Source organism: Variovorax sp. 22077 (assembly GCF_052044195.1).
Classification (GTDB): domain Bacteria; phylum Pseudomonadota; class Gammaproteobacteria; order Burkholderiales; family Burkholderiaceae_C; genus Variovorax; species Variovorax atrisoli.
In genome coordinates this window covers 220878-276177 of record NZ_JBQEQC010000007.1, presented here as the reverse complement: position 1 = coordinate 276177, position 55300 = coordinate 220878, and the positions used below count along the sequence as shown (strand labels likewise).

Sequence of the window (55300 nt, the reverse complement as noted above, 5' to 3'; positions counted from 1 at the left end):
GAACGCCGCAGCGATGCCGTCCAGGCCGAAGCCGACGCACGCGGCGCGGAAGCTGCCGCAGCCGACGCCGAGCAAGGCGGCGAAGCCGCCATCAACGGCAACGGCGAGCAGGCACCGCGCCGCGACGGCGAAGAGCGCCGCGGCCGTTCGCGCGACCGCTACGGCCGCGACCGCCGCGAACGTGGTCCTCGCGAAGAAGCCGAATCCGGCGCCGCAGTGGCTGCCGAAGGCTTCTCTTCGCAAGAGCCCGAGCAGCAGCAACAGCAGCCGCTGGCGTCCGAACGCATCGAGGTGGTCGAAGAAGCCGTTGCCGTCGCCACCGAGGTCCGCGAGGCACCGCAGCAGCAGGTTCGCGCCGAGCGCCCTGCGCCTGTGGCCGCAGTTGCAGCGGCCGAGCAGATCGTGGTTGCCGAAAGCGCCGCTATCGCCAAGGCACCCGCAGCCGCCAATGGCCGCGCCCTGCCGAAGGTCCAGCCTTTCGAGCTGCCGCTGGCCGAACTCGCGCAGATCGCCGAGAGCTCGGGCCTGCAATGGGTCAACTCCGACGCAGAACGCATCGCCCAGGCACGCGCCGCCATCGAGGCCGAGCCGAAGCCGGTGCACGTGCCGCGCGAGCGTCCGCCGCTGGTCGTCCTCGACGAAGGTCCGCTGGTGCTGGTCGAAACCCGCCGCGACCTCGGTTCGATGTCGCTGCCTTTCGAGCAACAGCAGCAGCAACCGCAACAGCCGCAGTAAAGCCTGCTGCTGAACGCAAAGAAGAACGGCGCCAATGGCGCCGTTTTTTCATGCCTTCTGCGGCGCCTTCCCGGGCAGGGGCAGCTCGGGCATCTCCAGGATCAGCTGCCCGAAGCGGCAAGCGCATTCGGTCTTGCCGTTTTCGCCCCAGATCAGCGAGAAATCGACGCTCGGCAAGGGCGGCAGCCCATAGCGGCCGTCGACGATCTTCATGCCGGGCTCGACGTCCTCGTGCGTGAGCACTGTCACCGCCAGCCCTGCGAGCACCGCCGCACGAATGCCGTGCTGGCTCGCCGAGGTGAAGACCACGTGCCAGTCGAGCGCCATCGCATCGAGCGCCTCGCTCGCCACCTCCCGGTTCACGCAGGGCTTCGGAAAGAAGGCCAGCGGCAGCGACGCGCCCGGCTTCGGCTCGAAGGATTCGGCCGCCGCCCACACCAGCTGCGTGCGGCGCAGGCGCGTGCCCTCCTCGCAGCCTGGCGGCGACATCACCACCGCCAGATCGAGCTCGCCCGCGCGGATCATGGCGCGGAAGTCGAGGTGCATGCTCACGCTGACTTCCATGCGCGTGGCGGGAAAGGAGCGCGCGAACTGCGACAGCAGCGGCGGCAGCCGCTCGCCCATGAAGGTGTCGGGCGCGCCGAAGCGCACCACGCCCGAGATCGATGAAGGCTGGAAGCGCCGGGTCATCGCGTCCAGCGTCTCGAGGATCTGCTGGGCGTAGCGCAGGAAGTCCTCGCCGTCCTCGGTCACCGTGAGACGCCGCGTCGTGCGATGCAGGAGCGGCCTGCCCACCTGTTCTTCGAGCCGGCGGATCTGATGGCTCACGGCCGATTGCGTCAGGTGCAGCCGCTGGGCGGCGCGCGTGAAGCCGCCGGTTTCCTTGACGGCCAGGAAGGCGCGCAGCAGTGCAGGGTCGAAGTCCATGGCGGGGATAGATGACGAGTGTTAATGGGTCTCAGGAAATTAAATCATTTCTGTCATGAAGGAGCCTTACCCAGAATCGCCCGGACCTGTCGCCTTCAAGGACTTCCGAAAGCTTCCCATGCCCCTCTCCCCCACCGGCAAGAACCGCGTCGCACTGGCCGCGATCTGCCTCATCGCCCTGATGTTCGGCCTGGAGATCTCCAGCGTGCCGGTCATCCTCCCCACGCTCGAAAAGGCGCTGCACGGCGACTTCAGCGACATGCAGTGGATCATGAACGCCTACACCATCGCCTGCACCACGGTGCTGATGGCCGCCGGCACGCTGGCCGACCGCTACGGCCGCAGGCGCATCCTCGTGGTCAGCGTGGCGCTGTTCGGTGCGACCTCGCTGGCCTGCGGCCTCGCACAGAGCGCGCCTGTGCTGATCGCCGCGCGCTTCCTGCAGGGCCTCAGCGGCGGCGCGATGCTGATCTGCCAGCTCGCGGTGCTCTCGCACCAGTTCCAGCAGGGCAAGGAGCGCAGCCGGGCCTTCGCCACCTGGGGCGTGGTCTTCGGCATGGGCCTGGGCTTCGGGCCGATCATCGGCGGCGCGATCGTGGCGCTGTCGAGCTGGGAGTGGGTGTTCCTGGTCCACGTGCCGCTCGCGGCGGTGGCGCTGGCCCTGGTGCTCGGCAGCGTGGAGGAGTCGAGCGACCCCGACGCCAAACGGCTCGACCTGCCCGGCATCGTCACGCTGTCGCTCGCGGTGCTGGGGCTGACCTGCTTCATCACTCAGGGCCCGGGCCTGGGCTTCGCCAGCCCGCCGGCCATCGGCATCGCCGCCGCGTCGGCGGCGAGCTTCGCGCTCTTTCTCTGGGTGGAGAAGATCAACCCGCATCCGATGTTCGACTTCTCCGTCTTCAGGATCCGCGACTTCTCGGGCTCGATCATCGGCTCCATCGGCATGAACTTCAGCTTCTGGCCGTTCATGATCTACCTGCCGATCTTCTTCCAGGGCGCCCTGGGCTACGACGCCGTGGTGGCCGGCTCCGCCCTGCTGGCCTACACGCTGCCCACGCTGGTGCTGCCGCCGCTGGCCGAGCGGCTTTCACTGCGCTATCGCCCGGGCGTGGTGATTCCGGCGGGCCTCTTCGTCATCGGACTGGGCTTCATGGCCATGCGCTACGGCAGCGGCATGGCGCACGCGAGCTGGATGACGATGCTGCCCGGCTGCCTCATCGCGGGCATCGGGCTGGGCCTGACCAACACCCCCGTCACCAACACCACCACCGGCTCGGTGCCGGGTGCGCGGGCGGGCATGGCCTCGGGCATGGACATGAGCGCGCGGCTGATCACGCTGGCCATCAACATCGCGCTGATGGGTTTCGTGCTGCTGGAGGGCGTTCATGCGCATCTGCGCGGAGCACTGTCGGCCTCGCTCGATGCGCCTCGGCTGCGCGCGCTGGCGGAAAGAGTCGCGGCGGGCAGCTTCACCTCGCTCGGCGAAGCATTTCCAGCGCTCTCGCAGGCCGATCCGTCCGGCACGGCAGTGCACGCGGCACTGGTGCACGGCTTCGGGCTGGTGATGCTCTACGGCGGTGTCGGCGTGTGGCTGCTGGCCGGCGTCAGCTGGCTGGTCTTCGGCAGCGGCAGCAAGCCGTCGACGCGACCCGCACCGGAGTCCGGGAAGCCTGCCTGCCCCTGACGCGGGGCCGGAAAAAGGCAGGGCTCAGGAGTTCTCGACCTGCGCCGCGCGCTTCCAGGCGTCGGCCGCCTGCTCCGCGTCGTTGCGGTCTTCGGCGAGCTGGGCCAGGGCGAGCCAGGCGCGGCGATAGAGCTCCGTGTCCTGCAGGCCCATGCCGGCCTGCGTCAGCAGCTGCTGCGCCTTGCCCCAGAGCTGGCGCTTCATGCAGGCCATGCCCGCGAGGTACTGCAGATTGGCGTCGCGCGGATTGCTGCGCTGCGCGCTCTCGATGCGCGCGAGCCACTCGGCGTCCACCGAATCGAGCCCCGCTTCGAGCGCGCGCGCCAGCTTGACGCGCAGCCCGTCGCCCAGCCCGCGCGGGTTGGCCACCATGCGCTCCCACGCCGGAAGCAGCCAGCCGCGTGCCAGCGCCAGATCGCCTCGCAGCGCGACCATGCGCTGGGCGGCGTGGATCGCCACCTCGGGCATCTCGCGCTCGCTGGCGTCGAGTTCGGTCCATGCGCGCAGCAGCTGCGCCGGGTCATGCGCGCCCGACAGCAGCTCGGTGGCGAGGCCCCGCACGATGCTCTGCGCGGCCGCTTCCGAGAAGGCGCGGTGCTTGGCCAGCAGGCGCGCGGTTTCGAGCGCCTCGAGCGTGCGGCGATCCTGGCGCGCGGCCTTCAGGCGCAGTCGCAGTGCGAGCGTGCGGCGCTGCGCGCCCTGCGGCAGTTCTTCGAGCCGCGCGAGTGCGGCCGCCGCGTCGCGGTCTTCGAGGGCCCAGCGCGCCGCGCGCAGCTGCACGCCTTCGCGCGTCTCGGGGCTGGCGAGCACGGTGCGGTCGGAGCTTTCGTTGAGAGCCTGCTGCAGGTGGGCGTCGCGCGCGGCCTTGTCCTGCAGCGCCTGCGCGCTCTCGGCCGCGAGCAGGTGCGAGAGCACACGGACCTGTTGCGCCTGCGGCAGGCTGGCGCCGAGCGCGGCCAGCGTCTTCTCCTGCGTGAGCGCGGCCTGCGCGGCCTTGCGTGCGCGAGAGAAGCGGCCGGAAATGAGCTGCACCATCGCGTCGAGCAGGGCCGCGTGCAGCGTGCGCTCCTTCTGCTGCAGCCGCCACTGGCGCGCCTGCTTGGGCAGCGAGAACAGCGCCGCGAGCGCACGCAGCGCCGCATGCAGCAGCACGAAGACCACCAGCAGGATCACGAGCACGAGGTTCAGCGAAAGATCGACGCGCCATGGCGGCCAGAACACGGTGATCGTGCCCTGGTTGTTGCCTGCGAAGAGAGCGACTGCCGCCGCGACAGCGAAGAGGGCGAGGAGCCAGATTGCTGCGCGCATGTCAGCGACCGCCGCCGGGCCGCGCCAGGGCGGGTCGCGCCGCCCCCTCGGGGGCTGGCGAATTGCACGGAGCGAAGCGAGTGAAAAGCCGGGGGGTCATTTGTTTCAGCGCCCTGCCGCGGCAGTGGCCAGGGCCGCCAGCGTGTCGTCGATGCGGACCGGCTCGGTCGTCTTCACCAGCGACTGCAGCTGCTGCAGCAGCGTGGCGGCGGCCTGGGTGCGGCGCGATGCGGGGTCGAAATAGCGGTTGAGCGAAGCCGTCACCTGCGACAGCTCGCTGCGGGTGGCCTCCATCTGCCGCGACAGCAGCGACAGGCGCGCATTCAGCAGCTTCAGCTTCAGGTTCTCGCGCAGGAAGTACGACTGCTCGGGCGCCAGCAGGATCGCCTCGGGGGTCTGGATGCGGCCGACGCGCACCAGCGAGCGGGCCTCGCCCTGCACGCTGAGCAGCACGCGGCGCCACCACGGCGCATCGGCGGGAATGGGCTCGGGCTGCCACGCGTTGGTGCCGGTGCCGCGCACGGCCACCGCGTTGAGCGTGGGCAGGTCGTCGACGTTGCGCATCAACTCGTCGAGCTTCTGCAGCGCCTCGGCGCCGTCGCTGCTGGCGCTGCTGCGCAGGCGGTCGGCGTCGCGCTGCATGGCGCGCTGCAGGGGCGTCAGCCGCGGCTGCGCTGCGCGGGCGATGCGCGTGTCGCCGGCCTTCAGCGCGGCCAGCAGCGGCTCGACGCTGCCCGTAACCTGCGCCTGCTGCAGAGCGAGGCGCACGGCCGACTCGATGTCGACCACGAGATTCTCGTCGCGCGAACGAGAAAGGCTCTGGATGAGTTCCTCGAGCTGCGAGCGCTGCAGCGCGACTTCGGCCACGCGGGTCTCGACCAGCGCGACGCGCGCCGAGGCGTCGCGCACCGTGTCGCTGGCCTGGCGGGCCAGCGTGCGTGCCTCCATCGATTGCGCGATGGCGTCGGCACTCTGGCGCGCGAGCTGCTCCTTCATGCCGCCGACCTTCTGCCAGAGCGCGATGGACATCAGCAGCGCAGCGAGCGCCACCAGGGCCACGAGGCCGAAACCGATGCGGGAGAGAAGCAGAGCGCCCGCGGCCTGCGCGGCAGGTGTCTGATGCGGTGCCAGCGGGGCGGGCACCGGCGCCGTGGCAGCGGATGGGGAGGAAGGGAGATCGTCTGTGGGTGACGCGGCGCTCATGCCAAGGATTCTATCGACGCGACCAGCGCCTCCAGCAGCGGCGTGCATACACGCAACGTCCCGAAACCCGCGCCACGCGCGGCTTCGCCGATGCGTGCATGCGTGGCGACCGCGCTGGCGGCATGCCATTGCACACCGGGCATCGCGCGCTGCAGATTGCCGATCGCCTCGGAGCTGCTGAAGAGCCAGATCGCGCGGCCTTCGGCGCCGTCCATTGCGAGCCGGCGTTGTACGACGTCCAGCGAGGGCGGCAGCCTGCGATAGGCCACCACGGTGTCGCGATGGCCGGCGGCCGCATCGATCTCCCTGGCCAGCCAGTCGCGGCCGGCCGGACGGCCGGCCTCATCGCCGCCGCGCACGATCAGCACGCGAACGCCGCTCGATACCTGCGCGTGGACGCGTTCCCAGAGCGCCTCGGAATCGAAGCGCGTGGCCCCGGGCGGCGGCGCGTCGATGGATTCCGGCGGCACGCCCGCACGCCGCAGGGCGCGCGTGGTGCCGGGGCCGGTGGCCCAGAAACGGCGCCCTGCGAGCGATTCGGCGGGGGCCCTGTGCTGGAAGAAATGCTCGACCGCCGTGGCGCTCACGAACATGAGCGCGGCATAGTCCGAGAGCTGCCGCCATGCTGTGCGCAGCGGCTCGATGTCGGTCGCGGGTTCGATCACGATCAGCGGCAGGGCCACGGCGCCGAGCCCCGCACCGCGCAGATCGCTCACCCACTGCGCGGCTTCGCGCGCCGGCCGCGTGACGATGACGGGACGGCCGGTCATACGACGACCACCGGTGTCAGTGGGCTCCGCCGGCTCGCAGCAGTGCCGCTGCGTGCTCGCCGAGCGCCTCGGCCTGCGCGAAGTCGCCGGCCGCGGCCAGCGCATGCACCTTCACCAGCGCGGTATTGCCTTCGGGGTCGCCCCAGGCGGCGTCGATGCGCAACGAGCCGTCGGCCTGCCAGCGAGCGTGCGCTGCCAGCGGCATGGAGCAGCTGCCTCCCATTGCGCGGCTCACGGCGCGCTCGGCGGCGGTCGAGAGCCAGTCGCCCCTGTGGGCCAGCGAGCCCAGCAGCTCGATGAGGTCCTTGCGGTCGGCGCGCACCTCGATGCCGAGCGCACCCTGCCCCGCGGCGGGCAGCATGGTGTCGGCGTCGAAGGCCACGCGGATTCGGCCTTCCAGCCCCAGCCGCTTGAGCCCGGCTGCGGCCAGCACGATGGCGTCGTACTGACCTTCATCGAGCTTGCGCAGCCGGGTGTCGAGGTTGCCTCGCAGCGGTTCGATGCGCAGGTCGGGCCGCCGCGCGCGCAGCAGCGCCACGCGGCGCAGGCTGGAAGTGCCGACGACGGCGCCCTGCGGCAGCGCGTCGAGCGATTCGTAGCGAGAGGAGACGAGCGCGTCGCGCGGGTCTTCGCGCTCCAGCACGCAGGCCAGCACGAAGCCCTCGGGCAGGTCCATCGGCACGTCCTTCAGCGAATGGACGGCGATGTCGGCGCGCCCTTCTTCGAGGGCGAGTTCGAGTTCCTTCACGAAGAGACCCTTGCCGCCCACCTTGCTGAGCGTGCGGTCGAGGATCTGGTCGCCGGTGGTCGTGAGGCCCAGCAGGCTGACGGTGTGGCCTCTTTCTTGCAAAAGCGCCTGCACATGTTCGGCTTGCCAGAGTGCCAGGCGGCTTTCGCGCGTGGCGATGACGATATTGCTCAAGACCGGCCTCAAAAGTACGTGTTCAAAACCGCGGGAATGCTAGCATGTTGCGCCGCAACAACGAAGACGGCACTCCATTCAAGAAGTCCAGGACAAACATCGAATGAAAGCCAGCAAGACACCTGCTCCGCCCAAGCGCCGCCAGGCCGAAGACCAGCCTCTGATCGAAGACATCCGGCTGTTGGGCCGGATCCTCGGCGACGTGATCCGGGAGCAGGAGGGAGAAGAGACATATGCACTGGTCGAGAAGATCCGCACTCTCTCCGTGGCTTTCCGCCGCGATGCGGACCAGGCGGCCGACCGGGCGCTGAAGAACCTGCTCAAGGGGCTGAGCGCCGCCGAGACGGTGCGCGTGATCCGCGCCTTCACCTACTTCAGCCACCTGGCCAATCTTGCCGAGGACCGCCACCAGATCCGCCGCCGCACCGAGACCGAGCGCGCCGGCGAGAGCGTCGAGGGCGACCTGCAGACCGCGCTCGCTCGCATCCGCAAGGCCGGCGTGAAGCCCGACGAGATCGTCGCCTCGCTGGCCCGCAGCTATGTCTCGCCGGTGCTCACCGCACACCCCACCGAAGTGCAGCGCAAGAGCATCCTCGATGCCGAACGCGCGATCGCGCAGCTGCTGACGGTGCGCGACGAGATCCGGCTGCGCCAGAGCGCCTACGCCTCGGGCAAGGACACGCTCACGCCGCTGGAGTTCGCCGAGAACGAAACGCAGATCCGCATCCGCGTCACGCAGATCTGGCAGACGCGCATCCTGCGCTTCTCCAAGCTCACGGTGGCCGACGAGATCGAGAACGCGCTGAGCTACTACGAAGCCACCTTCCTGCGCGAGATCCCGCGCGTGTACGCCGACCTCGAGAAGGCGCTGGCACATGGCGGCCAGGTGCCTTCGGTGGCGCCCTTCCTGCGCATGGGCCAGTGGATCGGCGGCGACCGCGACGGCAACCCGAACGTCACGGCGGAAACGCTCGAATACGCCCTGAGCCGCCAGTGCGAGCTGGCGCTGCGCTACTACCTCACCGAGGTGCACTACCTCGGCAGCGAGCTGTCGCTGTCGGCCACGCTGGTCGACGTGTCGGTGGAGATGCAGGCACTCGCCGAACGCTCGCCCGACACCAGCGAGCACCGCAAGGACGAGCCCTATCGCCGCGCGCTCACCGGCGTGTACGCGCGCCTGGCGGCCACGCTGCGCGAGCTCACCGGCGGCGAGGCCGCGCGACACGCCGTCGCGCCGCAGAACCCGTACAAGAGCGCGGAAGAGTTCCTGGCCGACCTGCGCACGGTGGCCGAGTCGCTGGAGGAAAAGCACGGCAGCGTGCTGGCCGCGCCGCGCCTCTTGCCGCTGATCCGCGCGGTGGAAGTGTTCGGCTTCCACCTGGCCACGGTCGACCTGCGCCAGAGCTCCGACAAGCACGAGGCCGTGATCGCCGAGCTGCTGGCCACCGCGCGCATCGAGCCTTCGTATGCATCGCTGGCCGAAGAGGCCAAGCAGACGCTGCTGCTGAAGCTGCTCGACGACGCCCGCCCGCTGCGCGTGCCCGATGCCGACTACTCGCCGCTCGCGAAGAGCGAGCTGGCCATCTTCGCGGCCGCCCGTACCGCGCGCGCACGCTACGGCGCCGCCGCCATCCGCCACTACATCATCAGCCACACCGAGACGGTGAGCGACCTGCTCGAGGCCCTGCTGCTGCAGAAGGAAGCGGGCCTGCTGCGCGGCGCGATGGACGGCAAGGCCACCTGCGACCTGATCGTGGTGCCGCTGTTCGAGACCATCGAGGACCTGCGCAACGCCGCGCCCATCGTGCGCGCCTTCTACGCGCTGCCGAACATCCAGGCGCTCATCGAGCGCTCGGGCGCCGAGCAGGACGTGATGCTGGGCTACTCCGACAGCAACAAGGACGGCGGCATCTTCACCAGCAACTGGGAGCTGTACCGCGCCGGCATCGCGCTGGTGTCGCTCTTCGACGAGCTGAACAGGAAGAAGACCAACCCGATTCGCCTGCGCATGTTCCACGGCCGCGGCGGCACGGTGGGCCGCGGCGGCGGCCCGAGCTACCAGGCCATCCTCGCGCAGCCGCCGGGCACGGTGCGCGGACAGATCCGCCTGACCGAGCAGGGCGAAGTCATCGGCTCGAAGTACGCCAACCGCGAGATCGGCCGGCGCAACCTCGAGACGCTGGTGGCCGCCACGCTGGAGGCCACGCTGCTGCCGCAGGGCAAGTCGGCGCCGGCCAATTTCCTCTCGGCCGCGAGCGAACTCTCGGCGGCGAGCATGGCCGCCTACCGCAAGCTGGTCTACGAGACGCCGGGCTTCGGCGACTACTTCTTCGGCTCCACGCCGATCCGCGAGATCGCCGAGCTCAACATCGGCTCGCGCCCCGCCTCGCGCAACCCGAGCCACAAGATCGACGACCTGCGCGCAGTGCCGTGGAGCTTCAGCTGGGGCCAGTGCCGCCTCACGATTCCGGGCTGGTTCGGTTTCGGCTCGGGCGTGGAGCAGTTCCTGGCCGCCGCAGGCAACGCGGCCGGGCGCAAGGAGCGCCAGGCGCTGCTGCAGCGCATGTACGCGCAGTGGCCCTTCTTCCGCACCCTGCTGTCGAACATGGACATGGTGCTCGCCAAGAGCGACCTCGCGCTGGCCTCGCGCTATGCCGAGCTGGTGACCGACCGCAAGCTGCGCCAGAAGGTGTTCTCGATGATCGAGGCCGAGTGGCACCGCACCTCCGACGCGCTCACGCTCATCACCGGCGCCAAGCAGCGGCTCGAAGGCAATGCCGAGATGCAGCGCTCGGTGCGCCACCGCTTCCCGTACATCGACCCGCTGCACCACCTGCAGGTGGAGCTGATGCGCCGCTACCGCGCGGGCGATGGCGGCGAGCGGCTGCAGCGCGGCATCCACATCTCGATCAACGGGGTGGCGGCGGGCCTGCGCAATACCGGCTGACGCGCCTGTGCGCGCACCGAACGAAGACGGGCCTGCGCGCCCGTCTTCGTTTTTTTTGGCGGCGCATAGACTCACAGCCCCACCCACCCATCCATCGCGACCGAAAAGGAAAAGCCATGAAGGGCTCCTGCCTGTGCGGCACCGTCCGCTACGAGGCCGCGCGCCTCGCCGGCCCCATCGTCCACTGCCATTGCCAGACCTGCCGCAAGGCGCACAGCGCCGCGTTCACCACCACCGCGCGCGTCGACCGCCCCGACTTCCGCTGGACCGCAGGCGAAGAAGCGATCGGCTCCTTCGAGTCGACGCCCGGCAAGCTGCGCCACTTCTGCACCCGCTGCGGCACGCACCTCGTGGCCGAGTGGGTGGGCAAGCCCCAGGTCATCCTGCGTCTGGGCTCGCTCGACGAAGACCCGGGCCAGCGCCCCGCCTCGCACATCTGGACATCGCACGAGGTGCCGTGGCTCGACCACGCGAGCGAGATCCCGTCCTTCCCCGAAGCGCCGCCGGCCAAGGCATGAGCGCATGAGCACCAAGACAGGCTCTCGCCGCAGGCTCATCGTCGTCATCCTTCTTTGCGTGGCGGTGGCCGGCGCGGTGGTGCGGCACTACGCGGCACCGGGCTCCACCACGCGCGACATCGCGACGCTGCTGATGGTGCTGTGGGTGCCGATCATCGGCAACGTGATCGCATGGCTCATCGGCAAGTGGCCGCGCCGCAAGCCGCCGGCGGCACCGCCGGGCTTCGATGCGCTGGAGGCCTTCACGCCGGCCGCGCTCGCGGAGATCACTTTCCGCAAGCCCGCCCTGCCCTCGCAGGACACACCCATCGCACCGGGCGAATACCGCTGCGCGCTGGTGCTCGACAAGGAAGGCTTCTCGGCCCGCTGGATGGTGCCGGCGGGCGATGCGCTGCAGCGCGGCGCACCGGCCGCGCTCGAAGTCGAGTTCCTCTCGCCCGCCATCGCGCTGCCGCGCTTCCAGCCCGGTACGAACTTTCGCGTACTGATCGGCGATTCCTTCGTGGCCGACGGCCGCATATTGGAGCTGCGGCCGGTGCAAGACTAGGCCTTCCGGGCCACCTCGCGGATGGCCTTGGCCATCAAAACAGCCCATTGTTCATCGCCGGGAAACTGTCTGCTGCCGCGCGGCCCCTTTGTCGCGAAGGCGACGGCTCGCACACTCCATGCCTCTTCAACGGCATCGGTGCGCGCGCCGGCGCCGACGCTCCAAAGGACAACTCCCCATCATGATGAATTCACCCAGCAGCAACCCGTGCATCGACGAGCTCGGGGCGCCTGCGCAGCCCGTGCCGGCCTCGCGCTCCGCATGGCTCGCCGTCGGCTCCATCGCCGTCGGCACCTTCGCGATGGTCTCGACCGAGTTCATGCCCATCGGCCTTCTCACCGACATCGCGCGCGGCCTCAACGTGTCCGACGGCACGGCCGGCCTCATGGTCACCATGCCCGGCGTGCTGGCCGCGTTCGCGGGCCCGGCGCTCATCGTGGCTTCGGGCAAGCTCGATCGCCGCACCGTGCTGATCGCACTCACCACGCTGCTGATCGCGTCGAACCTGCTCGCGGCCTTCGCCCCCAACTTCGCCACCATGCTGGTGGCCCGCCTGCTGCTCGGCCTGTGCGTGGGCGGCTTCTGGACCTTCGCGCCCGCCGCCGCCACGCAGCTGGTCCCGCACGCCTCGCAGGCGCGCGCGATGTCGATCGTGCTGGCCGGCGTGTCGGCCGCCACGGTGCTCGGCGTGCCGGCGGGCTCCTTCCTCGGCACGCAGTTCGGCTGGCGCGCATCGTTCGCGGTGACGGGCGCGCTCGCCGCCGCGGTGCTGCTGGTGCAGCTGTGGCTGCTGCCCGCCATTCCGCCGGTGCGTGCCATCGGCGCACGCGACCTGCTCACGCCGCTCACGCGCCGCATGGCGCAGGTGGGTCTGCTCGCGGTGCTGTTCTTCATCGCCGGCCACTTCGCGGCCTACACCTACCTGAAGCCGCTGCTGCAGCAGGTGTTCGGCCTCGCGCCCAACTCGGTGTCGACGCTGCTGCTGGTCTATGGCGCAGTAGGCTTCATCGGCACCTTCCTCGGCGGCAGCCTGGTGGCGCGCAGCGTGCGTGCCACCACCCTGCTGGCGGCGCTGATGCTCGCCACCGCGCTGCTGCTGACGACGGTGATCGGCTCGGGCTTCGTGCCGGGCGCGGTGGTGGTCGTGATCTGGGGCGTGGCCTTCGGCCTGATCCCGGTGGCGCTCACCGGCTGGATGATGGAAGCGGTGCCCGACGCGCCCGAGGCCGGCCAGGCCCTTCTGGTGAGCGGCTTCCAGGTGGCGATCGCCTCCGGCGCGCTGATCGGCGGCGTGACGGTCGACAACTTCGGCATCTCCAGCGCGATGGTGCTCAGCGGCGTGCTGGTGCTGATCGCGGCACTGATCGTCGGCACGCTGGGACGCGCGCGCGGCGGCGCTTCGCTCGCCGCCGTTCCCGAATAAGCGCAAGCAGCAGCTTCGCAATCAGTGGCGGCCGGGCTTTCCGGCCGCCACGATCGCATCCAGCACTACGCGCAACGCCTTGCTGACAGGCTTGTCGCGCCGCACCACGATCGCCAGCGCGCGGTGCATGCGCGGGTTCAGCCGGCTGGCCTTCAGCTCCGGGTGCGCGCCACGGCCCGTCATCGCCATGCCGGGCACGATGGCGTAGCCCAGCCCCGCGGCCACCATCTCCTTCATCGCCTCCACGCTGCCCAGCTCCATCACCGGCCGAGGCTGCAGGCCCTCGGCGGCGAACCAGCGGTCGACCAGCCTGCGCGTGTTGGCCGCGGGCTCGAAAAGCACCAGCGGCAGGCCGGCCAGGTCGCGCGGCGAGACCCTCGCCTTCAGCGGTGCGAGGTCGTGCCGGCCGATGGCGACGAACTCGTCGTCGAGCACGGGCATCACCGCCAGCGAGCGCCCGGCCGCGGGCAGCGTGACCAGCGCGAGCTCGAGGCTGTTCTCTTCCACCTTGCGCGCCTGGTCCTCGGTATTGCCGGTGCTGACCACCACGCCCAGTTCGGGAAAGCGCTCGCGCAGCCCGCGCAGCACGGCAGGCAGAAAGTGCAGGCAGGCCGTCGCGCCCGTGCCCAGCCGCACGCGGCCCGCGACGCCGCTGGCGTGGTCGGCGAGCGCGTCGATGGCGTTTTCCACCGCGGTCTCGATGTTCTGTGCGTGGCGCAGCAGCTCCATGCCTGCAGGCGTGGCCTGCGCGCGCTTGCCCACGCGCTCCACCAGGCGCACCGCCAGCCGGCGTTCGAGCTGGCGGATCTGCAGGCTCACGGCCGGCTGCGAAAGGCCCAGCCTGTCGGCCGCGGCCGAGAAGCTGCCGGTTTCGATGACGAGCGCGAAGGACCGGAGCTGGTCGAGGTTGAGCGATTTATCCAAAGTTTTTCTCATGCCCTGCATAGGCAGACGAAGCTTCACTTATCGATGGCGCATCGTCAAGATCGGGGCCATGTCATCGCCATCCCCTGCTCCGCTTGCCTCCGCCACGGTCGAGATCCTCGACGCCATGCCGCATCACATGGCGGCCGTGCAATCCATCTACAGCCACTACGTGCTGCACGACCTGTGCTCCTTCGAGGAAGAAGTGCCGTCCGTCGAGCAGATGCTGCAGCGCCGCGCCGACGTGATCGCGCGCGGCATGCCCTACCTCGTGGCACTGCTCGACGGCGAAGTCGCCGGCTACGCCTACGCCACCGCCTACCGCGCCCGCTCGGCCTACCGGCACTCGGTGGAAGACTCGGTCTACGTCGCGCAGGGCATGCACGGCCACGGCATCGGCAAGGCGCTGCTGCGCGAGGTGATCCGGCGCTGCACCGACGCCGGCTTCACGCAGATGGTCGCCTGCGTGGGCAACAGCGCCAACACGGGCTCGCTGCGGCTGCACGAGAGCCTGGGCTTCGTGCAGGTCGGTGTGCTGCGCAACATCGGCTTCAAGTTCGGCTGCTGGGTCGACACGGTGCTGATGCAGCGCGCCCTGCGGTGAGGCCCGCCATCATGTCGGGCGACACCGCCGGCCCAGCGTGCGGCTGGCTGGCAATGCTGTGCGCGAGCCGGCTGCTGCAGTCGATGATCGTCACCGCCTACTCGGGCGTGCTGACGTTCGCGATGGCCGACTGGCACATGACGGCCGCCCAGGCCGGCTCGATCCAGAGCGCCTGGCACGTGGGCTACATGAGCTCGCTGTTCGCGGTGGGCCTGCTGGCCGATCGCTACGGGCCGCAGCGCATCTTCCTCGCGGGCAGCGCAGTGAGTGCGGGGGCTGCGCTCGCCTTCGCACTCTTCGCACGCGACCATCTCTCGGCGATGCTGCTCTACGGCCTGGCCGGGCTGTGCGCGGGCGCCTCGTACACGCCAGGGCTGCAGCTGCTGGCGCACAACACCGAGCCCGCCGTGCGTGGACGCGCGATGGGGCTCTTCATCGGATCGTCGTCGATGGGCTATGCGCTGTCGCTCGCGGTGGTGGCGACGTTCAGCCATCTGCAGCACTGGCGGCTGGGGCTGCTGGCGGCGGCGGCCTGCACCGTGGCGGGCGCGCTGCTCACGGCGCAGGCACTGCGCCGCATGCGGCCGCCATCGCCGCAAGCGCCTGGTGCGGTCCGCGAAAGCACCCTGCACGCCCTGGCTGCCACGGTGCGCGACAAGCCAGCGATGGCCGGCAACTGGGCCTACGCCTTCCATTGCTGGGAGCTCATGGCGCTCTGGGCATGGCTGCCGGCGTACCTGGTCGCTTCTTCGGGCACGGCATCGTCGTGGCAGGGTGCCGGCATCGCGCTGGCGGCACTGGCGCACCTGGTGAGCGTGTTCGGCAGCATCGCGGGCGGTGCCGCTTCCGACAGGCTGGGCCGCGCGCGGGTGATGATGATCGCCACCCTCGCAAGCCTGTGCATGTCCTTCGCCTTCGGCTGGATGTGGAGCTGGCCGCTGTGGCTGCTGGCGGCGGCTGCCGCGGTCTACAACCTGCTGGCCATTGCCGACTCGTCTGTCTACTCGACTGCGCTGGCCGACGTGGTGGCGCCGCACCGGCTGGGCGTGGCGTTCTCGGTGCGCTCTGTGATGGGCTTCGGCGCCGGTGCGATCAGCCCGTGGGTGTTCGGACTCGCGCTCGATTGGGGGCAGGCCAGCTTCGGCACCGGCAGCACGCACGCCTGGGTCGCCGCATGGAGTTCGGCCGGTCTGGGCGCGCTGCTGGGCCCGCTGATGATCGCTCGCTTCGCCCGGCTGCATCGCGCGCACGTCGCTGTCCGATAAGGCAAGGGCCTTTTCCTCTGGGTTCTAAAATAAAACCGAACGGCGGTGCTGCCCGAGTCCGCCCTCGTTTCGGGAAGAAACCCATGGCTCAACGAAAAAGCCTCAAGGCCGACGCGTGCCCGATGGCACGCGCGCTCGACATCGTGGGCGACCAGTGGTCGCTGCTCGTGATCCGCGACGCCTTCGACGGCATGAAGCGCTTCGGCGAATTCCAGCAGAGCCTGGGCGTCGCCAAGAACATCCTGTCGGACCGGCTGAAGAACCTGGTGCAGGAAGGCGTGCTCGAACTCGTGCCCGCCTCCGACGGATCGGCCTACCAGGAATACGTGCTCACCGCCAAGGGCAAGGGCCTCTTCCCCGTGGTGGTCGGCCTGCGGCACTGGGGCGAGGCGCACCTTTACGCCAAGGGCGAGCCGCATTCGGTGCTGGTCGAGCGCGACAGCGGCAAGCCGGTGCCGAAGATCGAGCTGCGTGCGCGCGACGGCAAGCCGCTCGATCCGGACGCGACCTTCGTGAAGAAACTTCCCGCCACCGCCAGGGTGGCGCGCTGACCGGCAGCTTCCTTCCCGGTCAACCGCCTATCGGGTACTCCACCGCCACGCGGATCTGGCGCGTGGGAAGTTCGGCCTGCGCCTTGTTGTTGCGGTGCTCGCCATAGCGCAGCAGCAGGGCCAGCCCCTTGGCCCGGCCCTCGCGGACCGTGTAGCGCAGCCAGAGGTCACGCTCCCAGTGCTCGCCGCCGCGGCCATAGCCCAGCCATGCATAGCCTCCGCGTGCGGGCACGCGGCTGCCGTCGATGCCGCTGCCGCGGATGTAGGCCGCGCCCAGGCTCAGGCCCGGCGCGCCCCATTGCGCGGCGTCGACCTCGTAGCGCAGTTGCCATGACTGCTCGTGCGGCGCGTTGAAGTCCGAAAGCTGTGCCGCGTTGCCGAGCCAGATGGCGCCGCGCGTCACGTAGTCGAACGGCGTGTCGCCGGCCACCTTCTGCCAGCCCAGGCCGATGCGATGAGGCCCGTGCGCGTAGGTGGTCATCAGGCTCGAAGTCGTGTTGTCGACCCGACCCGCCAGTGCACGGCCCGTGTCCTTGCTGCGATAGACCTGCAGGTCGAAGGACAGCGTGCTCGCGCTGCCGCCGTCCTGCAACGGCACCGTGTAGAAAGCCCCGAGGTAGCTCGTGCGCCAGGTGTCCTTCAGCCGCCCCACATAGCCGCTGATCGCGAGGGAGGGAATGCCTTTCCAGGTGGCGCCGGCAAAGTCGAAGGCGTCGCCGCGCGGTGATTTCGGATCGAGGTAGTTCACGATCAGCGGGTTGCCGGTACTCCGCGCACTCCGGTCGGTCGAGCCGGTGAACCGGCCGGCCTGCAGCGTGAGCTTGTCGAACTCGTTGCTGGTGACGAGCCAGCCGCGCATGGTCTCGGGCAGCAGGCGCGTGTCGGACGAACTGAAGATCGGCGTCTTCACCCGCTGCTCGCCCACTTTCAGCACCGTGGAAGAAACGCGCGCCTTCAGCGCGATGCCGCCGCGCGCGATGCCGTCCTGCGCGTAGCCGGCACTGTCCACCGGCAGCATGCGGATCTTGCCGACGCGGTAGTCGTCGCCGGAGAGATTGCGTGCGAGCGAGACATGCGCGTCGGCGCCGAAACCTATCCAGCCGGGCGTGAAACCGGATTCGACGGTGCCGATGAGCCCGTAGCCCCATTCCTGCGCGTAGTCGCTGCGCCGGGTTTTCGGCAACGCGGCATTGCGGCCGCCGTTGCTCGTCGCGCCGTCCAGATAATTGCGGCGCTCGTAGACGGTGCGGTTCAGCAGGCTCCAGCGAGTGTCCTCGACGAAGCCACCGGCGGCTTCGCGGGGCGTGCCTTCCGCTCCGGAGGCGGTACCGGCCAGTGCGATCAGCACGGCACCGCAGCATTTGCCGACCTGCGGGAGGCGCCTTCGACCGCCCTGGCCCGGCATCGACGGGACTGCAGGTTGCATCGGATGCATTCGGATCATGCCTGCCCCCTCTTCATTCGGGCGCATGCGCGAGCCGGAAGGACAGCGTGGCCAGGTGCTCCACCTTGTCGGTGGCGACCTGGTCCTCCGCGGGCGCATCGAGCTTCGCGGCGATCACGTTGAGCCCCTGGTTGCGCACCGGGACCGTCACGGTGCCATCTGCCGCCGTAAGCAGCGCCTTGCCGTCCGGATCGTTGACGAAGTCGGCCAGTACCGGCACGTTCGCGACCGGCTTGCCGCGATGGAGCACACGCACTCGAAGCGGCTGGCCCAGCGACGAGGGCAGCGCGGCGTCGACGGGCACGATCTGCAGCGTATGCCCAGGCAGGGCCGCGAGCGGCCGGTCCAGCGGCGTGCGCCTGAGATGCACCGCGTACTTGAAGTTGTGGCCGCTGACCACGGCGCCCGGCACTTCGTTCTTGGGCTTCTTCAACCACTGGCCTTCGGCCGACCTGGTCCAGATGCCGTTGTCCAGCACGGCTGCGACGACGGCCGGCTGCTCGCGCAGGTCGACCAGCGCAAGCTTGCCGACCGGCTCGAGCGCAGTGGGCACCGCGCGGCCCGCCACGTCGTAGCCCGCCATCGACGTGATCAGCGGCAGGCGCCTGGCGGCATCGAGGTCGTCGCCGCCCTCGCCGTAGATCAGCGCCAGATCGCCCGAGCGCTGGGCGAACCAGATGCCGTGGGCATGTGCCGCGGCCGAAACGCCCCACAGCAGGGAGGCGACCGCCACGCAGCGCAGTGAAAGCATCGACAGGGAGTTGCAGGAAAGCATCGCCATGGCCCTCACAGGTACTTGAGCCAGACGATGTCTCGGCGCCGCGCCTTCAGGGCCGCGAATGCACGCACCGCCGGATACAGCGCGAAGGCGAGCACGACCGAGGCCAGCCACACCATCCACATCGCGCTGAAGCCGAAGAACTTGCCCTGGTTGAGCCCCCAGACTGCCTCGCCGCCGAGGTAGAGGAACTTGAGCACGTACAGGTGCAGCACGTAGAAGAACATCGGCGCCGCGCCATACACCGCCAGCGGTACGAGCCATGCCGCGCCCTGCCTGCGCTCGAAGGCACGCAGCAGCAGCAGGCCCACGCCCATGGTCAGCGCGATGAACAGCAGCGACGGCGGGTACTTCGTGATGTTCAGGAAGGCCATCAGCGTGGTGACGGCGCTGCCGCCGGCCGCCCAGGGCTTGTCTCCGTAGACGTCGAGCGCACGCAGCAGCACGAAACCGGCCAGCAGCCCCAGGCCCCACACCAACAGCAGACGCTGCCGCCGCACCGCATCGGCACCGGCCATGAACCATGGCCCGGCCGCGTAGCCCATCGCAATGAGGCCGATCCAGGGCAGCAGCGGGTATGAAGTGCGCAGCTTCAGCGCGTCGGACACCTCGATCCAGCCCCGGTCATGCAGCACGGCCCATGGCACGTGCAGCACGTGTCCCACCGGAAAGTGCACGCCATCGAGCAGGTTGTGACCCGCCACCAGCACCACACCCAGCATCACGAGCACCTTGCGGGGCAGCCAGACCAGAGCGGCGAGCGAGAGCATCGAGAGTCCGATCACCCAGATCACCTGCAGGAACACCTTGGCGGGCGGGAACTGGAAGGTCCAGGCGAAGTTGATGAGCGTGACTTCGAGCACGACGAGGAAAAGGCCGCGCTTCCAGAGAAAGGAGGACGTGGCCGCACGGCCGTCCGCATGCTTCGCACCGTAGAGGAAAGCCGAGAGGCCCGTGAGGAAGACGAAGACCGGCGCGCAGAGATGGGCCAGCAGGCGGCTGAAGAAAAGCTCCGGCGGCGTCTGGTCCACCAACATCGGGTCGGGTACCTGGTGATGCAGGTAGAAGGTCTCGCGCACGTGGTCCAGCAGCATGAACAGGATCACGAGGCCGCGAAGCGCGTCGATGGAAAGCAGCCTGCCGCGTGCGTCGGCATGCGGCGGCAAAGGAATGCTCAGAGGTTCGGACATACGGTTATTGGGAATCGAATCCCAATATCGTATCGACCGAAAAGACACCCTTTGTTAATGTCCTTGCCGACCGAAGCCCATGTCCGGAACCGGCCGCGAGGGCTACTCGCCCAGCAGCTCCCCGATGGGCTGCAGGTCTTCCACGCGGTCGCAGATCGACTTGATCACCATCGTGATCGGAATGCCCAGCAGCAGGCCCCAGATGCCCCAGAGCCAGCCCCAGAAGATCACGCCCACGAACACCGCCACCGGGTTCATGCGACTGGTACGGCTGGTGAGCCAGGGCATCAGCAGGTTGCCCACGATGGTGTGGATGCCCAGCGACATGCCGGCCACCACCACGCCCATCTGCAGGCTGTTGAACTGCAGGAAGGCCACCAGCCCCGCGGCGGCGAGCACGATCACCGAGCCGATGTAGGGAATGAGGTTGGTGACGGCCGCGATGATCCCCCACACGGCCGCGTTCTCCATGCCGATGGCCCAGAAGCCCAGGCCCGTGGCCACGCCGACGATCGCGCTCACCAGGATCTGCACCAGCAGGTAGCGCTCGATGTTGCGCGTGATGTCGTCCAGCACGTGCACCGTGACCTTCTTCTTCTGCAGGCTCGAGCCGGTGATCTTGATGAGCTTTCGCCTGAAGGTGTCGCCCGAGCACAGTGCGAAGTAGGTGAGGAAGGCCACCAGCGTGAGCTGCCCCATCGCGCTGAGCAGCCCGACGGTGCCGCTGACCAGGTAGTCGCGCACATTGAAGCCCGGCCGCTCGATGATGACGCGCGCCACGCCCTTGCGTGACGCGACGCGGGCGGAGTTCTCCTCGGCCGCCTTCTCGAGCTGCGCCGCCGCCTGCTGCACGTTGTCCAGCGGCGTGGCGCTGGCGCCCCGGTCGCGGCGCATGGCCTGGCCCAGCTTCTGCGCGGCCACCGGCAGCGAGTCGAGCAGCTGCGTGGCGCTGCCCGAGAGCGAATAGCCGGTCCAGCCCAGTCCGCCGAAGAGGCCCATGAGGATCAGCCCCGCGCCGATCCAGCGCGGCAGCTTCCAGCGGTGCAGCAGCTCGACCAGCGGCGACAGCGCATAGGTCAGCAGCAGGCTCAGCATCAGCGGGATGAAGACGGCCTGCCCCCACTGCAGCGCGAACACGCTGGCCAGCACCGCGAGCACCACCAGCGAGGCGCTGCGCACGTCGACGGGCATGTGCAGCAGCAGGCGCTCGCGCTGCGGGGCGGGCGGCGGCGGTTCCGGCCTGGATTCCGGTTCCGGCTCAGGGGGGAGCGGCGCGACGGCCGCCGGCTGCGGCGGCTCGCCGGCCGGCTCGGTCGCCGGCTGCTGCGCCTGCGCGGGGGCTGGCACGGGCTCGCCGGTGCTCATCGCGTTTCCTTCAGCACTTCGCGCACGGCCGCGAGCTGCCGGCGCGACACGGCCACGGGCTCGGGAACCGAGTCCAGCCGCAGGGCCCAGCCCTCGGCATCCTCGCCGTCGTCGTACTTCTCGAGCGCGCGGATGGCCGAGCGCGCCACCAGCGCGTTGCGGTGCACGCGCAGGAAGCGGTGCGGATAGCGCTCCTCGAACTCGTTGAGCGAGCCGTCGAGGATGTGGCTGCGCGTGGCGGTGCGCACCGTGAGGTACTTGTATTCGGACTTGAGGTAGAGCACCTCCGACAGCGGCACCCGCTCGGCGCGGCCCCGGTCCTGGATCAGCACCGTCTCCGGCGCGGCCTGGGCCTGCAGCGCGCGGCGCTCCTTCAGGAAGCGCTCGGCCTTCTGCAGCGCCTGCTGCAGCCTCTCGGCGCGCACGGGCTTGGTGAGGTAGTCGACGGCATCCAGGTCGAAGGCGGTCACCGCATGCGATGCGTGCGCCGTCACGAACACCACGGCCGGCGCGTCGGCGCGGCTGCGCAGCGTACGCGCCACCTCGATGCCGTCGACGCCGGGCATGTGCACGTCGAGCAGCACCAGGTCGAGCGCCAGCGTGCCGAGCTGCTGCAGCGCCTCGGCGCCCTGCGAGGCTTCGGCCACCACTTCGGCGGCGGGAGATGTGCAGTCGCGCAGCAGGGTGCGCATGCGCGAGCGCGCCAGGGCTTCGTCGTCGACGATGAGTGTCTTGAGAGTCGTCATGATGATTCGGCGGGTATGGCGATGCGCACCCGGTAGCTTTTCTGGTCCATGCCGGCGCTGAACTGCATCTGCATGTCGTGCAGCAGCCGCAGACGGTCGCGCACGTTGGCCAGCGCGATGCCGTGGCCGCGCGGCAGCGGCTCGTCGGCCCAGCGCAGCGGCGGAAGGCTGTTGACCACCTCGATCACCACCATGTTGCCGCGCCGCTCGGTGCGGATGCGCAGCTTGGCGCCTTCGGGGCTGGGCTCCACGCCGTGCTTGATGGCGTTCTCCACCAGCGGCTGCAGCAGCAGCGGCGGCAGGCGCGCGTTGCTGGCGGCGGCGTCCAGGTCCCAGCGGATGCGCAGGCGGTCGCCGAAGCGCACCTGCTCGATGGCCAGGTAGCGCTCGGCCAGCGCGATCTCGTCGGCCAGCGTGCCCGACTCGCCCGGGTCGGCCAGCGCCTGGCGGAACAGTTCGGCCAGGTCTTCGAGCATGGTCTCGGCCTTGGCCGGCTCCTCGCGCACCAGCGCGATGGCGCTGTTGAGGGTGTTGAAGAGAAAGTGCGGGCGGATGCGCGACTGCAGCTCCTCCAGCCGCGCCGTGGTGGCCGCCGGCGTCTGGCCCCGGGCGCGCAGCACCATCGCCGCCATCACGAGCCCCGCGAACAGGGCGCCAGTGAGCGCGCTGGCCAGCCATGGCGCATTCGAAAGCGCTCCCGTCAGGCGCAGCAGGCCGCAGCCGTAGAGCGCCGAAAGCGCCCCGAGCAGCGCGCCGGCCGTGTACTGCCAGTGCTTCGGCAGCCGCCGCAGCGGCTTCTTGAGGCCGCAGGCGCTCACCAGCCACAGCAGCGTGGCGGGCAGCGCCCCGCCGGTGATGGTGGCGGTCTGCACCAGCCATTCGCCGGGCGTGGACACCACGAACAGCGCGGCGATGGCCACCACTGCCTCGACGAACACCACCGTGCGCAGCACCACCCCGATCTGGCAGGCGTCGAAGATCGACGGCCCGCCGCGCGCGGGGGACGCGGCCGCGCGCGCCCGGTCCGACGACGGCGGGGGCGTGGGTGAGGTGCTGGCCGATAAAATCGCCGGGTTGCGCATCGCAGACATCAGATCCATCGGGTAACCAACCCATTATTGCCTCCAGGACGGCTCCCATGACCCAAAACCAACTCGACAAGAAATCCGAAGCCTGGTCGGCCCTTTTCTCCGAACCGATGAGCGACCTCGTGAAGCGCTACACCTCCAGCGTCTTCTTCGACAAGCGCCTGTGGCAGGCCGACATCCAGGGCTCGCTGGCACATGCCGGCATGCTGGCAGCTCAGGGCATCATCGGCGTGCAGGACCACGCCGCCATCGAACGCGGGATGGCGCAGATCCGTTCCGAGATCGAATCCGGCGCCTTCGAGTGGAAGCTCGACCTGGAAGACGTGCACCTGAACATCGAGGCCCGCCTGACCCAGCTGGTCGGCGACGCCGGCAAGCGCCTGCACACCGGCCGCAGCCGCAACGACCAGGTCGCCACCGACGTGCGCCTGTGGCTGCGCGGCGAGATCGACCTGATCGGCGACCTGCTGGTCGAGCTGCAGAAGGCGCTGGTGGACATCGCCGAGAAGAACGTCGACGTGATCCTGCCGGGCTTCACCCACCTGCAGGTGGCGCAGCCGGTGAGCTTCGGCCATCACATGCTGGCCTACGTCGAGATGTTCAGCCGCGACGCGGAGCGCATGAGCGAGGTCCGCAAGCGCGTCAACCGCCTGCCCCTGGGCGCCGCCGCGCTGGCCGGCACCAGCTACCCGCTCGACCGCGAACTGGTCGCCAAGACCCTGGGCATGGACGGCGTCTGCCAGAACAGCCTGGACGCGGTGAGCGACCGCGACTTCGCCATCGAGTTCACCTCCGCCGCCAGCCTGTGCATGGTGCACGTGAGCCGCATGAGCGAGGAACTCATCCTGTGGATGAGCCAGAACTTCGGCTTCATCAGGATCGCCGACCGCTTCACCACCGGCTCGTCGATCATGCCGCAGAAGAAGAACCCCGACGTGCCCGAGCTGGCCCGCGGCAAGACGGGCCGCGTGGTCGGCCACCTGATGGCGCTCATCACGCTCATGAAGGGCCAGCCGCTGGCCTACAACAAGGACAACCAGGAAGACAAGGAGCCGCTGTTCGACACGGTCGACACGCTCAAGGACACCCTGCGCATCTTCGCCGAGATGATCGGCGGCATCACCGTGAAGCCCGAGGCCATGGAAGCCGCCACGCTGCGCGGCTACGCCACCGCCACCGACCTGGCCGACTACCTCGTGAAGAAGGGCCTGCCCTTCCGCGACGCGCACGAGACCGTGGCCCACGCCGTGAAGGCCGCCACCTCGCACCAGGTCGACCTGGCCGAGCTGCCGCTGGCCGTGCTGCAGCAGTTCAACCCGAGCATCGAGAAGGACGTGTACGACGTGCTGAGCCTGCGCGGCTCGCTGAACGCGCGCAACATCCTGGGCGGCACCGCTCCGGCGCAGGTGAAGGCGCAGGTCGCCCGCCACCGCGCCCGCCTCGGCTAGAAATGTCGGCCCTCCGGCCTTTCACTCCGCCTTCCACGGGGGAGGCGCGGCCCGCCTCGGTGCGGCCCGGCGGCGGCCGCCCGTAAGCGGCCGATCCGAAAGCCGGAAAGCGCCCCGTGTTCTACGCCATCCCGCTCGAGAACAAGCCGAGCTGGCGCAATCCGCCGTGGATGACGCTGCTGCTGATCCTCGTGAACATGATCGTGTTCTGGGGACCGCAGCGCAGCGAGGAGAAGGGGCAGGAGCGCGCCGCAGCCTACTACGTGAAGAGCGCGCTGCCCCAGCTGGAGCTGCCGGCCTTCGTCGAATGGCTCGAGAAGACCGACCCCAAGCGCGGCAAGGTCGCGCGCCGCATGCTGCGGCACGAGGAGGCCTATCCGCAGCTTCTCGAAGGCCTGCAGAACGACCGCAAGTTCCTGCAGAAGCTTCGCGCCGACGAGGTCATCAAGCCCGACAACCCGCAGTACGGCGAGTGGAAGCGCGCCCGCCAGCAGTACGAGTCGATGCTGCCCGCGCCCTTCACCGAACGCTGGGCGCAGAGCTACGCGACGGATGCCGAATTCAGGCCCTGGACCTGGATCACCAACGCCTTCCTGCACGCCAGCACCGGCCACCTGCTGGGCAACATGCTGTTCCTGTTCCTCTTCGGCTTCTCGGTGGAGCTGGCGCTGGGGCGCGGCACCTACCTGGCGTTCTACCTGCTGGGCGCGGTCGGCGCGTCGGTGCTGGCCGGCTGGGCCTACGCGGGCGGCACCTACGGGCTGGGCGCCTCGGGCGCGGTCTCGGCGCTGATGGGCATGTACGCGGTGATGTACCGCCTGCGGCGCATCCGCTTCTTCTACCAGCTGTTCTTCTATTTCAACTACGTCACCGCGCCGGCCCTGCTGCTGCTGCCGGCCTGGATCGCCAACGAGCTGATGCAGCACTGGCTGGGCGGCCAGGGCATCGCCTACATGGCCCACCTCGGCGGCCTGCTGACGGGTGCTGCGCTGATGTGCGGCGCCATGCTGCTGGGCCGGGTGAAGACGCCGGAGACTGTCAAGTCGGAGATGGTGCGCGACGACGACCGCTTCGACGAGCACGTGGCCGCGGCCCGCAGGTTCGGCTCGGCGATGAAGTTCGACCGCGCCTGCGCCGAATGGCGCGCCGCCGCCGCGCTGCGCCCCAACGACGCCGAAACGCTGCGCGCCTGGTTCAACACCGCGCGCCTGCAGCCGGCGAGCGACGACTTCCACCACGCCGCGCGCCGCATCTTCCGCCTGCCCGCCACCGACGACCACACCCTGTCGCTGCAGCACGCGAGCTTCCAGGCCTACCTCGACCAGGCCCGCCCCGGCGTGCGGCTCAAGCCCGAGGACATGGCCCGCCTCGCCCGGCGCTTCTCCCGCATCCGCCAGTTCGAGGACGCCGACCGCCTCTGCCGCATCCTGCTGAAGACGGCGCCCGACCACCCCGAACTGGCCGATACGCTCTCGACCTGCGCCAACGGCCTGCTGCACGCCGGCCTGCGCGACAAGGCGATGGGCCTGCTGCCGCATCTGCTGCGGCTCGCGCCCAACGACATGGTGACGCGGGCGCTGCAGAACGCCTGAGGGCGCCTGCCGCTATGCCGTCTGCGCCGGCGGCGCCGCCGGCCGCAGCAGCCAGCGCACTTCCTGCGTCTGCTCGCTGTCGGGGTAGCGCGCTTCCATCGTCGTCAGGATGGGCTGCGCCATGTCGGAACGGCCCAGCCCCTGCACCAGCGCGCGTGCCGCGAGTTCGTAGGCCTGCGGAATGGCCTCGTTGCCGCGGAAGCGCTTGTCGAAGCCCGACAGCAGCGCCAGCGTGGCGTGGGCGTCGCCGTTGCGCCATTCGGCGCGGGCCATGGCGATGACCATGGCCGGGTCGTCGAGCGCGAAGGCCTTGTCGCGCTCGTTGCATGCCTTGAAGACCTTCAGCGCCTCCGAGGCCAGGTCGCGCCGCATCAGCAGCGGGATGAAGCGCCGCGCGTGGTCGAGCATGGTGTCCTTCTTCTCGGGCATCAGCGCCAGCACGCGGTGGTAGCGGCGCTGCGCCGCGAGGTCGTTGGAGTCGGCGGTGCGCTGTGCCTCGTAGGCCGTGCCCAGCGCGGCCGCGAGGTCGCCGTCGGTGATGAGCTGCGCCACTTCCGCGTCGGTGCGCTGCGCGGCGATCTGCGCGGGCGTGCGGCGGTCGACGGGCGCGCCGTCGGGCAGCTCGCTGCCCGGCACCGCGTCGAAGCCGAAGGCGTCGTGGTGCTGGAACATCACGTAGCCCAGCAGGCTCGCCATGACCCAGCCGAAGTAGATGAAGGCGAAATTGACGATCGGCAGCACGATGCGCCCGTCGAACATCGGCAGCACCATCGCCAGCGCCACCTGCGCGCCGGTGCTCAGCAGAAACAGGAAGAAGCACAGCAGCGCGTAGGGCCAGCCGATGATGCGCATCGCATCCATCACGTTGGCGGGGTTCATCGCCTGGAAGAAGCTGCCCGACTGCACCAGCACGATCACCGCCGCCGGGAAGGTGAAGGACATCACGAACAGCCCCACCGTGCCCAGGATGGGCGCATACCAGGCGAGCCAGCCGATCAGGAATGCCTGCACCAGCGAGATGGCGAAGAGCTTCCAGGGCAGGTAGGTCCATTCGTCGCTCGACTCGCGGCCGAAGTCGGCGGAGTCGCGGATGCCGCGCGCGCCCAGCGCGATGATCTTGAAGCCGTAGCGGCTGGCGGCCAGCATGATGCCGACCTCGATCACGAAGAGGGCGAGCGCCTGCGGCAGGAAGAAGACGGCGTCGAACAGCAGGCTGCAGAACGACAGCAGCAGGCCGTAGGCCAGCGGCCGCATCTGGAACGGAAAGGCGAAGAAGCTGTTGAGCCGGTGCCAGAACGGCGGTGGCGGCGGCAGCGCATCCTTGACGACGATCATGGCGACCTCCCTTTTCTTCCTTTTGCTGTCTGTCCTGTCTTCTTCCTACTTGCGGAAGAAGTCGCTCTGGCTCATGGCGCCGGCGCCGCCCAGGCGCATCACCGTGACCTCGTCCGCGTGCACGAGGCGCATCTGGCCGAGCTCGCGCTCCAGGCGCTGGGTGAAGCTGGTCTTGTATTGCAGCAGCGACTCGCCCATCTTCAGCACGCTGGTGCCCTTGACGACGGCGCTCTTGCGGCCGGGGGCGACCTCGATGTCGTCGATGTGGTACTCGTATTCGATGGTGAGGATGCCGCCCATGCGTTCGCCGACCTTGCTGAAGGTCTGGAAGGTATCGCGGGTCGCCTGGCAGGCCTCGTCGCGGTTGTGGGAGCTTTCGAGCGTCTTCCCCATCATCGTGGTCCTGCTCTCGATGCGGGCATTGCGGCTGAGCTGCTTGCACAGCGCCTCGGGGTCGCGCGAGTAGATGGCGTGGGCTTCCTTCTGGTAGTAGTCGCGCACCATCGGCTCGTCGAGCTTGCGCCCGCCGATAAAGAAGTACCACGCGCCCACGCAGAGCGCGATCACGATCGCAATTTGCTTCATCTTCTCCGTCCGCGCACCCGCGGTCCCTCGGTTTTTGCGGCGCAGTATACGTTCACAAATGTTTCCAAAAGACTTCATTTGGCCGGCGCGCTGAATCCGTCCACGGGATTGCCCCGTACATCGGGCATGCGCACCGATGCCCCACAATCAGTGGATGCCTGCACCCAGCCCCGACGCCGAACTGATGGCGCTGATCGACCGGATCGGCCATCGCGACGAAGCCGCACTGCGGCAGCTCTACGACCGAACCTCTCCCCGGCTGATGGGCCTGGCGATGCGTGTGGTGCGCCAGCGCGAATGGGCGGAAGACGTGCTCCAGGAGAGCTTCCTGACCGTCTGGCGCGTAGCGGGCGACTACCGCGCCTCGCTGAGCCCGCCGCTGGCCTGGCTCGGGCTCATCGTGCGCAGCCGGGCACTCGACCTGCTGCGACGCCGCGCCGCCGACCGCGCCCAGCTCACGCAGGAATTCGACGAGCAGATGGCCGACCAGCTCGAGTCAGACGCCCCCGGCCCGGCCGAGAACGCCGATGCGAGCGAGCAGGCCTGGGCCCTGCACCAGTGCCTGAGCCAGCTGGAAGGCCGCCAGCGGGAAGTGGTGAGCCTGGCCTACCTGCGCGACATGAGCCACGGCGAACTCGCCGAGCAGCTGAAGCTGCCCCTGGGCACGGTCAAGACCTGGATACGGCGCGGCCTCGAGAAGCTGCGCGTGTGCATGGGACGCTTCGCGTGAGCGCGGTGACGACGAAGAAGGCGTTTCAAAAGGCGTTTGTCCCATCATGAACCTCATCGCACACCCCGAATTGCTCGAGCTGCTGGCCGCGAGCCATGCGCTGGGCACCCTGCGCGGCGGCGCCCGCCGCCGTTTCGAGACCCTGGCCCGCGAGCAGGCGCCCGTGCGCGCCGCCGCGCTGGTCTGGCAGGGCCGGCTGGCGAGCATGACGGAGCTGCAGTCGCCCGTCGTGCCCGACCCGGCGGTCTGGACGCGCATCCGCAACATCATCGACGCCGAACAGTCGGCGCTCGCGCTGGAGCGCCAGCGCGATGCGGCCAGGGCCGCCGGCGAGGCCCGCCAGGGCGGCTGGCTGCGCAGCCTCGCGCTGTGGCGCGGTGCAGCCGCGGCCGGCGCGCTGGCCACGGTGGTGGCTGTGACGGTCGGCCTGAACCTGCGCGACCAGCTGCAGAACGCACCCGCGGTGCAGTACGTGGCCGTGCTCAACGACGACAAGGCCGCCGCCTCGATGCTCGTGACCTTCGATCCGAAGAAGAAGCAGCTGGTGCTCCAGCGCGTCGGCGGCTACCAGGAAGGCGCGGACAAGTCGCTGCAGCTCTGGGCCCTGCCCCCGGGCGGCGCGCCGCGTTCGCTGGGCGTGCTCGGCAACGCGCCGGCCCTGCGCCTGACGGCTTCGGAATCCGACGTGCAGGCCGTGCCCGCGCTGGCCATCTCGCTCGAGGCCAAGGGCGGCGTGCCGCCGGGCAGCGGGCCGAAGGGGCCGATCCTGTTCAAGGGCGCGCTCATCGAGAAAACCCTCTAGCCGGGGCCTGACTGTCAACGAGCGCGGCTGCTGGGGCGTCGTAAGGGAAAATCGCCCATTCGCCGCCTTCCGCATTCTTTTCCGTCCTTCCGATGCATCCGATGAAAACCGCGCTCGCCGCGGTCGCTCTGCTGGCCGCCGCGCTGTCCGCCAGCGCCCAGTCCAGCTTCTTTCCCCAGGAATCAGAGACGGCCGCCGCCGAGGCTGCCGCCGCCCGCGACTACCTGGCCGCCAAGAGCCGCTGGCACAACGAGCTCGCCGCCTTCGCGCGCGCCGACCAGGAGCGCTTTCCGGCGCCGGGCGGCGTGGTGTTCGTCGGCAGTTCCACGGTGCGGATGTGGACCCGCCTGTCGCAGGACTTCGCCCAGCAGGTGCCCGGCGGCGTCGTCAACCGCGGCTTCGGGGGCTCCACCCTGGCCGACTGCGCCCTCTTCGCGCGCGACCTGGTGGTGCGCTACAAGCCGCGCCACGTGATGGTGTATGCGGGCGACAACGACCTGGCCGAGGGCCGCACGCCGCTGCAGGTGCTCGACAGCTTCGCGCGCTTCGCGAACGCGGTGCGCGCCGAGCTGCCCGAGGCGCGCATCAGCTTCATCTCGGTCAAGCCCAGCCCCTCGCGCGAACAGCTGCTGCCGCAGATCCGCGAGACCAACCATGTGATCTCGGCCTACCTGAACCTGCTGCCCAACAGCGAATTCATCGACATCTACACGCCGATGCTGGGCGCCGACGGCCGCCCGCGCCCCGAGCTCTTCCGCAGCGACAAGCTGCACATGACGGACGAGGGCTACCGCCTCTGGCACTCGGTGATCGCGCCGCACCTGCAGAACCCCTGAGCCGGCCCGAAGCCCGGCGCGCTTCGTCGCCCCTGCCGGGTGCGACGCCCGAGGACCGAAATCAGGCCCGAACGGGCTCCGGCGGCACGTCGTCGGCCGGCGGCGGAACGTCGGCGCCGCGCGTGAAGCGCGCGACGAAATACATCCCCGAGAACACCGCCGCCAGCAGCAGGCCGTCGCCCCACCAGGGCCGCGCCGTCTGGCTGTCGCCGTAGAAGGCCAGCACCAGCAGCACCGCCACGAGGTGAGCGCAGAACACCGGCAGCGAGGCCGAGCCCATTGCCTCCAGCCAGCGCAGCCGCGGGATGCGGTGCATCAGCCAGGGCCCGAAGCGCACCGCCAGGATGCCCAGCGCCACCAGGTTCACCAGCCGCAGCGGGCCAAGCTGCCACTTGTCGAACAACAGGTTCAGCTCCACGTCGCCGCCGAACGGCGCCTGCCCATTGATGCCGGTGTGGCGCCAGTAGAGGCCGTAGAGCGCGATGCCCGCCGCCAGCGCCAGCAGCCAGCCCGGAAAGTGCAGAGGACGCGCGCCCGGATCGTTGCGTGTCGCGCCGATGCACAGCCCCGCGAACCACAGGAACTGCCACGCATAGGTGTTGAATGCGCCCATCTCGTGGAAGGGCACCGGCACGCCGAAGTAGTGCACCGCCAGCCCGTAGACCCATTCGCTGATGCCGAACTGAGCGGCCGCCCACACGGTGGCGCTCACCACCATCACCCAGGTCCAGCCGTGGCGCATGGCGAAGGCCAGCACCCAGGGGCTCATGAGCATGAAAAAGATGTACATCGGCAGGATGTCGAGCAGCGCCGGCTCGTAGATGAGCAGCAGCCCGTAGATGAAGCCCTCGCGCGGCTCGGCCAGGTAGTAGGACACCAGGTTCTTCACCGCCGGCTGGTCGATGTGCAGCCCCACGGCCGTGATCACCGTGAACAGGAACAGCAGGGTCGCGGCCTGGGCCAGGTAGACCTTGAGCACGCGCCGCCAGAAGGCCTGGCGCATCGAGTCGACGCCGCGGACGTGGCCGATGCGGCTGTACACCAGGCCGGCGACGAAGGCGGAAAGCAAAACGAAACCTTCCGCGGCCGAAACGAAGCCGAATGGCTGGCCCAGCGGGTCGGTCAGCCGGGTGGGCAGGTGGGTGACGGTCATCAGCACGAGCATCAGCCCGCGCAAGGCGTCTATTTCCCAGTAGCGTTTCATCGGTCGGCGGCGAGATCTTGGTGGCGGTCCGCGCGGCGCACGCACGACGGCCCCGATTGTAAGAAGAGCTGTGTAAAGCCGGCCGCGCCGGAAGGCCGGGCCGACGGCCTATGACTGTTGGCACTCCCGAACCGTCGTGCAAATCGGCTACCCTGCGCGCTGCCTCTCAGGTGGAGATATAAAAAAGTGAACCGTTTCCTTCCAACATTGCTCCTGGCCGGCGGCGCTCTTGCGGCCGGCCCGGGCCATGCCCTCCAGATCGTCAGCCTCTCGCCGCAGGGCGAAGTGGCGCGGGTTCGGCAGGTGGTCGCCAAGTTCGACCAGCCCGCCGTCAACTTCGGCGACCCCAAGGCCCCCGCCCCGCTCGCCGTCAGCTGCAACGACGCCCAGGCTGCCAAGGGCACCGGCCGCTGGACCGACGCCAAGGCCTGGGTCTACGACTTCGAGAACGACCTGCCGCCCGGCGTGCGCTGCACGGTCACCCGCATTCCCACCTTCAAGCCCGCCTCGGGCGAGCTCACCGGCCCCGAGCGCTACCAGTTCAACACCGGCGGGCCCTTCGTGCGCAACTACATGCCGGGCAGCTACAGCCGTATCGACGAGCAGCAGATGTTCATGCTGGAGCTCAACGGCGCGGCCACGCTGGAGAGTGTGCGCCAGAACGTCTGGTGCACGGCCGACGGCGTGGGCGAGCGCATCCCGGTCAAGCTGCTCGACGGCGAGCAGCGCGCCGGCCTGCTCAAGGCCTTCGGCCGCGAGAAGTCGGCCGAGAAAGACCCGCTGCGCTTCGTCACGATGCAGTGCAACCGCACGCTGACGCCCGGCGCCAAGGTGCAGGTCGTCTACGGCAAGGGCGTCGCCACGCCCTCGGGTGTGGCCAACAACGTGGAGCGCCGCCTGGAGTTCCAGGTGCGCGAGCCTTTCGCCGCGTCCTTCACCTGCGAGCGCGAGAACGCGCAGGCCGCCTGCCTGCCGCTGCGCCCGATGCAGCTGACGTTCAACGCGCCGGTCACGCGCAAGCTGGCAGCGCAGATCGAACTCAAGGGCAACGGGCAAACCGTCAAGGCCCAGATCGAAGGCGGCGCGCAGAGCGACGACGACGTGGTCAACGGCGTGTACTTCGGCCCGCCGCTGGCCGAGAGTGCGCAGTACAGCATCGAGCTGCCCTCGAAGTTCGAGGACGCCTCGGGCCGCCCGCTGGCCACGCCCGGCAACTTCCCGATGAAGGTGGCCACCGGCGCGATGCCGCCGCTGGCCAAGTTCGCCGCCTCGCCCTTCGGCGTGGTCGAGCGCCTGGCCGAACCGGACACGCCGGCCATGATGCCGGTCACCGTGCGCCGCGTGGAGCCGAAGCTGATGGTGAACGCGCTCACGCCCGGCAAGGTGAGCGACATGAACCCGAAGACCGACGCGGAGATCATCACGTGGTTCCGCAAGGTGCGCCGCTACGACAACTTCACCGTCTCGCGCGAACAGGCGCGCAGGGACGTGAAGGGCCCGCTGCCCCCGGTCATCGACAAGGACGACCGCACCACGCTGCAGACCCGCATGCTGTCGCTGCTGGCCGGCCAGCCCGGTGTGAAGGCGCTCGACATGCCCAAGGCCGACAGCGGCGATCCGCGCCCCTTCGAGGTCATCGGCATCCCGCTGACGCCGGGCTTCCACGTGCTCGAGATCGCCTCGCAGAAGCTGGGCGAGGCGCTGCTCGACGAGCGCTACAACGCCGGGCGCACGATGTACGTGCGCACCACCGCGCTGGCCACCAACCTGGCGGTGCACTTCAAGCTGGGCCGCGAGAACTCGATGGCCTGGGTCACCACGCTGGACAAGGGCAAGGTCGTGGCTGGCGCCGAGGTGCGCGTGTCCAGCTGCGACGGCAAGGCCGTGGCCACCGGTACCACCGACGCCAACGGCGTGGTCATGCTCAGCGGCATCTCGCCGCAGGCGCCCTCGTGCAACGGACCGAACGAATACGACAGCGGCGCCTGGTTCGTCAGCGCCCGCGCCAAGGACGAGAAGGGCGTGGAAGACCTCGCCTTCACCTGGAGCGATTGGCAGCGCGGCATCGAGCCCTGGCGCTTCAACGTGCCCACCAGCCTGCAGCCCGAGGCCGACCGCGTCGCCCACACCATCTTCGACCGCACGCTGCTGCGCGCCGGCGAGACGGTGTCGATGAAGAGCCTGATCCGCACGCAGACCAGCAAGGGGTTCGGCCTGCCCGAGAACCGCCCCGACACGCTGGTCATCACCCACGTGGGCAGCGGCCAGCGCTTCACGCAGCCGCTGAACTGGCGCAAGACCGCCACCGGCGGCCTGAGCGCCGAGAACAGCTTCGCCATTCCGCCGGCCGCCAAGCTCGGCGTGTACGAGGTGATGCTGCGCACCGGCGGCAAGGACGCCAACGGCGACAGCAACAGCGAGGGTGAAGGCGATGGCGACGAAGGCTACGGCCGCAGCTTCTCCACCGGCAGCTTCCGCGTCGAGGAATTCCGCCTGCCCGTGCTCGAGGGCCGCATCACGCCGGCCGACAAGAAGCCGCTGGTGGCGGCCACCAGCGTGCCCACCGACGTGCAGATCAACTACGTTTCCGGCGGCGGCGCGGCCAACCTGCCGGTGCGCGTGTCGGCCATGGTGCGCGGCAAGAGCCTGAGCTTCTCCGACTACGACGCCTTCAGCTTCAGCCCGCCGCGCGCCTCGCAGGGCGACGGCAGCGAGGCGGCCACGGCCGTCACCGCAGCGGCCGAGGCCGGCTCGGGCGAGGAAGACCTCAACAGCGTGAACGACACCCGCGTGATCGCCGACAAGCTGCCGCTCACGCTCAACAAGGACGGCGCCGGCAAGGTCACCATCGACAAGGTGCCGAAGGTCAAGGCCGCGCGCGAGCTGCTGCTCGAGGCCACCTACGCCGACCCGAACGGCGAGGTGCAGACCATCCGCAGCACGCAGACGCTGTGGCCGGCATCCGTCATCGCCGGCATCAAGACCGAGGGCTGGGTCTCCACCGCCCAGAAGCTGAAGTTCCAGGCGCTCGCGCTCGACCTCTCGGGCAAGCCCCAGGCCAACGTGACGCTCAACGTGCGCGCCGTGGCGCGCATCACCACCACCAGCCGCAAGCGCATGGTGGGCGGCTTCTACACCTACGACAACAAGACCGAGACCAAGGACATCGGCACTGTCTGCAGCGGCAAGAGCGACGCGCGCGGCCTGCTGCTGTGCGAATCGGAGCTGAAGGAAGCCGGCGAGGTCGAACTCATCGCCAGCGCCACCGACAGCGAAGGCCGCGACGCCAGGGCGGTGAGCTCGGTCTACGTGACCAAGCAGGGCGAACTGTGGTTCGGCGGCGAGGACAACGACCGCATCGACGTTCTGCCCGAGAAGAAGAGCTACCAGCCCGGCGAGATCGCCAAGTTCCAGGTGCGCAGCCCCTTCCGCTTCGCGACCGCGCTGGTCGCGGTGGAACGCGAGGGCATCATCGAGACGCACGTGGTCAAGCTCGACGGCAAGGACCCGACCGTCACCCTCGAGGTGAAGCCCGAGTGGGGACCGAACGCCTACGTGAGCGTGCTCGCGCTGCGCGGCCGCCTTCGCGAGGTGCCCTGGTACAGCTTCTTCACCTGGGGCTTCAGGTCGCCGCGCGAGTGGTGGACGGCCTTCTGGTACGAGGGCAAGGAATACGTGGCGCCGACCGCCATGGTCGACCTGAGCAAGCCCGCCTACCGCCTCGGCATGGCCGAGATCCGCGTCGGCACGCGCGCCCACCAGATCGACGTGACCGTCACCAGCGACAAGCCCAGCTACCCGATCCGCAGCAAGGCGCAGGTCACCATCAGCGCCAAGCTGCCCGACGGCAAGCCCGCGGCCGGCGCCGAAGTGGCGCTCGCGGCGGTCGACCAGGCCCTGCTGGAGCTGATGCCCAACGACAGCTGGAACCTGCTCAACGCGATGCTGCAGCGCCGCAGCTGGGGCGTGAGCACCTCCACCGCGCAGATGGAAATCGTCGGCCGGCGCCACTACGGCCGCAAGGCCGTGCCCGCGGGCGGCGGCGGCGGCAAGGGGCAGACGCGCGAACTGCTCGACACCCTGCTCGTGTGGAACCCGAAGGTGGTGCTCGACGCCAACGGCCAGGCCGTGGTGACGGTGCCGCTGAACGACGCGCTCACCACCTTCAAGATCGTGGCGGTGGCCGATTCGGGCGCCAACCTGTTCGGCACCGGACAGGCCAGCATCCAGGCCACGCAGGACTTGCAGATCATCAGCGGCCTGCCGCCGCTGGTGCGCGAGGACGACCAGTTCCGCGCCCAGATCACCCTGCGCAACACCACGCAGAAGCCGATGAAGGTCGAGGCCACGCCGCGCGCCACCCTGCTCACGCTGGAGCCGCAGACGGTCGACATCCCGGCCGGCGAGGCACGCGAGGTGGCATGGACCGTGACCGCGCCCGCGCAGCTCGGGCAGACACGCGCCGAAGCCATCCTGTGGGAGATCGAGGCCAAGGACATCAGCGGCGGCGCCCAAGGTGCGAGAGACGCACTGAAGGTGCGCCAGCGCATCGTGCCCTCGGTGCCGCTCACGGTGCAGCAAGGCACGCTGGTGCAGGTCGACGGTCCGTTCACGCTCGACGTGGCGCCGCCCGCCGACGCCCTGCCCGGCCGCGGCGGCCTGAAGCTCTCGCTGCAGCCCAAGCTGGCCGAGGGCCTGCCGGGCGTGCGCGACTGGTTCGCCAACTACCCCTTCATCTGCCTCGAGCAGAAGACCAGCAAGTCGGTCGGCCTGCGCGACGCGAAGATGTGGCAGGGCGTGCTGGCCCAGCTGCCGACCTACCTGGACAGCGACGGCCTGGCCAACTACTTCCCGCCGCGCGACGGCGAGGCCAACCGCGGCAGCGACATCCTCACCTCGTACCTGCTCGCGGCCACGAACGAAGCGGCCCAGCTCAACCCCGCCTTCGCGCTCGCCGACGACGTGCGCGCGCCGATGGAGTCGGGCCTGATCGCCTTCGTCGAAGGCCGCATCACCCGCGAGTTCTGGAGCCCGCGCAAGGACCTCGACGTGCGCAAGCTGGCCGCGCTCGAAGCGCTCTCGCGCTACGGCAAGGCCAAGGGCAGCATGGTCGGCAGCATCACCATCGCGCCGAACCAGTGGCCCACCAGCGCGGTGATCGACTGGCTCAACATCCTCAAGCGCGTGAACGACGTGCCGCAGCGCCAGCAGCGCCTGGACGAGGCCAACAACGTGCTGAAGGCGCGCCTGTCGTACCAGGGCACCAAGCTGATCTTCAGCACCGAGCAGGACGACTACTGGTGGTGGCTGATGACCAACGGCGACGTCAACACCGCCCGCCTGCTGCTCAGCGTGATGGACGACCCGGCCTGGAAGGACGACATCGGCAAGCTCGCCAACGGCTTCATCGGCCGCCAGCAGAACGGCGCCTGGCACACCACCACCGCCAACCTGTGGGGCGGACTGGCGCTGGAGAAATTCAGCAAGGTGTTCGAGAGCACGCCGGTGGCCGGCGTCACCGCCGCCACGCTCGGCGCCGTGAAGGCGCAGGTCGACTGGAGCAAGGTCGAGCGCGTGAAGACCAGCGACGCGGCCGGCGCGCCCAACCAGAGCACCTTCTTCGGCGCACCCGCCTCGCCGGGCAACCTGAAGAACAACACGATGTTCCTGCCGTGGGCATCGTCGCCGTCCGGTGCTCCGGTGCGCGACACGCTGCTGGTGACGCAGCAGGGCACCGGCAAGCCGTGGCTCACGCTGCAGTCGATCGCCGCCGTGCAGCTGAAGGCGCCGTTCGCGGCCGGCTACGCCATCAAGAAGACCATCACCCCGGTCGAGCAGGCCACCGCCGGCAAGTACACGCGCGGCGACGTGCTGCGCGTGACGCTGGAGGTGAACGCCAGCGCCGACATGACCTGGGTGGTCATCAGCGACCCGATCCCTGGCGGCGCCACCATCCTCGGCGGCGGCCTGGGCCGCGACTCGCAGATCGCCACGCAGGGCGAGAAGAAGTCGGGCGCGGGCTGGCCGGCCTTCGAGGAGCGCAGCTTCGAGGCCTTCCGCAGCTACTACGAGTACCTGCCCAAGGGCGTGGTGAAGATGGAATACACCGTGCGCCTGAACAACGTCGGCGACTTCGCGCTGCCGCCGAGCCGCGTGGAGGCCATGTACGCGCCCGAGATGTTCGGCGAGGCGCCGAATGCGCGGGTGAAGGTGGAGGCGGCGAAGTAGCCATTTCGCATTTCGCATTTGCCGATTCGAAAGCAAACAGGGAGAACACAATGGGCCTGGCCATCAGCATCGGCGTGCTCGTCGATCTGCTCGAACACGATCCCGAAGGAGCCGAATGGCTCCAGGAAGATCTGGCGGTGGTGAACGAGGTGCTGTCGGCGGCGGGCCTTCCGCCGCACGCAGAGCCGCGTGAGCTGCCGCCGCTGCGCTCGCGTGCGGCGATCGGCAGCTTCCCGTACTCGTTCATCCACTACCTGCGCCGGGCCTATGCGTACCGCGCGAATTCGCCCGACTGGATGGCTACTCCGGTGGAAGACGGTGTGGACCCCTCGGAGGATCCGGCGGTCGACGACGCGCTGAGCGACACGCAGAGCCACCTGATCTGCCACTCCGATGCGGAAGGGCTCTACGTGCCCGTCGATTTCGACGAAGTGCTGTACGCCGAGCCCGACCAGAAACTGCCCGGCGGCATCCTCGGCTCGTCCTACCGCCTGCTCGACGAACTGGTGCTGGTGGCCCCCGCACTGGGCATCGAACTCGCCGACGGCGAGCTGTCTGACCAGGAAGCCGAACGGATCGGCAGGCTCATCGACGCCGACCAGGGCCTCCATCGGGAGTACGTTTCGTGGCTGCGGCTCTACGAATCGGCCCGGCTGAGCATTGCGCACAAGACGGCGATCGTTTTCAACTGAGCAGTTCAGTTCACCGGCTTCGGCTGCCTGCCATGAACCACACCCGCCTTGCGCTCGCAGCACTCCTGCTGCCCTTGTCGGCACTGGCCGCATCGGGCGATGCGCCGGTCTCGGTCGACTACCGCTGCCTGACCGAATCCTCCGCGCAATCGATCCGCCTGGAATGGCGCGTGTTTTCCGACCCGAACAGCAACTGGTCAGGCGGATACGTCAGGTACAAGGGGGCGTCGCGCGTGATCACCATCGTGCCGGTGAAGACCGAAGTCGGTGACAAGCCCGAGGGCCGTCCGTGGGAATACACCACCACCTGGGCCGAGATCGTCGACGGCCGCATCGCGGGCCAGTACGTCGTGACGACCCAGGGCGCGAACATCTACGGCTTCGACTACAAGAACCTGCGCAACGGCAAGCAGTATTCGTTCTCGCAGGACATCGCCTCCGACGACGGCAAGAAGTGCAGCTGGTAACGGTAACGCCCGGCCCCGTCGCATCCAGGCCTTTCCCGGCTGCGGCGAGTGCCTGACAGGGGGAACGGCGAAGGAGCATCGACCGGTCATCGCTCCTTCACCGGCCGCCCTCACCATCGCGGCGAACCCACAACCTGGAGGACAACACCATGGGCCTGGCTGTCTGCGTCGGCATGCTCGCCGAACTGCTCGAGGACGATCCCGAAAGCGCCGAGGGCTTCGAGGAAGAACTGGCCGAAGTCAACCGCGTGCTCGCCGCCGCGGGGCTTCCCCCGCACACCGAGCCGCGCGGTCCGCTCGAACTCGACTCGCGCGCCTCGATCGACGGCTTTCCGTACTCCTTCATCCATTACCTGCGCCGCGCCTATGCGCACCGCGTGCTGTCGCCCGACTGGATGGCCACGCCGCTGGCGGACGATGTCGACCCCACGGCCGACCCGAAGATCCAGGCGCTGCTCGACGGCTGCGAGAGCCACCTGCTGTGCCACTCCGACGCCGAGGGCTTCTACGTTCCCGTCGACTTCGACGAGGTGCTGTTCGACGGGGACGGCGGCGACGAGGAAGAAGCCGAAGGCGACGCGGACATCGAGGAACCGGCCGGCCTTCCCGGCGGCATGCTGGGCTCCTCCCAGCGGCTGCTCGAGGAGCTGGTGTTCGTCGCTCCCGCGCTGGGCATCCGCCTCGACGACGGCAGGCTCTCCGACGAGGAAGCCGAACGCATCGATGCGCTCATCGACGAGGACGACGGCCTGTATCGCGAATACGTCTCCTGGCTGCTGCTGTACGAATCGGCTCGCCTGAGCATCGAGCACAGGACCGCGATCGTCTTCTGCTGAATCGGCTCAAAATGCGCGGCCTGGAGGCTCCCATACATCCCGCATGAGTTTTGCCACCGAACTGCGCAACTATTTCTCCCTGGCCTTCCGCTGGCAGCGCGGCCGCCAGGGCACGGGCTACGACAAGATGCTGCTGCTCACGGCGCGCTGGCCGCTGCCGTTCGACAGCTACCTCATCCGCTACCCCGAAGGCTCGGAGATCCCGCCGCACACCGACCCGGTTCAGGCCGGACGGCACTACCGGCTGAACATCGTGCTGAAGTCGCCGCGCTCGGGCGGCGAGTTCGTCTGCGCCACGCCGATCTTCGCGACGCGGCGCATCAAGCTGTTCCGTCCCGATGCCTGCGAGCACAGCGTGACACGGGTGGTGGGCGGCAGCCGCTATGTGTTCTCGCTCGGCTGGGTGCTTCGGCCGCGCAGGTCCGACGCCGGAGAAATGCCGCCGCGATGAAGCAGCTGTTGCTCGAGATCCGAACCTACCGGCTCCAGCCCTGCAGCCTCGACGCCTTCCGCCAGGCCTAAACTGCGCCCCGGTCTTCGTTCGCTCGTTCATTCGTTCATTCGCTCGCTCGTTCCCTCCCAACGTTCACAGGAGAAACTCATGAACACCAAGGAAATCGCCGACAGGCTCGTGGCGCTTTGCAAGGACGGAAATTTCGAAGGCGCCCAGGTGCTCTATGCACCCGAGGCAGTGAGCGTCGAGGCCAGCGCCCCGCCCGGCCAGGCGCGCGAGGCGGTCGGTCTCGCGGCCATCAGGGCCAAGGGCGAGTGGTGGACCGCCAACCATGAAGTGCATTCGATGCAGGTCGCCGGTCCGTGGCCGCACGACGACCGCTTCATCGTCGGCTTCCGCTTCGACGTGACGATGAAGGCCAACGGCCACCGCTTCACCATGGAGGAAATGGCGCTCTACACCGTCAAGGACGGAAAGATCGTGCGCGAAGAGTTCTTCTACGACGCAGGCTAGCGAAGGGCTGCAGCGCGCCGACACCGGTACGGGTCCGGCAGGCAGCAGGTTCTCGTGCAGGCGCGATGCGGGCAGAATGGTCCGCAGGTGCCCTCATGAACACAAGATTTGTAGAAGCCTTCCTCTGGGCCGCGCGGCTGGGCAGCTTCCGCGCCGCGAGCGACCGGCTCCACATCACGCAGGCGGCGGTGTCCAACCGCGTCGCCTCCCTCGAAGAAGACATCGGCGCGCGCCTGTTCGAGCGCGACGCGCGCGAGCTGCGGCTCACGCCCGTCGGCGTGCGGCTGATGGACTACGGCGAGCGGCTGCTGGAGCTGCGCCGCGAGATCGTCTCGCTCGGCCGCCCGCGCGGCGACATCCTCGGGCTGGTGCGCATCGGCGCCATCGAGACCGTGGTCCACACCTGGCTGCTGGGCTTTCTCACCAACCTGCGCTCCACCTATCCGGGCATCGAGGTGCAGCTGACCTCCGAGACCACGCTGGCGCTGCACCGCGGACTGCGCGAGGGCGCGCTCGACATCGCGCTGCAGACCGACCACATCGCCGGCGCGGGCATCGTGAGCACGCCCTGCCTGCCGATGCCCATGGGCTGGGTCGGGCCGCCCGGCGCCGAGGGCACGCAGACCGTCGAGCAGCTGCTGCGCCAGCCCGTGCTCACGATGAGCCCCGGCTCGCAGCCGCACGAGGCGCTGAAGAACCTGTTCCGCGCAGCGGGCATTCCGCTGGGCAAGGTGCACTGCGTGAGTTCGATCTCGGCGCTCGCGCGGCTGGTGAAGGCCGGCTTCGGCAACGCGCTGGTGCCGCTGCCGCCCTGCTACGAATACGTGGCCACCGGCGACGTGAAGATCATCGAGTGCGATGCGCTCATCTCGCCCCAGCGCATCGTGGTGAGCCACCTCGAAGCCGCCGACTCCGACGCCATCCGGCTCGTGGCCGAACTTGCCTGCCGGGCCTCCGACCAGTTCACGACCTCGGCCGTCGCACCAACATGGAGCGCGTCCACAGAGGGTTAACCCTCGGAATGGCGCATCCGGCCCCGAAAAGGGGCCAGTAATTCTTGTGGCTGTCGCCCAGAAAAACTCGTTTGTGACAGTCCGCCCCTGCGACGGAAGATCGCGCCTTCATTTTTTCGAAGGCCCGACTCTCTTCTGCCGCCATGAACACCACTGACTCCTCTTCTTCCGCTGCAGCGACGGCAAACGGCATGCTGTTCGTCGCATCCGACGTGGAGCCGGCCGACGAAGCCGACTTCAACCGCTGGTACGACCAGGAGCACGTGGAAGAGCGCGTGCGCATTCCCGGCTTCCTCTCGGGTGCGCGCTACTTCTCGCTCGAGGGCGGGCGCAAGTACCTGGGCCTCTACCGCACCGAATCGCTCGCGGTGTTCGGCTCGCCCGGCTACCGCGCGGCGTTCGAGAAGCAGACGCCATGGTCGCTCGCCAACCTCGACCGCATGCGCCAGCCGGTGCGCCGGGTGTGCGCCGTGCGCGCCGTGACCGGCTTCGGCAGCGGCAGCCACGTGGTCGTGCTGCCGCTGGCCGCAGCCGCCGATGCCGAGGCGCTGGTGCAAGGCGCCGAACGCATCGGCCAACAGCTCAAGAAGGAGCAGGCAGGCTTCGTGCAGTCGTACCTGCTCATGCCCGACGCCGCGCTCAGCACGCCGCTGCCGCGCGAATCCACCGAAGGCCGCGTGCTGCAGCCGATGCTGGTGATCGAGACCAGCAGCGCCGACGCGGCACGCGCCGCGCGCGCCGCGGCCGCCTCCGCCCTCGACGCCGATCCCGCCACCGGCTGGCTGCTCTCGCTCGGCTGGAAGCTGGGCGCGGGCGAGCTGGCCTGAACCGACTTCCATGTCTTCACCGAACGAAGGTACTTCCATGACCGAACATGTTCTCCCCACCGCAGGCACGGCAAGCGCCGCGGCCAGGACGGGCGCCCAGCCCGCCCCCGAGTCCGCCAGGATGGGCCGGCTGGCCATGGCCAGCTCCATCGGCACCACGCTGGAGTGGTACGACTTCACCGTCTACAACATCATGGCCGCGCTGGTCTTCAACGCGGTGTTCTTCCCCTCGTTCGACCCGCTCACGGGCACCATCCTCGCGTTCTCGACCTACGCGGTCGGCTACATCTCGCGTCCGCTGGGCGGCGTGGTGTTCGGCCACCTCGGTGACCGGCTGGGCCGGCGCTTCGTGCTGGTGGCCACGCTGGTCATCATGGGCGTATCGACCGGCCTGATGGGCCTGCTGCCGACCTACGCGAGCTGGGGCATCTGGGCGCCCGTCGCGCTGGTGGCGCTGCGCTTCGTACAGGGCGTGGCCCTCGGCGGCGAATGGGCCGGCGCGGTGCTGCTGTCGATGGAACACGGCAAGCCCGACGAGCGCGGCCGCAACGCCTCGTTCACGCAGGTGGGCCCCTCGTGCGGCACGCTGATCGGCACCGGCTTCATCGCCGCGGTGTCGGCATGGCTGAGCCCGGCAGACTTCCAGAGTTGGGGCTGGCGCATTCCCTTCATCTCCAGCGTCGCGCTGGTCCTGTTCGGCCTGTGGCTGCGCCGCGGCGTGGACGAGACGCCCGTCTTCCGCGAGATGGAAGAGAAGAAGGCCACCGCCAAGACGCCCATCAAGGAAGTGCTCACCCAGCACTGGCGCCGCCTGCTGGTGGCCGGCGGCTCGCGCATCGGCTCCGACGTGCTGTATGCGCTGGTGGTGGTGTTCACGCTGACCTACGTGACGACGGTGCTGCACCTGTCGCGGCCGCTGGCGCTCACCGCCACGATGATCGGCGCGGCCTGCAACGCGATCGCGGTGCCGTGGTTCGGCAGCCTGTCCGACCGCATCGGCCGCAGGCCGGTGTACATCGCCGGCGCGCTGCTGGGCATGGTGTGGGCCTTCGTGTTCTTCGTGCTGATGGACAGCGCACACCCGGTCGCGATCTGCGCGGCCGTGGTGGTGGGCCTGCTGATTCACGCGATGATGTACGGCCCGCAGGCCGCCTTCGTCACCGAGCAGTTCCCCGGCCGCGTGCGTTACGCCGGCGCCTCGCTGGCCTACACGCTGGCGGGCATCGTGGGCGGCGGCTTCGCGCCGCTGATCATCGCGAGCCTGTTCAAGTCCTGGGGCAGCACGATGGCCGTGTCGTTCTACGTGGTGGCCGCGCTGGGCGTGACGCTGATCGCCCTGGTGGTGGCGCGTGAGACCGCCAAGCGCCCGCTGGAGAGCTGATCGATGGCGAGCACGAACAACATGAATTCACTGTTGCGCTTCGCCTGCGAGAGCATCGCCGACGACGGCACGCGCTGCGCGGCCATCCACCTCGTCGCGCCCCGCGCGCTGGTGGTGGCCGGCTGGACCGGCCGCGACATCGCCGCCATCGAGCACCACATCGAGGAGCTCGCAGCGCTCGGCGTGCCGCGCCCTTCGAGCGTGCCGCTGTACTACCGCGTGGCGGCCCAGCTGCTGACGCAATCGCCCGCCATCGAGGCGCTGGGCGACCAGAGCTCCGGCGAGGCCGAGCCGGTGCTGTTCTTCTCGCAGGGCGAGTGGTGGCTGAGCGTCGCCTCGGACCACACCGACCGCCACGTCGAGAGCTACTCGGTGGCGGTGTCAAAGCAGATGTGCGCCAAGCCCGTGGCCGAGGCCGCCTGGCGCTGGCGCGACGTGCAGGCGCACCAGGACACGCTGGAGCTGCGCTCGCGCATCCTGGAGGACGGCCGCTGGATCGACTACCAGCGCGGCACGCTCGCCTCGATCCGGCCGCTGGCCGGCCTGCGCGACGGCATGCCGGGCGCAGGCTCCGCGCCCGAAGGCCTCTTCATGACCTGCGGCACGCTGGGCGCGCTGCCCAACGCCAGGGGCGAAGGCATCCGGCCCGCCGCGCAGATGGAAATCGAACTGCACGACCCGAAGCTTCGGCGCCGCATCGTGCATCGCTATGCGGTGGAAGCACTGCCGGTGGTGGCGTGATGACGACGAAGAACGGCTTCACCATTTCGGCCCTGCGCGAACGCATCGCGCGTGGAGAGCTGTCGCACGAGGCGCTGGTCGAGCAGGTGCTCGACGCCGCGGCGCAGCCCGCCGCGGCGCATGTCTTCACGCGGCTCTACGCCGACGGCGCCCGCGCCGCCGCACGCCATGCCGATGCGGCGCGCAAGGCCGGCATCGAACTCGGCCCGCTCGCCGGTCTGCCCGTCTCGGTCAAGGATCTCTACGACGTGGCCGGCGAGACCACCATGGCCGGCTCCGCGGTCTGCGCGGGCGAGCCGCCGGCCGCGCACGACGCGACTGCCGTGGCGCGGCTGCGCGCGCAGGGCGCGGCCATCGTCGGCAAGACCAACATGACGGAGTTCGCGTTCTCGGGCGTGGGCATCAATCCGCACCACGGCACGCCGCGCAATCCGGCCGACGCGCAGACTGCACGCATTCCGGGCGGCTCGTCTTCCGGTGCGGCTGTGTCGGTGGCGCTGGGTCTCGCGGTGGCGGGGCTGGGCTCGGACACGGGCGGCTCGATCCGCATCCCCGCCGCGCTGTGCGGGCTGGTCGGCTTCAAGAGCACGCAGTCGCGCGTGCCGCGCACGGGCGCCTTCGAACTCGCGCGCTCGCTCGACACGGTGTGCGCCATGGCGCGCAGCGTGGAAGACTGCCTCACCGCCGATGCCGCCATCGCCGACGCGCCGCTCGCGGTGCGCCGCCGTCCGCTGCAGGGCATGCGCCTGGCCGTGCCTCGCACGCTGATGTTCGACGACATCGAACCCGCCGTGGCACGCGCCTTCGAAGGTGCGCTGCAGACGCTGTCTGCCGCGGGCGCGCAGATCGTGGACATCACCCTTGCCGAGCTCGCCGAGATCGCCACCGTCAACGCCCCCGGCGGCTTCTCGCCGGTGGAGGCGGCGGCCGTGCACCGCGAGCGCTTCGCGGCCAGGCGCGACGGCTTCGACTCGCGCGTGGCCGCCCGCATCGCACTCGGCACCGAGGTGCGCGCGGCCGACTACATCGCCATGCAGGACCGCCGGCGCGACTGGATCGGCCGCGTCGAGCGCGCCGTCGAAGGCTTCGATGCCCTCCTGTGCCCGACCGTGCCCATCGTCGCTCCGCCGATCGCGGCGCTGGCGGAAGACGCGGCCTTCTTCAAGGCCAACGGCCTGCTGCTGCGCAACACCTTCGCGATCAACCTGCTCGACGGCTGCGCCTTCAGCCTGCCGTGCCACGCGCAGGGCGACCTGCCGGTGGGGCTGATGCTGGCGTCGGTGCGCGGCGACGATGCGCGGCTGGCCGCGGTGGCGCTGGCCGCCGAAGCAGCGCTGCAGCAACGCACGACGGGCTGACGGCCGGTCCGCTCAAGCCGCGCGCAGCATTCGCATGGGGTGTCCTGCCGCGTCCGTTCCCCGCTCGGCGACACCGCCTCTCAGGCGGTCGCGCTGGTCACCGGCTTGGTCATGGTGGCCGTCGCCTGGGCGCCCAGGGTCATCTCCGTGAGCCACGACACCAGCAGCGAACCGTAGGCCTGGCGCCACTCCTGCTTCGAGAGCGCATGGTCCGCGCCGGAGAGCACGCGGTAGGTCACCGACTTCACGCGCTTGAAGGCGCCGAGGTAGTTCTCGACCACCGGGTGCGGCACGATCTGGTCGTGCTCCGACTCCACGATGAGCACGTCGCCCGCGAAGGCCGCGCAGGCCGCGAGCGCGCGGTTGTCCTTGGGGCCGACCAGCGAGCGGCGGTAGGCGACCAGGTCGGAGCGGCTGAGCGCGCCCTTGGGCGTGTCCCACTCGCCGTCGCGGTAGAGCGCGGGCGCTCGCAGCGCCAGCCAGCGCACCGGCCGCATCGCGCTGACCAGCGCCGCCAGGTAGCCGCCGTAGCTGCTGCCGACGATGGCGATCGCCGCCGGATCGACCGTCGGGTGGCTGACCAGCGCGTCGTAGGCCGCGAGCACGTCGCGCAGGTTGTCCTCGCGGGTCACCTCCATGCGCCGCGCGGCATGGCGCGCATGGCCGCGCAGGTCGAAGGTCAGGCACACGCAGCCCAGGGCGGCGAGTTCGTTCGCGCGCTTGGCGTACTGCTCCTGGCTGCCGTCCCAGCCGTGCACCAGCAGCACGCCGGGCACGGTGGTCGAGGCGGCGAACAAGGTGCCTTCGATGTGCTGGCCGTCGACCGGTATGTCGATGGTGCTACGGCGCGTCGGCATGGTGCTCTCCGGGCAGGGTCGTGTACTTGACGAGTGGCCCGACGCGGCTGTCCGTCCCCTGATAGGCCACGATGGCGCCAGCGGGCACGGGCGCGGAAGCGCCATAGACCTCGAAGCACGAAGCGCGCACCTCGTGTCGCCCGGGGTCGGCGCGGAACACCTCGAGCCCCGCGATCTCCGCACCGGTGGCGCCGCCCACGCGCCACGACTGCTCCAGGACGCCCGAGCGCCACTGGCCGCTGCGGTCGGCGCCCTGCGCGACGTCGTAGTTCACGCGCGAGGCGAAGAAGCCGGGGTAGCAGTCGCTCACCGCGCAGTGATAGCGCCGCGCCTGCTCGACCGCCCGGCGAAGCGAGGGCGAGACGATGCCGGCGATCAGCGCGTCGAAGTCGCCGCGCCGCATCACGAGGTCGGAGCCACCATAGACCTCCTCGCCGGCGTTGTCGCTGGTGGTGCGCTGCACGCCGTAGTAGCTCACGACCATGCCCGCCACCAGCACCTGGCCGACGCTCCAGGTGATGGGATCCTGCAGGTTCGCCTCGAGTACGAGGCCGTGCCGCCCGATGTCGGCCTGGTCCATCGCGCCGATGCAGCTGTCGAGCGCCTGCGCGCTGTCCACGACGATCTGCCCTCGCCCGCCGGTCGCGGTCACCCGCTTCAGGCGCACGGCGCCCGCACCGAGCATCGCGCGTCCGGCCCTCATCGCCTCGTCCGCGCCGAAGCAGGAGAAGCCCGGCAGCGTGGCGCCGCCGACCTCGCCGGCGAAGCGGGTCGACCAGCCTTGCGGCCGGGCTGCATCGCCCCCACCGATCAGCGGATGGCTGATGACCTTTGTGGCGACGAAGGCATACGGCACCACGCCGCCGAAGAGGTCGTCCACGCCGAGGATGCCCAGGGCGCGCACGCGGGCCGGGTCGGAAAGCGTGTCGCTGGGCACGAAGTAGTGCCGTGAGCCGGGCGGCGCGGCGGCGGCGTACTCGCCCTCGAAGGCGCAGCCGATCAGCGCCGCCAGCCGCTGCCCGTAGTGCGCGCGGGTGGCGTGCTCATGCTCGCTGCAGTAGCCGCGCGAATCCACGTCGAGGGTGACGACGCCGCAGGGGCCGGCGGCCGCATCGGCCAGCCGGGGCTCGGCCAGAGAAAGCGCTTCCACGGCGATGGCTCGTTCCGCCGGGCCTCAGCCCTTGCCGGCCTGCTTCTCTTCGGCGTCCTTCTTCTGCTCGGAGGAAGGCAGCTTCACCTTGGTCACGGTGACGGATACCGGGTCGCTGGCGGGAAAGGATTCCTCCACGCCGCTGTCCAGCGCCTCCTCGCTCGAAGGCTGCGGCACCGGCTTGGCGGATTCGGCCCGCCCCTGCTCGGGATTGCCGGAGGTGGGAAAGGGAAACTTCCCCGGCGATTCCGGGGCTTCCGCCGTCGGGGGCTTCCTGTCTTCTCTGTCTTGGGGCTGCCCTTGCTGATGTTTCGTGGTCATGATGGTATGAACCTCCAGGCTGTTCACTACGCATGTTGGGCGGGCGCGCGCCGCGCTCGGTGGGAAGGCGCTGCCCTTGCGTGTGGGACCTGTCCGGCGAGGCGGGGCCGTGCATCGGCTATCGTGCAACGCCCTGCCATTCGCGCAGCCATCGCCGGCCGGCCCCGACGGCCCCGCAGGCCCGTTGCAGCGCATGGCGCAACAGCCAAGGAGTCCGAGGAATGAACTGCACCGTCGAGCCGACGGCCGAGCCCCACTTCGAAAGCCTGCACCGGGCGCTGGACGTCGTCGCGCGTGAGAAGAAATACCTCGCGCTGACGCAGGCGCCGCCGCTGGCGAAGTCGATCGACTTCTATCGCGGCGTGATCTCGAGCGATTTCCCGCACTTCGTGGCGCTCGGCGGCGACCGCGTGGTCGGCTGGTGCGACGTGTCGCCGGTGTTCGGGCATTCGCGCCAGCACGTCGGCGTCCTGGGCATCGCGCTGGTGCCCGAGGCACGCGGGCTCGGGCTGGGCACGCGGCTGCTGCAGGCGGCCATCGGCAAGTCGTGGGAGCGCGGGCTGACGCGCATCGAGCTTTCGGTGCGCACCGACAACGCCCCAGCCAGGATGCTCTACGAGCGCCTGGGCTTCGAGCACGAAGGCCTCCTGCGCCACGCGATGCGCATCGACGGCGCCTACCTCGACTGCCACGCGATGGCGCTGCTTCGACAGCCCGAACAGGCCCTAGACTGAACTGAACGGCGTCGACCGTCGCCGAATGGAGTGCTTCCATGTGCCGCAGCATCAAGACCCTCTACAACTTCGAGCCGCCCGCCACCGAGCAGGAGATCCGCGCCGCCGCGCTGCAGTTCGTGCGCAAGCTCAGCGGCTTCAACGTGCCCTCCAGGGCCAACGAGGAGACGTTCAACCGGGCCGTCGACGAGGTGGCCGCCACCGCGGCGCGGCTGATCGATTCGCTGGTCACCACGGCCGAGCCGCGCGACCGTGCGGTGGAAGCCGAGCGCGCCCGCACCCGCTCGGCGCTGCGCTTCGGCAGCGGCCCTTCCGCCTGAGCGCGCCCGGCGCCGCGCGCACGGCGGGCCATGCGCATGCCCACAGCGCAGCGCCGTTGCGCGGCCTTTGATATGGTGCTTTCCAGCACCATCATGCGAAGCCCGAGCACATGAAAAAGACCTACACAGGAGGCTGCCACTGCGGCGCCGTGAGATTCGAGGCCGACATCGACCTCAGCCTGGGCACGCTGCGATGCAATTGCTCCATCTGCACCCAGACCCGCTTCTGGCCCGCCATCGTCGCGACCGACGCCTTCCGGCTGATCGAAGGAGAGTCGGAACTCAGCGAGCAGATGCTCGACACCCGCAACAGCCACTACATCGTCTGCAGGCACTGCGGCGTGCGCGCCTTCGGCGTGGGCCATTCGCCCCAGACCGGCGAGAGCGCCTACGGCGTGAACGTGACCTGCCTGGACGACGTGGACCTCGACGACCTTGCGAGCTCGCCGATCAGCTACGTGGACGGCCACCGCGGCACCTGGCACGTCGCACGCACGGCCATCGGCATCTGACGACGACAAGGTCCATTCCCACGACAACCACACTCCGGAGAAAAAGCCCATGCCCATCGAACTCTGGCTCGCCTTCGTCGCGGCCTCCGCCCTGATGCTCGTCATTCCCGGGCCGACCATCCTCACGGTGATCAGCTATTCGATGTCTCACGGCCGCCGCGCCAAGCTGCCGCTGGTGGCGGCCGTGGCGCTCGGCGACTCCACCGCGCTGGTGGTGTCGCTGCTGGGGCTGGGCGCGCTGCTCGCGGCTTCCGCTTTCTGGTTCACGGTGGTGAAGTGGGCCGGCGGGCTGTACCTGCTGTACCTCGGCGTCAGGCTGCTGCGCGCAGGCATCTCGTCCACCGAGATCGCCACGCCTGCGGCGCCCGCGTCGCGGCTGCGCCTGTTCGCCAACACCTACCTGGTGACTGCGCTCAACCCCAAGGGCATCGTGTTCTTCGTGGCCTTCCTGCCGCAGTTCATCAGCCCGGCCGCCGACGTGACGCGCCAGCTGTGGGTGCTGGCCGTCACCTTCGTGGTGCTGGCCGCGACCAACGCCACGCTCTACGCGGTGTTCGCGGGATCGGCGCGCAGGCTGCTGTCTTCGCCGCGCGCGCAGCGGCGCTTCAACCTGGCAGGAGGCTCGCTGCTGAGCGCCGCAGGCATCTGGGCGTTGATGGCGCGCCGACCGGGCTGAGCGATCGCCTGCTCCAACAAAAGAAAGGCCGCGAAGCGTAGAGCTTCGCGGCCTTTTGTTCGTCACGCCACGGATCAGTTGCGATACGGATTGTTGGGGTTGCGGTCGTAGCGGTTCGGAACGCCATCGCCGTCGCGGTCACGGTCGTAGCGGTTGGGCACGCCGTCGCGGTCGCGGTCGCCGTAGTGAGGGCGCGGCGGCGGCGGACGGTCGTAGGGTGCGACCACGCAGCCTGCGAGGATGGCCGATGCGGCCAGCAGGATCGCCAATGTCTTCGTCATGCGAGTTCTCCTTGGAATGTTTGTGGAACCGGGCTTCGCCTCCTGCGAGCCGGTAGTGCATTGAAGACCACGCCGGTACGCGCCGGGTTTCCGCTTTGAAGCCCTCGCGTGAAGTTCGTTACCGGATGTGGAGCCCGATCTGCAATCTGCCTCGCAGCCCGGGCGCTGAAAGGCGGCGCGCAGCCCGTCGCACGGTAGGCGCGGTTCCCGTGGCCCGCACCGAGAGAGAATGGCGGCGCCCATGCCTTTGCGCCAAGTCCTGCCTTTGGATACCGGTTCCTTTCCTCCGATGAAGCCAGCCCCCTTCGCTCTTTCCCGCAAGTCCCTCGCAGCCCTGCTGATCGCCGCAGCATGGGCCCACACGGCCGGGGCGGTGGTGAGCTTCGAGGAGGTGAAGCGCGATTTCCGCTCGTCAGACACCGCCGTGCTCGACCGCAACGGAGAACTGCTGCAGCGCGTGCGCACCGACCCCACCGTGCGCCGCGGCCAGTGGACCGCGCTGGCCGACGTGTCGCCCGCGCTGCGCACGGCCATGGTGCTCAGCGAGGACAAGCGCTTCTACGAACACAGCGGCATCGACTGGCGCGCGGTCTCGGCCGCTGCCTGGGGCAACCTCTGGAACACGCGCACCCGCGGCGCCTCGACCATCACGATGCAGCTGTCGGGCCTGCTCGACGACGACCTGCGCCGCAACTCGGGCGGACGCAGCTTCACCCAGAAGATCGGGCAGACGGTGGCGGCCGCGCAGCTGGAGCGCAACTGGCGCAAGGACCAGATCCTGGAGGCGTACCTCAACACCGTGCCGTTCCGCGGCGAGATCGTGGGCATCGACGCGCTCTCGCGCACGCTCTTCGGCAAGGCGCCCAGCGGCCTCGACGCACGCGAGGCCAGCGTGGCGGCGGCGCTGGTGCGCGCCCCCAACGCCAAGCCCGCCGCGGTGGCGCAGCGCGCCTGCGAGGTGCTGCGCACCATGGAGCCGCAGCAGAAGACCGACTGCGAGGCGCTCGACATGTTCACCAGCGCCGCGGTTCAGCGGCGCGCCTTCGAGCCCAACGAAGGAATCGCGCCGCATGCCGCGCGGCGGGTGCTGCGCGAGATTCGCGACGCGAACGCGGCGGCCGCGCCCGCTGCCGCCAGCGCAGCGCCCGCGCCGAAGGGCAAGGAGAAGGACAAGGAGACCGGCGTGCGCACCACCCTGCGCGCGCCGCTGCAGCGCTTCGCGCTCGACACGCTGCAGCGCCACCTGCGCGAGCTGCGCGACCGGCACGTGGAAGACGGCGCCCTCGTCGTGCTCGACAACGCGACCGGCGAGGTGCTCGCCTGGGTCGGCTCCTCCGGTCCGCTGAGCCAGGCCGCAGAGGTCGACGGCGTCACCGCGCTGCGCCAGCCCGGCTCCACGCTCAAGCCGCTGCTCTACGCCCAGGCGATCGCCGAGAAGCGCATCACGGCGGCCTCGCTGATCGAGGACTCTTCGGCGCAGATCAGCACCGCCAGCGGCCTGTACATCCCGCAGAACTACGACCGCCGCTTCAAGGGCCCTGTGTCGGCGCGCACCGCGCTGGCCGCATCGCTCAACGTGCCCGCCGTGCGCACGCTGGTGATGGTGTCGCCCGAGGCCTTCGCGCGCGAGCTGCGCGCTGCCGGCCTGCGGCTGCGCGAGAGCGGCGACTACTACGGCTACAGCCTCGCGCTCGGCAGCGCCGAGGTGTCGCTGCTGTCGCTCACCAATGCCTACCGCATGCTGGCCAACGGCGGGCGCTACGCGACGACGACGCTGACGCCGAAGCCCGCGGAGAAGCCCAAGGCCGCTTCCGCCGCGCCCGCGCCGCTGATCGATCCGCGCGCGGCCTTCATCGTGGGCGACATCCTCTCCGACCCCAATGCGCGCACGCGCACCTTCGGCCTCGACAGCATTCTTTCCACCCGCTTCTGGACGGCCGTGAAGACCGGCACCAGCAAGGACATGCGCGACAACTGGGCCGTGGGCTGGTCGCAGCGCTACACCGTGGGCGTGTGGGTGGGCAACGCCAGCGGCGAGTCGATGTGGGACGTGAGCGGCACCAGCGGCGCCGCGCCGGTGTGGGCCGAGGTGATGCGCTTCCTGCACGCGCGCGAGCCCAGCCGCGCGCCATCACCGCCGGCAGGGCTGGTCGAGATGCAGGTGAGCTTCGGCCCTGGCGGCGACGGCAATGCGCTGGAGGCATCGCGCAGCGAGTGGTTCCTGCAGGGCACGGAGCAGCCGCTCTTCGCGCTCGACACCGGCATGGCGACCGATGCTTCCGGCTCCGCGCGCATCACTGCGCCGGCCGACGGCACCATCATCGCGCTGGACCCCGACATCCCGCCGCAGCGCCAGCGCGTGCGCTTCGATTCGGAAGGCCGCGGCGTTCAGTGGCGCGTCGACGGCAAGCCGCTGGCGCGCGGCAACACCGTGCAGTGGTTCCCATGGCCGGGCCGCCACGTGATCGAGCTGGTGGACGCAGGCGGCAAGGTGGCCGACCAGCGCAGGATCGAGGTGCGCGGCGCGGGCGTGGTGGCGAAGAACAACGGCGGCGCGCGGCGCTGATTCAGGCCGCGCGGAACACGTCGAGGAAGTAGTCGACGAAGGTCCGGATCTTCGGCGTGTTGCGGCGCGCGGGCAGGTAGCTCAGATAAATGTCGTGCGGCTTCAGCGCGAGCGAGGGCAGCACCTGCACCAGGGCGGCGCCGTCGACCTGCGGGCGCGCGAGCGACTGCGGCAGCAGCGCGATGCCGCGGCCCGAGAGCGCGAGGCGCAGGACCATTTCGGGGTCGTCCGACTGGAACACGCTTTCCACCCGCACGCGGTGCGTCTTCTCGGCGGTCGCGAGGCCGATCTCGCGCTTGCGGCCGTCGGCGTCGGTGGTCAGGAACCGGTGGGCCGCGAGGTCGTGCAGGTCCGCGACCGGGGCATGGCGCGCGAGATACGACGGCGCGGCGCACAGCATCAGCGGCTCCAGCGCCAGGGAGCGCAGCACCAGCGCGTCGCCGTCGTCGCGTCCGCAGCGGATGGCCACGTCGGCCGTGTAGCGCTGCAGGTCGGCACGGTTCGTCCCGGTCTCGATCGCGACCTCCAGGCGCGGGTAGGCGGTCATGAAGGCGGGCAGGTGCTTCATCAGCAGTTCGCGGCCGTAGTAGTGCGGCACGGCCACGCGAAGCCGCCCGGAGACCGCGCCACCGTCGGACGACAGGTTCAGCATGACGTCGTCGAGGATCGTCAGCGCGTGCTGGGCCGCCGCCAGGAACTCCCGCCCTTCCTCGGTCAGCGCGAAGCGGGTGGCGCCGCGATGCAGCAGCAGGTGCCCCACGGTGGCCTCCAGCCGCTGGAGCTGGCGCGACGCCGAAGCCTTGGGCACCTTGAGCACTTCGGCTGCGGGGGTCAGCCCCCCGAGCTGCGCGGCCTTGGCGAACAGCCGCACGTCCGACAAAGAGAAGTCCTTCATGATGCTTCCATCGCTCGAGGCGGTCCCATTGCTTGTTGCGCTCCCTCAAATCCGTGCCAGCGGCCGGAAGGAGGCCGATTGCTTGGCGGAGGCAACCTGCGGATTCACAAGCTACCTTTAGTTTCATTTTCTGACAGTCAGGTCTGGCGGAGCAACACTTTCGACATCAGTCGCTGAAGGTCGGGAAAAATTCACTTATTGAGGACAAATCCGCGAAAACGGCTTGCGTGGTCCTTCGAAGGCGCTTCGGTTTCTGGAAAGGGGGCGTTCCGGGTCAATCGCCGCGTGGGGAGTCCGGTCTCTGTTTGGGGGCAAAATTCATCCAATCATTGAACGACCAGGCCTACTCCCGATGCTTGTCCAAGCTCCCCGTACTTCGCTTGCAGATACCGCCGCCGACAGCATCCGCGCCGAGATCTCCGCCGGCCGCTGGCCCGTCGGCTCCCGCATTCCGATCGAGCCGCAGCTCGCCCAGTTGCTGGGGGTGAGCCGCGGCACGGTACGCGAGGCGGTCAAGACGCTGGTGTCGCGCGGCCTGCTCGAAGTGCGCCAGGGCTCGGGCACCTATGTGCGCTCGGGTTTCGATCCGTCGTCCAGCCTGCAGAAGATGCGGCTCGCCAGCCTGCGCGACCAGTTCGAGGTGCGCCGCGCGCTCGAGGTGGAAGCCGCCCGGCTCGCCGCGGTTCGCCACACGGCGCGCGACCTGCGCCGCCTGCACACTCTGCTGGACAAGCGAGGCAGCTTCGACCCTGCCGACAACGGCGCGGCCTTCATCGAGCGCGACCTCGCGTTCCACCTCGCCATCGTCGACATCTCGGGCAACCTCGCGCTGGCCGAGACGTGCCGCTTCATCACCGGCTACATCAAGGAGACCATCGCGAGCTCGCTGGGCACCGCCCTGCCCGAGCCCGACGAGGCGGCGCACCGCGCCGTCATCGAAGGCATCGCCAGCCGCGACCCCGACGTGGCCGCCGCCGCGGTGCGCACCTTCATGTCGCCGATGATCA

The 55300-nt window shown here is 69.5% G+C and carries 51 protein-coding genes (2 of these 51 only partly in view); 31 read left to right on the top strand and 20 right to left on the bottom strand.

The features are described 5' to 3' along the window. Window positions 1-735, top strand: partial view of an Rne/Rng family ribonuclease gene (locus tag ACTJLF_RS13080; RefSeq protein WP_440883226.1) — the end only. It extends 2448 nt beyond the left edge of the window; only the last 735 of its 3183 coding nucleotides appear in the window; its start codon lies off the left edge, out of view; its stop codon occupies window positions 733-735. A 48-nt stretch (window positions 736-783) separates the two neighbouring features. Here ACTJLF_RS13080 and ACTJLF_RS13075 read toward each other — a convergent pair whose 3' ends face one another. After that, entirely contained in the window at window positions 784-1662 is an 879-nt protein-coding gene (locus ACTJLF_RS13075; RefSeq protein ID WP_440883225.1) for a LysR family transcriptional regulator, read from the bottom strand. Between the two features lie 118 nt (window positions 1663-1780). Between ACTJLF_RS13075 and ACTJLF_RS13070 the strand changes: the two genes are divergently transcribed. Then, entirely contained in the window at window positions 1781-3346 is a 1566-nt protein-coding gene (locus ACTJLF_RS13070; protein WP_440883224.1) for an MFS transporter, read from the top strand. Between the two features lie 24 nt (window positions 3347-3370). Here ACTJLF_RS13070 and ACTJLF_RS13065 read toward each other — a convergent pair whose 3' ends face one another. From ACTJLF_RS13065 to hemC, 4 genes are all read right to left on the bottom strand, one after another. Further along, complete coding sequence (locus tag ACTJLF_RS13065; protein WP_019654136.1) at window positions 3371-4654, bottom strand: heme biosynthesis protein HemY; 1284 nt, start codon at window positions 4652-4654, stop codon at window positions 3371-3373. 105 nt (window positions 4655-4759) lie between these two features. Next, on the bottom strand, window positions 4760-5857 hold the full coding sequence (locus ACTJLF_RS13060; protein ID WP_126182837.1) for a uroporphyrinogen-III C-methyltransferase: 1098 nt from the start codon (window positions 5855-5857) through the stop codon (window positions 4760-4762). Further along, window positions 5854-6627 carry a uroporphyrinogen-III synthase gene (locus ACTJLF_RS13055; protein WP_126182836.1) on the bottom strand — a complete coding sequence of 258 codons (774 nt, stop codon included), beginning with the start codon at window positions 6625-6627 and terminating at the stop codon, window positions 5854-5856. The genes ACTJLF_RS13060 and ACTJLF_RS13055 overlap by 4 nt, the downstream gene beginning before the upstream one ends. A 16-nt stretch (window positions 6628-6643) precedes the next feature. Then, window positions 6644-7549 (bottom strand): hydroxymethylbilane synthase, encoded by a 906-nt coding sequence (gene hemC, locus ACTJLF_RS13050; protein ID WP_440883223.1) that lies wholly within the window; start codon window positions 7547-7549, stop codon window positions 6644-6646. A gap of 103 nt (window positions 7550-7652) precedes the next feature. On the opposite strand from hemC, the gene ppc reads away from it, so the two are divergent. The 4 genes from ppc (at window position 7653) to ACTJLF_RS13030 (ending at window position 12984) form a co-directional block, all read left to right on the top strand. After that, window positions 7653-10496, top strand: a complete 2844-nt coding sequence (gene ppc, locus ACTJLF_RS13045) for a phosphoenolpyruvate carboxylase (protein ID WP_019654140.1) — start codon at window positions 7653-7655, stop codon at window positions 10494-10496. Between the two features lie 116 nt (window positions 10497-10612). Then, window positions 10613-11014 (top strand): GFA family protein, encoded by a 402-nt coding sequence (locus ACTJLF_RS13040; protein ID WP_126182834.1) that lies wholly within the window; start codon window positions 10613-10615, stop codon window positions 11012-11014. Window positions 11015-11018: 4 nt separating this feature from the next. Next, window positions 11019-11561 carry a hypothetical protein gene (locus ACTJLF_RS13035; RefSeq protein ID WP_019654142.1) on the top strand — a complete coding sequence of 181 codons (543 nt, stop codon included), beginning with the start codon at window positions 11019-11021 and terminating at the stop codon, window positions 11559-11561. Window positions 11562-11742: 181 nt separating this feature from the next. After that, window positions 11743-12984 carry an MFS transporter gene (locus ACTJLF_RS13030; RefSeq protein ID WP_132752492.1) on the top strand — a complete coding sequence of 414 codons (1242 nt, stop codon included), beginning with the start codon at window positions 11743-11745 and terminating at the stop codon, window positions 12982-12984. Between the two features lie 21 nt (window positions 12985-13005). Here ACTJLF_RS13030 and ACTJLF_RS13025 read toward each other — a convergent pair whose 3' ends face one another. Continuing rightward, window positions 13006-13929, bottom strand: coding sequence for a LysR family transcriptional regulator (locus ACTJLF_RS13025; protein ID WP_440883239.1), 924 nt, complete (start codon window positions 13927-13929; stop codon window positions 13006-13008). 49 nt (window positions 13930-13978) lie between these two features. On the opposite strand from ACTJLF_RS13025, the gene ACTJLF_RS13020 reads away from it, so the two are divergent. The 3 genes from ACTJLF_RS13020 (at window position 13979) to ACTJLF_RS13010 (ending at window position 16328) form a co-directional block, all read left to right on the top strand. Further along, on the top strand, window positions 13979-14512 hold the full coding sequence (locus ACTJLF_RS13020) for an N-acetyltransferase family protein (protein WP_440883222.1): 534 nt from the start codon (window positions 13979-13981) through the stop codon (window positions 14510-14512). A gap of 11 nt (window positions 14513-14523) precedes the next feature. Continuing rightward, window positions 14524-15777 carry an MFS transporter gene (locus tag ACTJLF_RS13015; protein WP_440883221.1) on the top strand — a complete coding sequence of 418 codons (1254 nt, stop codon included), beginning with the start codon at window positions 14524-14526 and terminating at the stop codon, window positions 15775-15777. Between the two features lie 83 nt (window positions 15778-15860). After that, entirely contained in the window at window positions 15861-16328 is a 468-nt protein-coding gene (locus ACTJLF_RS13010) for a winged helix-turn-helix transcriptional regulator (RefSeq protein WP_019654147.1), read from the top strand. A 19-nt stretch (window positions 16329-16347) separates the two neighbouring features. Here ACTJLF_RS13010 and ACTJLF_RS13005 read toward each other — a convergent pair whose 3' ends face one another. The 6 genes from ACTJLF_RS13005 to ACTJLF_RS12980 all read right to left on the bottom strand — a co-directional run bounded on the left by ACTJLF_RS13005 (window position 16348) and on the right by ACTJLF_RS12980 (window position 22933). Then, complete coding sequence (locus tag ACTJLF_RS13005) at window positions 16348-17754, bottom strand: OprD family outer membrane porin (RefSeq protein WP_440883220.1); 1407 nt, start codon at window positions 17752-17754, stop codon at window positions 16348-16350. Between the two features lie 31 nt (window positions 17755-17785). Continuing rightward, window positions 17786-18553 carry a DUF4198 domain-containing protein gene (locus tag ACTJLF_RS13000; RefSeq protein WP_440883219.1) on the bottom strand — a complete coding sequence of 256 codons (768 nt, stop codon included), beginning with the start codon at window positions 18551-18553 and terminating at the stop codon, window positions 17786-17788. Between the two features lie 5 nt (window positions 18554-18558). Next, window positions 18559-19740: a DUF1624 domain-containing protein gene (locus ACTJLF_RS12995; protein ID WP_440883218.1), complete on the bottom strand. Its 1182-nt coding sequence runs from the start codon at window positions 19738-19740 to the stop codon at window positions 18559-18561. Between the two features lie 102 nt (window positions 19741-19842). After that, the gene (locus tag ACTJLF_RS12990) at window positions 19843-21105 is read right to left on the bottom strand and encodes an AI-2E family transporter (protein WP_440883217.1); all 1263 of its coding nucleotides are present in this window, start codon (window positions 21103-21105) and stop codon (window positions 19843-19845) included. Then, window positions 21102-21851 carry a LytR/AlgR family response regulator transcription factor gene (locus ACTJLF_RS12985; protein WP_019654152.1) on the bottom strand — a complete coding sequence of 250 codons (750 nt, stop codon included), beginning with the start codon at window positions 21849-21851 and terminating at the stop codon, window positions 21102-21104. Before ACTJLF_RS12985 ends, ACTJLF_RS12990 begins: the two co-directional genes overlap by 4 nt. Beyond that, window positions 21848-22933 carry a sensor histidine kinase gene (locus tag ACTJLF_RS12980; RefSeq protein ID WP_026346331.1) on the bottom strand — a complete coding sequence of 362 codons (1086 nt, stop codon included), beginning with the start codon at window positions 22931-22933 and terminating at the stop codon, window positions 21848-21850. Before ACTJLF_RS12980 ends, ACTJLF_RS12985 begins: the two co-directional genes overlap by 4 nt. Window positions 22934-22989: 56 nt before the next feature. On the opposite strand from ACTJLF_RS12980, the gene argH reads away from it, so the two are divergent. Together argH and ACTJLF_RS12970 are read left to right on the top strand one after the other, a co-directional pair. Beyond that, complete coding sequence (argH, locus tag ACTJLF_RS12975) at window positions 22990-24387, top strand: argininosuccinate lyase (RefSeq protein ID WP_132797118.1); 1398 nt, start codon at window positions 22990-22992, stop codon at window positions 24385-24387. A 116-nt stretch (window positions 24388-24503) separates the two neighbouring features. After that, the gene (locus ACTJLF_RS12970; RefSeq protein WP_132752485.1) at window positions 24504-25979 is read left to right on the top strand and encodes a rhomboid family intramembrane serine protease; all 1476 of its coding nucleotides are present in this window, start codon (window positions 24504-24506) and stop codon (window positions 25977-25979) included. A 12-nt stretch (window positions 25980-25991) separates the two neighbouring features. On the opposite strand, the gene ACTJLF_RS12965 is transcribed toward ACTJLF_RS12970, so the two are convergent. Beyond that, on the bottom strand, window positions 25992-27314 hold the full coding sequence (locus ACTJLF_RS12965; RefSeq protein ID WP_440883216.1) for a hypothetical protein: 1323 nt from the start codon (window positions 27312-27314) through the stop codon (window positions 25992-25994). Window positions 27315-27359: 45 nt separating this feature from the next. Beyond that, the gene (locus tag ACTJLF_RS12960) at window positions 27360-27899 is read right to left on the bottom strand and encodes a hypothetical protein (RefSeq protein WP_019654156.1); all 540 of its coding nucleotides are present in this window, start codon (window positions 27897-27899) and stop codon (window positions 27360-27362) included. 154 nt (window positions 27900-28053) lie between these two features. On the opposite strand from ACTJLF_RS12960, the gene ACTJLF_RS12955 reads away from it, so the two are divergent. From ACTJLF_RS12955 to ACTJLF_RS12945, 3 genes are all read left to right on the top strand, one after another. Further along, window positions 28054-28629, top strand: a complete 576-nt coding sequence (locus ACTJLF_RS12955) for an RNA polymerase sigma factor (protein ID WP_405054279.1) — start codon at window positions 28054-28056, stop codon at window positions 28627-28629. 46 nt (window positions 28630-28675) lie between these two features. Continuing rightward, complete coding sequence (locus tag ACTJLF_RS12950) at window positions 28676-29431, top strand: anti-sigma factor (protein WP_019654158.1); 756 nt, start codon at window positions 28676-28678, stop codon at window positions 29429-29431. 101 nt (window positions 29432-29532) lie between these two features. Further along, window positions 29533-30267 (top strand): SGNH/GDSL hydrolase family protein, encoded by a 735-nt coding sequence (locus tag ACTJLF_RS12945; RefSeq protein ID WP_020723044.1) that lies wholly within the window; start codon window positions 29533-29535, stop codon window positions 30265-30267. Window positions 30268-30328: 61 nt separating this feature from the next. Here the strand turns inward: ACTJLF_RS12945 and opgC are convergent, their stop codons facing one another. Then, complete coding sequence (gene opgC / locus ACTJLF_RS12940; protein ID WP_440883215.1) at window positions 30329-31471, bottom strand: OpgC domain-containing protein; 1143 nt, start codon at window positions 31469-31471, stop codon at window positions 30329-30331. 186 nt (window positions 31472-31657) lie between these two features. Here opgC and ACTJLF_RS12935 point away from each other — a divergent pair, with 186 nt between their 5' ends. From ACTJLF_RS12935 to ACTJLF_RS12885, 11 genes are all read left to right on the top strand, one after another. Beyond that, window positions 31658-37699 (top strand): alpha-2-macroglobulin family protein, encoded by a 6042-nt coding sequence (locus tag ACTJLF_RS12935; protein ID WP_440883214.1) that lies wholly within the window; start codon window positions 31658-31660, stop codon window positions 37697-37699. 50 nt (window positions 37700-37749) lie between these two features. Beyond that, window positions 37750-38391, top strand: a complete 642-nt coding sequence (locus ACTJLF_RS12930) for a hypothetical protein (protein ID WP_440883213.1) — start codon at window positions 37750-37752, stop codon at window positions 38389-38391. Window positions 38392-38423: 32 nt separating this feature from the next. Next, window positions 38424-38858: a hypothetical protein gene (locus tag ACTJLF_RS12925; protein WP_126182818.1), complete on the top strand. Its 435-nt coding sequence runs from the start codon at window positions 38424-38426 to the stop codon at window positions 38856-38858. 149 nt (window positions 38859-39007) lie between these two features. Beyond that, window positions 39008-39694, top strand: coding sequence for a hypothetical protein (locus ACTJLF_RS12920; RefSeq protein ID WP_440883212.1), 687 nt, complete (start codon window positions 39008-39010; stop codon window positions 39692-39694). A 43-nt stretch (window positions 39695-39737) separates the two neighbouring features. Next, complete coding sequence (locus ACTJLF_RS12915; RefSeq protein WP_132752477.1) at window positions 39738-40145, top strand: 2OG-Fe(II) oxygenase; 408 nt, start codon at window positions 39738-39740, stop codon at window positions 40143-40145. A gap of 150 nt (window positions 40146-40295) precedes the next feature. After that, on the top strand, window positions 40296-40661 hold the full coding sequence (locus ACTJLF_RS12910) for a nuclear transport factor 2 family protein (protein WP_019654166.1): 366 nt from the start codon (window positions 40296-40298) through the stop codon (window positions 40659-40661). A 95-nt stretch (window positions 40662-40756) separates the two neighbouring features. Beyond that, window positions 40757-41674: a LysR family transcriptional regulator gene (locus tag ACTJLF_RS12905; RefSeq protein WP_019654167.1), complete on the top strand. Its 918-nt coding sequence runs from the start codon at window positions 40757-40759 to the stop codon at window positions 41672-41674. Window positions 41675-41817: 143 nt separating this feature from the next. Continuing rightward, window positions 41818-42501: a hypothetical protein gene (locus ACTJLF_RS12900; protein ID WP_440883211.1), complete on the top strand. Its 684-nt coding sequence runs from the start codon at window positions 41818-41820 to the stop codon at window positions 42499-42501. Window positions 42502-42538: 37 nt separating this feature from the next. Then, a complete protein-coding gene (locus tag ACTJLF_RS12895; protein ID WP_132797102.1) occupies window positions 42539-43882 on the top strand; it encodes an MFS transporter in 1344 nt (447 codons plus the stop codon). 21 nt (window positions 43883-43903) lie between these two features. After that, entirely contained in the window at window positions 43904-44623 is a 720-nt protein-coding gene (locus tag ACTJLF_RS12890) for a DUF2848 domain-containing protein (RefSeq protein ID WP_244164307.1), read from the top strand. Then, the gene (locus ACTJLF_RS12885) at window positions 44623-45981 is read left to right on the top strand and encodes an amidase (protein WP_440883210.1); all 1359 of its coding nucleotides are present in this window, start codon (window positions 44623-44625) and stop codon (window positions 45979-45981) included. Before ACTJLF_RS12890 ends, ACTJLF_RS12885 begins: the two co-directional genes overlap by 1 nt. Before the next feature lie 80 nt (window positions 45982-46061). On the opposite strand, the gene ACTJLF_RS12880 is transcribed toward ACTJLF_RS12885, so the two are convergent. Genes ACTJLF_RS12880 through ACTJLF_RS12870 form a run of 3 tightly spaced genes read right to left on the bottom strand, consistent with a single transcriptional unit; the run spans window position 46062 to window position 48309 of the window. After that, window positions 46062-46838: an alpha/beta fold hydrolase gene (locus ACTJLF_RS12880; protein ID WP_132752472.1), complete on the bottom strand. Its 777-nt coding sequence runs from the start codon at window positions 46836-46838 to the stop codon at window positions 46062-46064. After that, window positions 46822-47988 carry a DUF3182 family protein gene (locus ACTJLF_RS12875; RefSeq protein ID WP_440883209.1) on the bottom strand — a complete coding sequence of 389 codons (1167 nt, stop codon included), beginning with the start codon at window positions 47986-47988 and terminating at the stop codon, window positions 46822-46824. The genes ACTJLF_RS12880 and ACTJLF_RS12875 overlap by 17 nt, the downstream gene beginning before the upstream one ends. 24 nt (window positions 47989-48012) lie before the next feature. Then, window positions 48013-48309 carry a hypothetical protein gene (locus ACTJLF_RS12870; protein WP_440883208.1) on the bottom strand — a complete coding sequence of 99 codons (297 nt, stop codon included), beginning with the start codon at window positions 48307-48309 and terminating at the stop codon, window positions 48013-48015. Window positions 48310-48530: 221 nt separating this feature from the next. Between ACTJLF_RS12870 and ACTJLF_RS12865 the strand changes: the two genes are divergently transcribed. The 4 genes from ACTJLF_RS12865 (at window position 48531) to ACTJLF_RS12850 (ending at window position 50551) form a co-directional block, all read left to right on the top strand. Then, entirely contained in the window at window positions 48531-49043 is a 513-nt protein-coding gene (locus ACTJLF_RS12865) for an N-acetyltransferase family protein (protein ID WP_440883207.1), read from the top strand. Window positions 49044-49081: 38 nt separating this feature from the next. Next, window positions 49082-49363: a DUF2277 domain-containing protein gene (locus tag ACTJLF_RS12860; protein ID WP_440883206.1), complete on the top strand. Its 282-nt coding sequence runs from the start codon at window positions 49082-49084 to the stop codon at window positions 49361-49363. A 110-nt stretch (window positions 49364-49473) separates the two neighbouring features. Continuing rightward, window positions 49474-49875, top strand: a complete 402-nt coding sequence (locus ACTJLF_RS12855) for a GFA family protein (RefSeq protein WP_019654177.1) — start codon at window positions 49474-49476, stop codon at window positions 49873-49875. A 49-nt stretch (window positions 49876-49924) separates the two neighbouring features. Then, window positions 49925-50551 carry a LysE family translocator gene (locus tag ACTJLF_RS12850; RefSeq protein ID WP_019654178.1) on the top strand — a complete coding sequence of 209 codons (627 nt, stop codon included), beginning with the start codon at window positions 49925-49927 and terminating at the stop codon, window positions 50549-50551. A 74-nt stretch (window positions 50552-50625) separates the two neighbouring features. On the opposite strand, the gene ACTJLF_RS12845 is transcribed toward ACTJLF_RS12850, so the two are convergent. Continuing rightward, window positions 50626-50832 carry a hypothetical protein gene (locus ACTJLF_RS12845; RefSeq protein WP_019654179.1) on the bottom strand — a complete coding sequence of 69 codons (207 nt, stop codon included), beginning with the start codon at window positions 50830-50832 and terminating at the stop codon, window positions 50626-50628. 289 nt (window positions 50833-51121) lie between these two features. On the opposite strand from ACTJLF_RS12845, the gene pbpC reads away from it, so the two are divergent. Further along, window positions 51122-53398, top strand: coding sequence for a penicillin-binding protein 1C (gene pbpC / locus ACTJLF_RS12840; protein ID WP_440883205.1), 2277 nt, complete (start codon window positions 51122-51124; stop codon window positions 53396-53398). A gap of 1 nt (window position 53399) precedes the next feature. Here pbpC and ACTJLF_RS12835 read toward each other — a convergent pair whose 3' ends face one another. Then, window positions 53400-54293 carry a LysR family transcriptional regulator gene (locus tag ACTJLF_RS12835; protein WP_132752467.1) on the bottom strand — a complete coding sequence of 298 codons (894 nt, stop codon included), beginning with the start codon at window positions 54291-54293 and terminating at the stop codon, window positions 53400-53402. Between the two features lie 352 nt (window positions 54294-54645). On the opposite strand from ACTJLF_RS12835, the gene ACTJLF_RS12830 reads away from it, so the two are divergent. After that, window positions 54646-55300: the 5' portion of a FadR/GntR family transcriptional regulator gene (locus tag ACTJLF_RS12830; protein WP_019654182.1), read on the top strand. Its footprint extends 23 nt past the window's final position; 655 of the gene's 678 nt are visible here — the first part of the coding sequence; it begins with the start codon at window positions 54646-54648; its stop codon lies off the right edge, out of view.

What these genes read in the sequence shown, in the direction of transcription:
- ACTJLF_RS13075 (WP_440883225.1), bottom strand. Translation starts at nt 1,662, where the DNA reads ATGGACTTCGACCCTGCACTGCTGCGCGCCTTCCTGGCCGTCAAGGAA.
- ACTJLF_RS13070 (WP_440883224.1), top strand. Translation starts at nt 1,781, where the DNA reads ATGCCCCTCTCCCCCACCGGCAAGAACCGCGTCGCACTGGCCGCGATC.
- ACTJLF_RS13065 (WP_019654136.1), bottom strand. Translation starts at nt 4,654, where the DNA reads ATGCGCGCAGCAATCTGGCTCCTCGCCCTCTTCGCTGTCGCGGCGGCA.
- ACTJLF_RS13060 (WP_126182837.1), bottom strand. Translation starts at nt 5,857, where the DNA reads ATGAGCGCCGCGTCACCCACAGACGATCTCCCTTCCTCCCCATCCGCT.
- ACTJLF_RS13055 (WP_126182836.1), bottom strand. Translation starts at nt 6,627, where the DNA reads ATGACCGGCCGTCCCGTCATCGTCACGCGGCCGGCGCGCGAAGCCGCG.
- ppc (WP_019654140.1), top strand. Translation starts at nt 7,653, where the DNA reads ATGAAAGCCAGCAAGACACCTGCTCCGCCCAAGCGCCGCCAGGCCGAA.
- ACTJLF_RS13040 (WP_126182834.1), top strand. Translation starts at nt 10,613, where the DNA reads ATGAAGGGCTCCTGCCTGTGCGGCACCGTCCGCTACGAGGCCGCGCGC.
- ACTJLF_RS13035 (WP_019654142.1), top strand. Translation starts at nt 11,019, where the DNA reads ATGAGCACCAAGACAGGCTCTCGCCGCAGGCTCATCGTCGTCATCCTT.
- ACTJLF_RS13030 (WP_132752492.1), top strand. Translation starts at nt 11,743, where the DNA reads ATGATGAATTCACCCAGCAGCAACCCGTGCATCGACGAGCTCGGGGCG.
- ACTJLF_RS13025 (WP_440883239.1), bottom strand. Translation starts at nt 13,929, where the DNA reads ATGCAGGGCATGAGAAAAACTTTGGATAAATCGCTCAACCTCGACCAG.
- ACTJLF_RS13020 (WP_440883222.1), top strand. Translation starts at nt 13,979, where the DNA reads ATGTCATCGCCATCCCCTGCTCCGCTTGCCTCCGCCACGGTCGAGATC.
- ACTJLF_RS13015 (WP_440883221.1), top strand. Translation starts at nt 14,524, where the DNA reads ATGTCGGGCGACACCGCCGGCCCAGCGTGCGGCTGGCTGGCAATGCTG.
- ACTJLF_RS13010 (WP_019654147.1), top strand. Translation starts at nt 15,861, where the DNA reads ATGGCTCAACGAAAAAGCCTCAAGGCCGACGCGTGCCCGATGGCACGC.
- ACTJLF_RS13005 (WP_440883220.1), bottom strand. Translation starts at nt 17,754, where the DNA reads ATGCAACCTGCAGTCCCGTCGATGCCGGGCCAGGGCGGTCGAAGGCGC.
- ACTJLF_RS13000 (WP_440883219.1), bottom strand. Translation starts at nt 18,553, where the DNA reads ATGGCGATGCTTTCCTGCAACTCCCTGTCGATGCTTTCACTGCGCTGC.
- ACTJLF_RS12995 (WP_440883218.1), bottom strand. Translation starts at nt 19,740, where the DNA reads ATGTCCGAACCTCTGAGCATTCCTTTGCCGCCGCATGCCGACGCACGC.
- ACTJLF_RS12990 (WP_440883217.1), bottom strand. Translation starts at nt 21,105, where the DNA reads ATGAGCACCGGCGAGCCCGTGCCAGCCCCCGCGCAGGCGCAGCAGCCG.
- ACTJLF_RS12985 (WP_019654152.1), bottom strand. Translation starts at nt 21,851, where the DNA reads ATGACGACTCTCAAGACACTCATCGTCGACGACGAAGCCCTGGCGCGC.
- ACTJLF_RS12980 (WP_026346331.1), bottom strand. Translation starts at nt 22,933, where the DNA reads ATGCGCAACCCGGCGATTTTATCGGCCAGCACCTCACCCACGCCCCCG.
- argH (WP_132797118.1), top strand. Translation starts at nt 22,990, where the DNA reads ATGACCCAAAACCAACTCGACAAGAAATCCGAAGCCTGGTCGGCCCTT.
- ACTJLF_RS12965 (WP_440883216.1), bottom strand. Translation starts at nt 27,314, where the DNA reads ATGATCGTCGTCAAGGATGCGCTGCCGCCGCCACCGCCGTTCTGGCAC.
- ACTJLF_RS12960 (WP_019654156.1), bottom strand. Translation starts at nt 27,899, where the DNA reads ATGAAGCAAATTGCGATCGTGATCGCGCTCTGCGTGGGCGCGTGGTAC.
- ACTJLF_RS12955 (WP_405054279.1), top strand. Translation starts at nt 28,054, where the DNA reads ATGCCTGCACCCAGCCCCGACGCCGAACTGATGGCGCTGATCGACCGG.
- ACTJLF_RS12950 (WP_019654158.1), top strand. Translation starts at nt 28,676, where the DNA reads ATGAACCTCATCGCACACCCCGAATTGCTCGAGCTGCTGGCCGCGAGC.
- ACTJLF_RS12945 (WP_020723044.1), top strand. Translation starts at nt 29,533, where the DNA reads ATGAAAACCGCGCTCGCCGCGGTCGCTCTGCTGGCCGCCGCGCTGTCC.
- opgC (WP_440883215.1), bottom strand. Translation starts at nt 31,471, where the DNA reads ATGAAACGCTACTGGGAAATAGACGCCTTGCGCGGGCTGATGCTCGTG.
- ACTJLF_RS12930 (WP_440883213.1), top strand. Translation starts at nt 37,750, where the DNA reads ATGGGCCTGGCCATCAGCATCGGCGTGCTCGTCGATCTGCTCGAACAC.
- ACTJLF_RS12925 (WP_126182818.1), top strand. Translation starts at nt 38,424, where the DNA reads ATGAACCACACCCGCCTTGCGCTCGCAGCACTCCTGCTGCCCTTGTCG.
- ACTJLF_RS12920 (WP_440883212.1), top strand. Translation starts at nt 39,008, where the DNA reads ATGGGCCTGGCTGTCTGCGTCGGCATGCTCGCCGAACTGCTCGAGGAC.
- ACTJLF_RS12915 (WP_132752477.1), top strand. Translation starts at nt 39,738, where the DNA reads ATGAGTTTTGCCACCGAACTGCGCAACTATTTCTCCCTGGCCTTCCGC.
- ACTJLF_RS12910 (WP_019654166.1), top strand. Translation starts at nt 40,296, where the DNA reads ATGAACACCAAGGAAATCGCCGACAGGCTCGTGGCGCTTTGCAAGGAC.
- ACTJLF_RS12905 (WP_019654167.1), top strand. Translation starts at nt 40,757, where the DNA reads ATGAACACAAGATTTGTAGAAGCCTTCCTCTGGGCCGCGCGGCTGGGC.
- ACTJLF_RS12900 (WP_440883211.1), top strand. Translation starts at nt 41,818, where the DNA reads ATGAACACCACTGACTCCTCTTCTTCCGCTGCAGCGACGGCAAACGGC.
- ACTJLF_RS12895 (WP_132797102.1), top strand. Translation starts at nt 42,539, where the DNA reads ATGACCGAACATGTTCTCCCCACCGCAGGCACGGCAAGCGCCGCGGCC.
- ACTJLF_RS12890 (WP_244164307.1), top strand. Translation starts at nt 43,904, where the DNA reads ATGAATTCACTGTTGCGCTTCGCCTGCGAGAGCATCGCCGACGACGGC.
- ACTJLF_RS12885 (WP_440883210.1), top strand. Translation starts at nt 44,623, where the DNA reads ATGACGACGAAGAACGGCTTCACCATTTCGGCCCTGCGCGAACGCATC.
- ACTJLF_RS12880 (WP_132752472.1), bottom strand. Translation starts at nt 46,838, where the DNA reads ATGCCGACGCGCCGTAGCACCATCGACATACCGGTCGACGGCCAGCAC.
- ACTJLF_RS12870 (WP_440883208.1), bottom strand. Translation starts at nt 48,309, where the DNA reads ATGACCACGAAACATCAGCAAGGGCAGCCCCAAGACAGAGAAGACAGG.
- ACTJLF_RS12865 (WP_440883207.1), top strand. Translation starts at nt 48,531, where the DNA reads ATGAACTGCACCGTCGAGCCGACGGCCGAGCCCCACTTCGAAAGCCTG.
- ACTJLF_RS12860 (WP_440883206.1), top strand. Translation starts at nt 49,082, where the DNA reads ATGTGCCGCAGCATCAAGACCCTCTACAACTTCGAGCCGCCCGCCACC.
- ACTJLF_RS12855 (WP_019654177.1), top strand. Translation starts at nt 49,474, where the DNA reads ATGAAAAAGACCTACACAGGAGGCTGCCACTGCGGCGCCGTGAGATTC.
- ACTJLF_RS12850 (WP_019654178.1), top strand. Translation starts at nt 49,925, where the DNA reads ATGCCCATCGAACTCTGGCTCGCCTTCGTCGCGGCCTCCGCCCTGATG.
- ACTJLF_RS12845 (WP_019654179.1), bottom strand. Translation starts at nt 50,832, where the DNA reads ATGACGAAGACATTGGCGATCCTGCTGGCCGCATCGGCCATCCTCGCA.
- pbpC (WP_440883205.1), top strand. Translation starts at nt 51,122, where the DNA reads ATGAAGCCAGCCCCCTTCGCTCTTTCCCGCAAGTCCCTCGCAGCCCTG.
- ACTJLF_RS12835 (WP_132752467.1), bottom strand. Translation starts at nt 54,293, where the DNA reads ATGAAGGACTTCTCTTTGTCGGACGTGCGGCTGTTCGCCAAGGCCGCG.